Below are 57,671 nucleotides of genomic sequence, written 5' to 3' on the forward strand. Positions count from 1 at the left end.
CTTCAATCGCTTGATTCTTAAACTCATTGCCACGATCTGTGTGGAATAACTCTAGGTCTTCGAGGTTGCCTTGTATGGACGCAAAAGCTTCTTGGACAAGGGAGGCGTCCTTTCTAGGGACTGAACTATAGCCGATGATCTCACGGTTAACTTAAAGTAGTTGAGGGGTTAGTGCTCCCTTTTAACCATAATAGGGAGCGTCAGAATGTGAAAAATAATTATTAGTCAGGTTCATGTTACTATGACTGTCGATATATGGATGGTGTCGAGGAGCAGAGGGGAGAAGCATGTGGAGTGATTGAATAAATATTCAGTCTAATGTTCTGATGATTTACGCTGGAAAGTTTCCGTCTGAGATTGGAATGGCTTTGTTTGCACTGGGAATGGGGGGGGTAAAGCTTAAGAACTTGCCTGATTTCTCCACAGTGACCATTAAGTGCACGGTTCTCTTTCTACCTTTTGTACTATTTTGGCAAATCTACCATCGCCAAACCCCCTCCTTTACATATACCTCAGCACAAAACCTCTTTTAGGAGTAATTAGATTAACAAAATCAGTAATCATATAGTAGTCCGCGACCAATAATGGTATAATATTACTAATTATCTGGGAGGGGATTAGTGTGTATGCAACGAAACTACCTGAGAAAATACCCGTCTATATTCCTGTTTTACGTGCAACTTTGAAACTAAGTTCGGATCACTTGAATGAGTTGGGGAAGTTCTCTCAATATATCCTCTTCGCTTTAGGGAGAGGTCATACGTTTGAAGAGATACGTAAGGTGACTCTATTAGATGAAATGGTTATTAAGGAAGAGTTCTATTACTTAATGAAGGTTGGTTTATTGGAAGAGCGTGATATTAGCGATGCAGCGTTATCAGATCTTGGTGACAGCCTTTATTGGGTTATGACGTTTGTGGATCAGTTCAATCGAAAAAAAGAGAAGGTATTAATCAATTGTGTGACGGGTAATCTCCAGTTATTGGGCGAGTCTATCATTGTAGAGCCTCGGGACTGTAGTGACCATGCATATCGTTTGAAAGAGAAAATTGTTCGAAGGTTGTATAAAAACTTGAGCCCATTTAATTCCAAAGATTTTGTGCTTGAGCATTTTGGGTTTGATGAGCTTGAGGATCATTACCGGGAAGAATTACAAGTCGAAGTCGAGTACGAAACACCAATCCTTTATATACAGAAGGACATCGAGATGCTCCCTTCACCTAAGGCAGAGCCAGGACTTTCAGCACCTGAAGAAGAAGCGTCTTTGAGTAATAGAGAAGAAGGAACAGGAACTGTACATATTGAACGAACCATTCAAACAGTCCATTGGAAAGGATACTATGAATCTCTGGGACGATACCGCCCTCTTTTGGATAAACTCCAGTCTATAAAAGAGTTTGACTCAGCTCTAGTTACTGAAAAAAGCACAGAACTCCTTGCCTTGAGGCAGAAAGAGGTGGAGTTGAATCAAAAGGAGAATGTATATTACTTTGACCCTGTGACTGGTGGAGCTTTTCTTGCTATGCCTGATTTTCCTTATGAAGACGATAAGAAATGGACGGATGTCAAGCCAATAGGAACGCAAAAAAGACCTTCAAATGAAGCGGTTGCTCTTTTTTTAGGAGAAACGTCCATGAATGTACAGAGCAAAGTGGGAGAGACATATCACATAAGACAGCGCATTCCCTATGATTTGTTATTTATGACATCAACGGAGCAAACCGAACGAGCAAAAGATGAAATTCACGTAAATGGGGAGAGAGAGGAAGTGTTTGAATGGAGAGGGAATCCGCTTTTCGGTTCTTTGGCACCGCTCAGAAGAACATAAATGTCATTTTTGCAAGAAAAACTCTTACGAAGTCAAACATCATTTTCGTAGCAGTTGATACGGCTCTTGAAGTAGTCAAGGCCGGGATTAGTTATGCTGATTATTTATTTGAAAAAGAACATACTGAAAAATTAGAACAGGAACTCGAAAGGGCTAAAGAGAACCTAAACAAAGGGTATGAAGAAAGAATTATGCAACAACAGGTAATTATTGAAGAACAACGTAAACGCATGAAGAAGAAGTGGAAGACGTTTGAGCTAGAAATCGAAAAGGTAGGCAATGAGATGAAGGCTGAAGTGGAGAAGTTGTCAACACGATCAGATCGTGAGTATAAAGAACACTTGAAACGTTTGACTCTTATTGATGCTCTTCGTGCTCCTATTCTGGATATGCTTCATTACACGGCAAGTTTGATTGATGAAGAAGAGGAAAAGGGAACAAGCTCTAAACACTTATTTAGACTTCAAGAAGACTACCGTTTAGCTAAGGGCAAATACAATCAACTTATTCAAGAAACGATTTAGGAGGAGTATGGATGACGAAAAAAAGCGGTTTAGGAAATATGAGGGAACCGAAGAAGAAAAAAGGGAATAGTGAAACGTTTTTGGTAAATAAAGGAAACGTTGAAGTTTTGCCGAAAGAATCACACGAGAAGAGTTACAAAGTAAAGATGGATACAGTTAGTCATGTAGCCGATAATGTGGCGGATATAATTACACAGGTTACAAGTTCGATTGAGAAGGTTAAAGTGGCTTCTTATGAATTAGAGAAAATTCGTGAGAATGCCAATATGGAGATAACGAAGGCAAAGGAAAAGACTAAGGAAACCGAAGTGAAGGAAAAGGAGAGTACTAAAAGGGTAGAGGTAGAGACATCGGGAAGAATCGAAGAATTGCAGCTTGAATTCAAGAAATACAGTCTCGAACATGAACGTGAAATGAAACAGATCGAAAAGGAACACGAAAGAGGAATGCACAACCTGGACTCGATAGAGAAAAATGTGAGTATCCTAAGTGAGTGTGCCCATGTTCTACTTGAAGAAATGAAGGAGTGTAGACAGAAGGGGGTAGAGGTTCCCGATCGCCTAAGAGATCAAGTAAGTGAGCAGATGAGAGTTCTTGCAGAAAGTATGGTGAAACTAAAACCCTAAATATTAGAATAAGAAAGGAGGACTTCTGAATGCCTATTCCTGCTCTTGCTGTCGGTCTGGCTGTCATCGGTGTAGGTGCAGCAGCTGTGCATTTTGTATGTGACGAACTATCGAAAGAGGAATTGGAAAAACAGGAAAGGATGAAGGAAAAGTACAATCATTATGAAGCTGAAATGAACCGGTACAAAGAAGACCTTGAAAGACAATTCAATCAGGACTTAGAAAATTTGACAGAGGAAGACCGACTGATGAGGGAAAAGCTCAAGCAAGACTTTGAGCTCAAAAAATCTGAATTACGATCATTATATTACAATAAAATGAGAACGTTTGTCGAGGGCTCGAGGGAAAAGAGAATTGAACTTAAAAAAGAGCTCAATCAGGCTGTTAAGACGACGAGAAAACAACTGAAGCATCACCAAAGCACCCAACTTCGTCGACAGTCGCTCGTACACCTTCATCACTCCTTGGAAGAAGCGTTAGAGAAAGTGACAGCTTACTTGTTCTACCTTCGTAAATATGAAAGGTACTTGGATATTTGCTTTAAGAACAACGAGGAAATGTCAGAACCATTTCAATTGTTATTGCCTGAGTCATTTCCCTATGTGGGGAAGTTGGTTCGTTATAAAAAGAAGGACTTATTTTCAACAGGTCAGATTGCTATAGAAAAAGGCGTTACTATTCAATATCATTGTGTAGATTTGTTGGAGCTTGAGGAATATCATGAAGAAGCCGAAGTTCACGTTTTTGTAGAATCCTCCAGAAACAATATATGCACGTATTCTGTTTCAAAAGGACTATTCAAGTTTACAGCTCTATATCAACCTGGCATAGGGATTCAAACAGAAGTGCTCAAGCATGAAAGGAATCATATTCAGTTGAAATTCAAAGGGTTGGCCTTACGTTTACATAAGAATGATTTAGAAAATCCTTTCCGTACACCACCTAGAAAAGCAGAGCTCCGTGTTTTTCCAAAACAGTGGGACTATAATTTATATCATTACGAGCCTGTTGTAACAGAGAAATATCACGAAAGCTTTGCTGTTTGTCACTTTAATGAGGTACCTATAGTATTTGATGAAGATCACTACGCTGACTTTTTTGAATGGGTGAATCAACATAAAGGTCTTTGGGAAACGACTAATGAATGGAAGATTGCCCCGCTGAATGAAAAAGATATTCCTTATGTAAATGAAGTCAAGCTGCAGCTGGGAACAGATCTTATAATAAAAGCTGATGTCCAACAAGATATGAACGGCAACAGCTTCTTGTTCTACAAGGGGATGCTGGACGTTAAAGAATATGCATGTAATCCAGAGGATGTCTTTGTCGCTATGAAAGGAACCCTCGGTATTGTATTCAACGAGGAATTTAATCTCATTGATAAGAGCATGTTCACTGAAATGGAGCAGTTCTCTTTTCTCTTATTCAATGAATTCAATGATCAGAAGTTGATTAAAGATAGTGCGGAAGGTAGTGGCTTCTATAATAAATGGGCAGAAGTGACCGATCAACTGATAACCTATCTATATAAAGATGGTGAAGCTTATACTTCTACAGTTGGTCCAGTAAAATACAAGGGCTTTCGTCAAGACATAAAAATGCATCGATTTGAAATGGAAAGCCTCTATCCTGAGAATTGGAAAGAGTTTTTGTCTGAGAAAGAAGGCAACTACCGTCAATATTACTTCACTGAAAATGGTGAAGGAAGCTACTTACCAGTCGAGTTCTCCTCAACAGCCGAATCGATTTTTGTTTATGGTGATTTTGATGAAACGGATGAGGTGCAGGAATTAACCGTTTACATAAAGAAATATCCATATCCAGAAATTCAACAAAAGCGAGCTCTTGATGCTTTCAGGATTGGGATGTTAACGAACTCAAGGCTTAAAAATTGTTTGTTAAATCCCCGTTCGATTGATTCTAGGGTTTTAGAAACTACTACTCATCCATTTCAGAATCCACTTGTCGCTGAAAACACGACTCAGCGAGGAATTGTACACGCTAGTCTCCAACAGGAAGATATATATTTTATCCAAGGACCACCAGGGAGCGGAAAAACGACAGTGATTCAGGAGATTATCTATCAACATCATCAACAACACCCGGAAGACCGTATTCTCGTTGTTTCTCAAGCGAATGTGGCCGTTGATAATGTCCTCACAGATCTTGTTGGACAATATGATGTGGGGCGAATGATACGATGTGGGAAGACGACAGAAGGAGATATTTTACCGATCAGCTTTGAGAAGAGATATGAGGATTACGTGAGCTCCATTCAAGCACTTGATGCTGAAGCAGTCGGGGAAGATTTGCTTGACCATTGGAAAGGTATTGTCATGCCTGAAGATTACAGTGGTGTGAATTCCGAAGTTGGAGAATTGATTCTGAGAGGAAATAGTTTAATTGGGGCGACTTGTGTTGGTCTCGCTCAGAAGAGGATTGGTCTTGACCGTCTTTCTTTTGACCTTGTGATTATTGATGAAGCAGGAAAAGCCTTACCCGCTGAATTGCTCATCCCCATCAATCGTGCTAAAAAAGTGGTGTTAATAGGAGACCATAAGCAACTTCCTCCTGTAGTAAACACGGCTTTACATGACCCTGAAAAAATTGAACTGGAAAATAGAGAATACTGCAAAAATGAAATGTTTGAAACAAGCCTATTCCAGCGTCTATACGAAAGGTGTCCTGGTACTAATAAAGCCATGCTTGACACGCAATACCGTATGCCGGCTGTGATTGGATCTATGGTCAGCCGCTTTTTCTATAATGACAAACTTCACAATGGAATCAATACTTATGAGAAGCCAGTCATGGTTTTCAATAAGCATCTAAACTGGTTGGATATGTCAGTTGATGCAAAATATAAAGAAGATACAAGTCAAGGATCTCCTCGGAATGAGAGAGAAGCTGATGTAGTGTACAAATTAGTTCAGAAAATCAAAAACTATATTGATGATGGGAATAAAATTGCAATTATAACACCTTATAAGGGGCAAAAACGGTGCATCATAAACAAGTTTAAAAGAGAGAATTTTAAATTTGATGGTAGCGGTGTTGTGATTGACACAGTAGATGCTTTTCAAGGCGATGAAGCCGATGTAGTGATGTATTGTACAACCCGGTCTCAAAATAGAACAGCTTTCTTCTCAGACCATGCACGTTTGAATGTTGCCTTTTCCCGGACTAAATCGGATTTATTAATTATTGGTTCAATCAAATATTTTCGAGGCTATGGAGAGGATAGTCTATTGTATAAAGTCTCTCAACATGTTGAAAAGAACGGCGAGGTATGGAAATTCCCTGAACTACTAAAATCAATATAGAGCAAATGGCGGTGTCTGCCTATTGATTTTACAAATGCTACAGTTCAAATTGTTAAAACAGAGGGAGCATGGAAAATGACTAAGAAAACTAGGAGACAAAGACAAGGTGAAGTTCAAACGGCTGTGGCAGGTCTCGTGGTGATGGCTGGCATGTGGTTCATGTTTGAATTTGACGTGACGAGTATTTACTACATATTCGGGCTGCTTATTGTTGCAGCTTTAGCAGGAGGGATCGCTTCTACTTTTGTTCCGGATATGAGAAGGAAAGAGAACAAGGGTAAGAATGAGTACACGGGATTGCCTGATAGGAAGAGGAAAGCGAGTTCTCTGAAGGCGGCTGTTTCTAAGAAAGGGAAGTCGAACTTATTGCGGTCTGAGAAGGAGATCATGACATTGCCTCTGGAGGAGCTGTCTTGGAGGGAGTTCGAAGAGTTGTGTTACCTCTACTACAAGGCGAAAGGCTATCAACCGCGCAGGACTTCTGAGGGTGCGGACGGGGGAGTAGATTTGATCATCTTCGACCCTGAGCACAATACGGATGTTGCGGTGCAAATCAAGCATTACAAGAAGGGGAAACAGGTGGATGTGAAGTTGATCCGGGAGCTTGATTCGGCGAAGAAGAATCATGGGTGTGCGCTTGGGGATATGATTACGAGTTCTGGGTTTACGAATCCGGCGTTGGTTGAGGCGGATGATAGGAAGATTGGTTGTAAGGGAAGTGGATGGGTGAGGATGAGGGTGTTGGCTTGGAGAGAAATGGTGATAAAAGCACAGAACCAGCAATTCTATTCCTGAATAAAACTTATTGTATTTAAGAATCACCATCTAGAGGAGCTCTGAAGTTATTATTAACTGTATTTAGAAGCCGATATAGTTTGCCTTGCAATCGGTATTAGACTCCGTGTGGTAGTTTAGTGTTTTAGTCGTCAATTCAAAATTGGATATTTATTATCTTAGGGATGGTGAATAGACATGAACGAAGTAAATTTTAAAGAGCAGTGTGAGATGTTAGTTAATTCAGCAATTGAGTTTAGAGCAAAAGAGTTTATTAATAAAGGTACATTAGAGCTTGATTATACAATTTCCGACAAGATGGAAATGGGTGGATACTCAAGAATCGAGGATGGAAAATACACCTTTGTAATTAACTACGGGGTGTTTAAAAAGCTATTTGATATTTTTAATGTACTGCTCTATAAAGAAAATGAAATCTTCTATAGAATGGTTTCATTAGAAGAGGAATATGACCCCCAAAAAGCCCAACTTTACTTTGATTTATTGCTTGAAGTAGCATCGAAAGTGATTATTTTCCATGAATTGGGGCATGTCTTAAATGGTCATTTAGCATATATTAATAAGGAATTAGATTCTAAACACATGAATTTATTTATGAAGTCTGATAAGAATAGTATTCATCCAATGTTAAGCCGAACTTTGGAAATGAACGCGGATGCATTTGCAGCAACGTCTGTTTTGGCGCAGCTTACATATCAAAAAAACATAAACAGGTACAATGAATTATCAGATCAACTAATTAAAGATAAAAGCCATGCTTACGTATTATTCTTCATTGCAACAGATATTCTGTTTTCTCTAATGGGTACAGGGAAAAACAGAGCTGAAACAGACATACAACTCGCAAAGTATTTGCCTTTAAGAACGAGGTTAGATTGTTTAGTAGAGAATTCTTTAGCTGCTTACTACAATTTGAATCCGGAGCGTATCCAAGATTCCAATTATTTGAATATACAATTCTTTAGAGAAGTTGCTCCAAATATAGAAGCGTTTGTCAATCATTACTTTCGTGATGTTGAGGGTATTCCTGAAGAACAATATAGTACAAAAAACAATGGCGGAGAAATTTCTGAAGAGTATTTACGTCATTCTGAATTAGTCAGACGGTATTGGTCTTCTGATATAGTTGATAAAATGGAGAAATACTCATATTTTACTTTACCTCAATAATATACTTTTGAAATAAGCGCGGGCACGGTTCGGCACCAGTGAATTGGTAGGGGTTTTTTGAAAGTATGAAGGCGTCAAAAAGTTTAACATATTATAAATCTCTTTATTTTATGATCGAAAGCTGAAACCGAGGGGGATTAGGAGGATAGGAGGGCCACTATTCTCTTTAAATTAACCACGATGGCGGTTAATTTTGCCTGATTAGAAATGCTTAAGAGGCCATATCCCCTGGCTCGGGATAGACCGTGAAACCTCTTGAGTTCAGCATTCTTACCTTCTATCGAAGCTCTCTTTTTATACTTTTCTTTGAACACCTCTGTTTTCTGCTCTTGAGAGATTTTGTAAAACTCAGGCGCAAAAAACATGGGGACGGTTCAAGTCGAAGCGGAGGTGACGGAAGGGGTGCAAACGTACAAATGAAAGAACCGTCCCTTTGTTATGAAATAATATTGGAAAGTGGGAAAAATACATGACATATTTCAATGAACTAGCTCCATCGCATATTTCCTTTTACGTGGATTATCAGCAAATAAAGAAGGTTGCCTGGGACTTGATAGGTCAAGTAATAGGTAAGAAGATTCCTGTAGAATTGGAGTGTAAGAAGTTGGAGGGAGATATTCTTTTCAGATTGGAGTTAGATATATCTTCTCTAGATGAAGCAGAAAATTCCAAACTGCAGGCATACGGTTTTTCTGAAGAAACGCCTTATGTAAATTTTGATATTGTATATCAAACTCTTTTTGAGGGTCTTCCAAAGCCAGCAATTACACGTGTTTCTGAATCGGGTAGTGAGGATGACTATTTTGAGGTCGAAATTTACTATTTAGATTATGTGGAAGCTATTGAGCGGAATAAAATAGCACCTGCTTTTTGATATTCATCGCTTTGTTTCCGTAACAAACAAAAGCCGCTCTCTAATATTGAGCGGCTTTTGTCACTATATTAACCATGGTCCCGAACCGTCCTCACGCCTTTCTTCTTCGCAACAGGAAAGACTACAAGCCATCCCATCAGTTTCACTTATCAACTCTTTGCCTTCGATTTCTGTAGATGAATAAAGGAAGATTTCCTATCATCGTTCATTAATATTTCGTCTCTCTAATTATATTCGATCTTTCGATAATCTTTCCTGATTGTCGAGACATCACTTTTTACCAGCAGGAAGCTTAAGAAAATTTCCCCTGCCACTGACATGAATAATGTTGGAGGGTGCGATGAGTCGGTCAATAGCCAAGATAATTGGAAAAACATTCTCTTCTTTTGTCTTTTTCATGGTAAAATATGAATATATACAAGGTACATAGAACTATAAAAAACTGGAGTAATGGAAATATGAATGTTATGGTGACAGGTCCTATTAGAAAGGAAAATTAATACTATGGATAAAAAAGCTTGGCTTAGTCAAAAAGGCTTTACTTTAGTAGAGCTCTTGGCTGTCATTGTTATTTTGGGTATTGTAGCTGGGATTGCAATTCCTAGTATAGGTGGGATCATTCAGAAAACTAGAGAGGATGCGGTTAAAGCTGAGGCTTTACAAGTTCTAGACTCTGCAAGACTCTATGATACAACTACTGAAGCCACTTCAGATCGTGTGATATCTTCAGAAGAATTGTCCTCATATATCGAAGACGTTGATTTGGGCAATTATTCCGTCATAGTCAATTCTTCTAACTACTCATTAACGACTTCTACAGTCACAGCTGGGAATGCATCTATAACTTTTGAGTGTGCAACATTACTAGAAATCAATCAAGACAGTGAAAGAGGTACGCGAACTATAGGTAGTTGCGAAGGAACAGAAACTGATACGGAAACGGACACCGATACAGGAACAGATACTGATAACGGGACTGATGGAAAAAGTTTTTGGAATGGTTAGGGCTATAAGCGCGGTAATGCAATAAATGGGGACGGCTCTCACATTTGACCAATCGTTTACAATAAGAGAAACCGTCGCTTAGTTATATGTAATAATTACATAATTATCGAACATTAAACATCATGATTCCTTTGGTCTTATTTAATTAATTACTAGATGAGGGGGTGTTGATATCCAATCATCGGTATTTAGATCCCCCCATATTGTTTAAATAGATTCCTATTACTCTTATTGTTTGTCCAATAACGAAAGATGCTAGCCATTAGTGACCCAGTAATATCTTAATTAACGAGCGGTTGTACGCTGCAGTTTCCTAACCTACTGCACGTTAATGGTGGTGAAGAATTGAGTGAATATGAAGGAGGAGATAGATTTGAAGAAAATCATGCTAGTACTTTTGCTGACATTGGCATTCTTTTTAGGGGCGAATACTGTTTCAGCGGAAATCGAACAAGACAGAGTGGTTGACGGAGATAAGGTTTGGAACATTGAATTTAGAGTATCGATAGATTTGGAATCAGCTAAAAAGGCTATTTCAGTAATGGATACCACGGGAGAAGAAGTACCTATTAGCATTTCCTATGGCACATGGGAAGACCAGATTGAAGTCAAGCCGGAGTCACGTTACGAACCGGGACAGTACACGCTATGGATTGGTTCATCGGTTAAGGGGCAGAATGGTGCTCAAATGGGAGAGCCTGTATCGATGAGGTTTTCTGTGGGAGGGAAGGCATTCACTTCAGTTGAAGGGAGTTACCCTGAAGCTTATGCATTGTCCAACCTGAACACGGGAGGCTCTGTCATTAAACCGAATGATTATTATTACTACGTAGGTCTTGATGGTCTATTTAAAGCGAAGGAAGTAGGAGGGGCTGCTGAAAATATTGCTCCGATGGTTCAAACAGATGCTCCTTATTTCTATAATGGTTGGATCTACTTTAAAGGGACGGATGCTGCCAGTAATCGTTGGGATGACTATAAGGTGTATCGAGTGAAACCTGACGGATCTGACCTGGAACAGATTACGGAGAACCATGTATTATCTTATTACGTAAATGATGACTACCTCTTTTACGTGGTATTTAATGGTTGGGATCAGAAAGATTTCATTTACCGCAGGGATCTAGCTAGTGGAGAAGCGGAGAAGATCTTTTCGGTACCAGTAAATGAAACGATGGGGATCTTTTATGAGCGAGATGGTTGGTTATATTACCGGAACGATAGTCAGGGTGAGTTGGAAGTGGTTCGGTCGCGTATAGATGGAAGCGGGTATGAAGGTGTGGTCACAGACGAGTTCATCGATACAAAAATTGAAACTGATCTGACAGCCTTCCGTGATGTCATTTCGTTTGCTTTTGAAGGAGACTATATCTACTTTGGTCTAAACCCTGACTATGAATCTGAAAAGTATTCGTATGAACATCGTGAAACACCGATCTACCGAATGAACCTCAACACGAAAGAACTTGTGAAACTCGCAGATCTTCCATATATCGGGTTATTGAACGTGCAGGAAGATTGGATTTTTGTGAGTGGAGAAAGCTATGCGCCGATTAAGAATCTGGTGAGAATTAGTAAGGATGGTCTGAACCGAGAAGTAATATTAGATCAATTGGCTGGGGCGTTTGTTGAGAGCGTAATCGGAGATGAAGTCTACTATGGTCCTGGTACACCTCATTTAGCGAAAGTGGATGTCAACACATTAGAAATCACGCATTTCTTTGAAGAGTGAAACAGAAGGACAGGCACCTTTGCCTCTTAATAAGAGGCAAAAGAGACTTGTAAAATAGAAACGCGGGTAGGGTGGAGTAAGCGCTGGGACGGGTCGATCAGTGTTCAATAGGAAGTTTTGCTCGCAGAAAAGCTGTTTGATGAGTCTTATCTCATCAAACAGCTTTCTTTTACTTTAGGATTTCTTCAATCCGCAAAATATTTATTGCTCTGTAACATGGGGACGGTACTCAAAATTGCTCAATTGTTCACAAACAAACCTTCCTTGCGTTATTCGAACAGGGTTTGGTCGTGGGGCCTGAACAGCCCTCACGGTAAAAAAATCTTTATCTTTCTACAAAATAACCCAATAAATTTAAATTTTGGTACAATGTATACAAAAAGAATGTGCTTTAGGACCTAAAACTTTTGGAGGTGAATGGTTATGAATCATCAAGAGCTTCTTCTGCTGCCTTCATTCGAAGAAGAAGACATAAAAAGCTTATATCGAACCAGCCTCTATGCCAATGGCGTTCATCGGCTTCTTTTTCGCATGAATCAAACGGTTGATAACCCGCTGATTGTGAAACCACGCTACAGAGCGGTTGACTTGATGCATTTTTCAAAGGGGACTGTGTCGGCTTTGCCTTCTTCTTCCTTTGATACTTTGAGTTTATCGGAAGGAGAAAATGTCCGGTTCTACTATAGGGAGGACTTAGTAAGGAACGCTGATCTTACTGAAGACCCTTTTGAGAGAACGAGTAAAGGCGCAAATTCATTAGAATGCCTCTACGTCCCATACGAGGAGCGTTACTCGACAGGTGATGCCCACTTACATAAGATGGGGGATCGTCAGGATTGGCTCGACTACATTGTTCAATTTTTTCACGATATGACGAAGATGAATGTGTGGATGGAACCTGGCATCACCCATCATTCCTTTCTATTCAATCGGGACGGTGGGATAGAGGCCTTTATGACCTATGATTTACTTCGCTTAGCTCCTTCATATGACGAGGAAAAGGTTCGTAAAAACAACTTGATGATGCTTTGGCAGTTTGTCGATCATCTATCTGGCACCCTTCCGAATGAGGTGATGAATCAACTTATCGAACAGCATGGCTCTAAGCTGAATCGTCTCTATTCTTTTATTCAGCGAAGCGATTTTCTGCTATCTGATTTTGATGGGGTCAAGCGGATGATGAATTTGACCATGTTTTCCAAGCAAAAGAAAAAAGAGGTCGGTGTCTTCCTGGATACGGCGAACATCTTAATCGGAACCGGTAATTTGGTATTCGATTTCCATCACTTTTTGAAAATCTTATACGGGGATGCAGAGCAATATCATGTGAAAGATAAATATGCCACGGTATTCTACCCTGAATATGAGGAACAAGAACGGACGGATAAAGTCGCAAAGCGTATAACGGCGTTGAAAGGATTGCTGGAGGAGCAGGGCTTTCATGTGTTGAAAGCATCGAATGACAAAGAAAAAGCGAAAGAAATCATCGACGGGGAAGAAATGGATGCTGACGATCTGGCGTTGATGGATAAAATCAGAGAGCGGAAAAACAAATATGAAGAGGTTCTGCTACTCACTGGAGATGGGCACTTTCTTCCGATCGTGGAAGAACTGAACGAAGAGGGGATTAAGGTGAAAATCGCTTCCGTTTCAGAAGCGGATACAAATCAGGCATTCATTTCCCGTTATGAAAAGGACCATAAGTTTTTGGTCGACTATGGGGGATGCTTTACATTATATTGAGGGGTGGTTTTAAAGTGAAGTGGAATAGTAAGTTTATTGGTCTATACATACTGATCTCAGCTGTTGTATTATTCCTTTTCTTATTCATGAAAGGGGCATTTGATGATGGATCTAACATAACATCAGAGCTGGTTCCTGTCGGAGTTAACGTGGTGACATTTTTAGTATTAATCTTCGTTACATTATTTGCTGTTGGTCGAAACAAAGAAATGCATGGATACTTGCGTCAGTATTCAGATCCTCGGTCCTGGGAGTTTAAGGATGTCCAGGATAAGATTCAACAATCCCTAACAAATCATCAGAATGAAAAGGTTGAGCTCTCACGAGACCATGTGCAGACCGTCATTGAGAATTATTTCGCGCACTTTCGGATCGCTGATAAGTACAACGCGGCCAGGGAACTGAAACTGATTCAAGCATTAGGGTCCATTACTATCCTCATCGGGGTTTTAGGAACATTCGTTGGATTGGTCTTTTCATTGAGAGGCATTAACACGGAGGAAATTCAAAGTTCGATTGCGCCGATTCTGTCTGGGATCGACACGGCGTTTTATACGAGTATTGCTGGTATACTCTGTTCGATGGTCATTAATTTACATACAAAATTCAAAAATACGGACCAGCTTTTCTTAAATATCATGTTGACTGTCGAAAATGAAATATTAGCGGATAAAGATAACTTTGCCACTAGTAAGGTTGTCGAAGCCATTGGGGAAGTAGGGGATGAAATTAAAGGATTGAAAAAGTCATTTGAAGGGATTCAGACTTTTTCAAAAGACTTCGAAGCCGCTTCTGAAAATTTGGTTCGTTTTAATGATGACTTCGGACAATCGACAGGCAAATTGAATGATACCTTCAAGAACATGCAAGACATTATGGAAGCCTTCAACCAAAGTTCAGACAAAATTCATCATGACTTTGAACATTTACTTGAGTATTTACAGCATCAGGATACCTTCCAGCAGCAATTGGTTTCGAGTATCGAAACCTCTAATGACAGGCTCCATTCATCTATGGATCGAAACGAAGAATTCATGACATGCCAAATAGAAGGCGTTCAGCATCTTCATGAACAACACCATAATTTCATGTCTCAATTTATGGACCATTTCGATTCGATGTGTGTCAAGATTGACGAATCTATGAATCAGTCTCTGGAGGACACGAAAGATGCATACGAATCGATGAGTGCTTTTCAGAATAGTATCCTGAGTGAGCAGAAGTCCATTGTCGAGACACAAATCGAATTTGAAAAGAAAAATACCCTTTTATTAGAACAGGTCAGTCAAGCTACTTCCTCTATTCAAGATGTGTTGGATCATACGTCATTCGATGGTTTATCAGAAGTTGCGTCTCAATTGAAAGAACAGACGGACAGGCTCTCCACCACATTTGCTAGTACGATGCAAGGACTGGAACATGTACAAAGAGGAAGTGATGAGAGCGTTACGTTATTGAACAAAATCAGTGAGGAGTTTACGGCACAAGCTCAGCGACAAGCCGAAAACCAGAGTGATTTGGAAGACAACATGAAGACTTACTTAGATAAAAATGAGCAGATTTATCATTCTTTCGAAGAGGCGATCGGTATTTTCAAGCAGCAAGGGAAAAACCAGGATGACTTATCTGATTTAGCTGTGAAAATGGAGCAGCAGTTCGAAGATAATTACCGTAAGATAACGGACCAAACGGTATCTCTGAATGCCTCTATGGGAGAATTTATGGATAAGTCCACCAAGCAGATGGAAACCTTTATCCGTCAAACTGAAGAGAGTATGAATAACAACTTAAGCAAGTCGATTCAAGAATTAGAGAGATATGTGAAAAATACGAACAAAATTCTTGATAATCGATTCTTTACCATGGAAAGTAAAATGATCTTGAATGATGAGGTCGTCAGGACCGTCCTAGAAGATCTTCACCAGTCCATCGACTCTTTGAATGAGAATGTAAGGAATATGAAACAACAAAAAGAATCATTCGTTGTAGAAGGGTAGGGTAGGTCATGCGGAATAAATACAAACGTCTGGTCGAAAGCCCGAATAGTGATAATGATTTCTGGCCCTCTTTTACCGATTTATTGACGACTATTCTACTCGTTATTTTACTTGTGCTGCTTGCGATGATCGTCAATATTCATAAAGAAAACATGGCGAACGCAAAGGAAATTCAAGAGCAAGGCGAAATGATCCGCGAACAAAGGGAAAAAATAGAGATGATTACAGGAATTCGTCAAGACATCATTAAAGATATGAAGGAGACGTTTAGTAAAACGGACCTCGATATCGAAATCGACCCAGAAACCGGGGCCATCAAATTCATGAACAATGACCTTCTTTTCGAAACGAATAAAGACGTGATCAGACCGGCATTTAAAGAAGATTTGAACTCGTTCATCCCTTTATATATTGGAGTATTGTACAAGAAATACGGCGACGAAATCACACAAATCGTCGTAGAAGGTCACACTGACGACCGCGGCTCTTACATGTCGAATCTGGACTTGTCCCAGAAGCGTGCATACAGTGTCGTCAAATACATTCTCGGTGAGGAAATTAGAGATTACGAGTTCAAGACGAAACTGAGAGAAGACATAACAGCCAATGGTCGTTCTGAAGCGATGCTGAAGAAAATAAATGGTGTCGTAGACAGGGAAAATTCAAGACGTGTCGAGTTTAAGTTCAGACTGAAGAATTATAGCGATAGGATGGATTAGTTTGGATTGTGCCGACTTCCAGCGTTCCTAGGCGTTGGGACAGAAGTCGGACGTAGTTTATCAGGCATGTGTGATCTACAGAGTCCAAATTTTAGTGAAAGCCAGGCTCTTTTAAATGAAGAGCCTGGCTTATTACGTTTTATATATTCAATTAAGGTTTCAGCCACTGATCTAAATTATACTCTGGGACCTCTTCGAACGGGCCATTGGTTGGTGGGCTTTGTTCCGTCATCTGAAGTAAAATGTCTCGATCAAATTGGCGGAAGCTGTCTAATACGGAAAACCATTCCCCTTCAAGCTCAATGAGCAAGTTCGTGTTCCGTATCATGGTATTGTACCCAAGATGATCGAAGAAAGCTTGAGCTACGTAACGTTTTCCCCTGGAGCTGTTTACCCTTCTTTCTAGTAAGTCATAAGGCGTGAGCGCGATGATATCTTCTTCATTTTCTTTCGTAATCTCGAGGGATTCATCACCATTCATACTCCAGTATTCAAATGAATAACTTCCAGCCCGGTTGAATAGGGTTTCTTCACCGAACTGATCAACCACTTCACGTGCTTTATATAGATGGATGATATCATCTTTCGGTATATTGTATTCCGTAAGCTGATAGAATTCGTTCTCAGCAAATTTCAGTCCCATGTTTCGCTCACTTCTGTCTGTCCGGTCCCCGCTCCACCGTTCGCCATTCAAATAATCCATGAAGTATTCTTCGTATTTACCACCAACGGATTGATCGGAGATTTCAGAACTTTTTTGTGTGACAAAATCCATAACGAGTTCATATTCTTCTTGGTTCATCACACTATAATCGTGTTCACCATACTCTACATAAATCCGGTCTTCAACAGGATTCGCAGGCTTTACATAATTAAGTGTGTCTTCGTATTGAGACACTTTCGTCTTCATTTCTTCTACTCGGCTGGTCACTACGTTTAGAGTGTAAAGAGAACCGTCGCTTACATCCGCTGCCTTTTCATAGCGGGCTTTGATTTTGTCATTCAGGTTGCCCAACGTATTTAAGCGTTCACCCAGCAGATCGAATTGACTCCATCCAATGTAATCGATTTTTCTATCGATTGCGAGAAGCAACTCTAATGCTTCTGCATGTTTTGATGCTATGCCATCAAGATTTCCGTTTTCGAACATCGTTTCGATTGCTTGTGCGTGTTTGTTCAATTGAGTGATATATTCGGACTCGTTCCATTTGTTTGTCTCTTTTTTGATGAACGCACCGTATGCGCTGTTTACGCGCGCTTCTTGCTTCCCTTCTGGAATGAGTGTATCAACAATCTCGAATTTCATGATGACGGGTTGGGCCATCTCTCTTCCTTTCTGTGAAGTCACTTCTTTATCAATGGTGAGCGTATATTCTATGCCTTGTTCGTACCCGATTACAGGGGGAAAGACATACCCTTCATTTTTATGTGTGTCAAAATCAAGCGTCACTTGCTCAACAGTCTTTCCTTCATCTGTTTTGACATGCACGACATCTTTATTGAACGAAGACGGATTTATGGCTTCACTGAAGTTCACCGTCCAATATTTATCTCTGTCGGTCGTCAACTGCTTCTCAAATTCGGTTGCACTGGATGCTGAAGATGGGGCAGAGCCTAAGGTAAGTATTGAAATGAATAAAGTTAAGATCAAAAGCTTTCTTATGTAAGGTTCCATTTTACCTCCTAGAGTAGTGTGAATTTGAAGAAAAGTTCCTAGTTCTTTATTCCTTTCTCCACTTCCCATTATCTTCTTATCCTTTCACTCCGTCAATGTATCATGGTGTAATCATCTAATATTTTCCTTGATTCCTATAAAATGATTAAGTCTATGTACCTGATTCCGATATACTAATAGGGCGGAGAATCGCTATTGCATAATGAATAGCCGTTTCGTTCAATTTTAAAAAGGAGGAGTTGTGTTTATGAAAAGGATACTTATTTTAATTATTGCTATGTTTTTCTCTTTTCAAAGTGCTGCCTTTGCGGACGCAGAAGAAAACGAGAACAAACAGGATATTGGTTTGAGCGTCATTCAGTATGAGGAAGGGAAGGGAGAGTTTATCGATCGGATCCGACTATCAAAGGGGGAGCTTGAGACGATTGGAACGGATGAGATTGTCGGCTACGTGCTTGGTCCTGACCACGATAAGCTTTTAAAGGTTCCTTTAGTATTCGAGAAAGAGGATATACGTGGACGCAAGTGGTATCAGTTGGATTCAACACTTGATGTTCCGGGAGAGGCGTATTATTTTGCCGTCTACCCGAAGTCTGACCTAACAGGAGCGTCTCCTCACTTCGAGTCGAAAGTTTTTACACCCATGATGCTCATTAAACAACGGGTGTCATTTCATGATGCAGATGAAGACAAGGCGGAGTGGGGTGGCCTCATCGAATTCACGTCCTATCTCAATTCGGATTTGGTTGATGAATACCGATTGATCGTTCGATCTTCTGAAGGTAAAGAAGAATTCATCGACACCCTGCCTGTTGAACAAGGTTCCCAGGTGTATCGCCTTCAAGACGATACGACATTTTCAGTAGAACCACATTCTCTCATTATAAAAGCTGTGAGTGATCAATATGGTGTCGTCATGGAATTTCCAGCCTACATAAAAAATCGTGACTCGATTGCAAGGGAACAACTTACGTCGAGCGATGAATTGAAATGGGAAGGGCAATGGGCCACTAGCTTGAACATAAATTCAGGTACATTGGACGTTTCCACCCGTTTTGAAGAAGGTCGGCCTACTCATTTGTTGTTTTACACAGAGAAAGGTGGAGAACAGTCCTTCTTGGCATCGTTTCCTCCATACGGAAAGGAATACCCCCTTACGAAAGAACAGCAATCTCAATTAGAGAAAGCGGATCGTATGGTTATGTATGCTCGCGAAGATGGAGAAGTTTCCGAGGAAGCTTGGGAAGTTCCCGTGTTCAGGCAAGGTCAGTCTTCCTTTAAGGCAAAAGCTTATGATGCAAATAGTGAAAAAGGCAAAACGGATTATAAACTTGAAGTGGAACAGTGGGGGAACTTAGAGGAAGTGGAGCTGGTCGATTTCTCTTATCTAAATGATGAGGGAGAACTGGAGTCTGTCCTGAAAGTGAAAGTGGAAGAAAACATGCCTCGTTCATTCGACTTGCCTGTATATAAAAAAACATGGCTTAGAGTCAGTAAAGTGAACGGGGAACAGCGTTACCAGATTGACGACCTTCATGTTGAGGATGCTTATGAAGAAGAAGAGCCGGAAGAAATCAAAGAGGCAACCAACCACATTGAACTAGAACCACTTGTCACGACGGAGAAATTAAAAGAATGGACGGTTCAATTCAGCGAACCGATGGATCCGAACACCATTAACGAACAAACCGTTTATATGGAGCATATCGAAGGACAGCCTTTGACGCCCATCATCGAATTAGCTGAGGATAAGAAAACGTTGAAGGTAACATCAAGGTACGGTTATCTGCGTTTTGATCGTCACCATTTGGTGATTACAGACCAAGTGAAATCGATGAAAGGCGATCCTCTGAAATCCACCTATATTCAGCCGATTTTGTATTATCCTGATGATTACGGAACAGAAACGGCTGTGAATAAAGACCAACGTCTCGAACGGGTGAACTTGTACAATACCTACCCCTTCACTTCAGAGAATACAGGGAGTAAGGGCGTTAAGATCATGGTTCCTCTAGGGAATCAAAACCGCAATATGCCATTATTCACGGAAGCAGCAAAGCAGTATGACATCACCCATTTCAATTATTCCGTGACCCCTGAACCGACCTCTGTAAAGGCAGTGATGGAAGAATTCAACGAGGATACGAAGCTTCGTTTTAAAGAAGAAGGCGTCTATGTAGAAGGCGATTCTGTTATAGAAGAAGAAGGGGTCGTCGATTACTATAACTACTTAACGGAAACGGGCCATGAGAAGCCCGTCTATGTGACGATTGTCTACTACAATGGTGATGGAGAAGCGGTCGCGTTTGAAGAAGAGTACTTGGACCTCACTCGTGCAGAAGAATTATATGATGGGCGTAATTAAGAGTAAGCGCGGGGGGATCCCCGCGCTCACTTGCGCATGCTCAAGTCCTGAATTTTCACCACATCGTAGTCATAGTCCAAGTGCCATCTAATATAAAAAGATAAGTAAAAAGTGTAAGGGGAGTTATGATGAGAAAAACAATATGGATTGCAGCAATTCTCATGTTATTTGGAATGTTGCCGTCTGTTCATGCAGAAAACGAAGAAGAGGAAGAATTCACTAAAATACCAGCACAAGAAATTGTGAACCCGACGAAATCTTGGGCCATCAAGATGAGCGGGAACATAGAGCCCTCTACTTTTACAAACGACCATGTATATGTCATGGATGAAAGTGGGGAGCGTCTGACGTCTTCGGTGCAGTACGATGAAGGAACAAAAGAAGGGATGGTCCATGCACCTGATGTTGGATATGAAGAAGGGATTCAGTACAGCTTGGTGATTACAGACCAAGTAGAAACAACTACGGGTGTACCTTTGCCACAAGGGGTCAAAATGAACTTCAAGTTAGTGGAAGATAAAGTACTTCCTTCTGACAAGAGTATTCATGAATATAGCAAAAAGGAAATGGAAGAATGGATCAATAAGGACGCCGACTTAATACGTTTAAGTAAATATCCTGTTTCGAGTGATTTCTACGATAATCTGGCTGAAGCAAATGCTTCTGAACTGAAACTGGACATGCCGGCGTTCGATAATTACTACATCGATGGCGTCACTCCTGTTAGTGAACACCGGTTTGAACCTTTGGTTAAATATATGGATACCTATTACAATCGTGATTATCGAACGATTGACGATCAATGGATTGATGGGATCAAATTCATGTATAGAACGAGTCAAGAATATAACGGGAAGGCGTACGATGCAGGAAATGGAGAACTTCTTGAGATGTTTGACCAGATGGTGCAAGACACAAAAGACGACAAGTTGATCATGGACAGCATTTTCGTTACAGATCTATCCATGGCCTTTCAGGAACAAGTCAATGGGGTCGGAAACAAGAAGATAAGAGGTACCCAATATATTCGTTACACATCAGGTCAGAATGTACCAAGCGGATTAGAGATGGGGAAATGGTATAAAAGAGACATAGATGTCGTACTATGGAGTCCTTCCTTTCGAAGAGCTGATTGGATGGAATTTATACCAGCATGGATTCTAGAAGAAATTGATCCGATTACCTTTTATGAGGAAGTGAATGAACAAGATCGAAACGACACGTCGACGATTGATGTCGGTTCTGTAGAAGCCACGGATGCTCATTCGTTAACTAAAGGTCAATTGCTTAAAACAATAGACAAACAAGCCGACCTTGAAATTCTGAAAAATATTCCTGTCCAGTACGAAGAATTGGATAATGATTTGAACAAATCGAATGATTGGCTTATAGACGAACACGGATATGAGTTCATTCACAGCCGTTACTTTGAAAATGTAATTGATTACATGGACCTTTACTATAATCGGGACTATAGAACAATCGGAAACCAGTATAAGAAGGACATCAGCTTCTTCTATAAACATCGTACCAATTATCGGGGGCCCGAATACGGTTACTTCAGAAGTGATGGTTACAAAGACAGCTTAAAAGACTTATTCGATCAGATCGTCCAAGATACGAAGGAAGAGAAGCGCATATCAGAGAGCCTATTCATTACAGATATGTCACTGGTTTACCGATCAGATATACCCTACAAACAAAAAATAGTAAGAGGTATGCAATATATCCGCTATACTTCTGGCACGAACCTACCAGAAGGTGTGGAACTGAACAAATGGTATAAACGTGCAGTTGACGTCAAACTGGGGCGAATGACGACCATGCAGAGAATCGTTGAGAAAGCCATTACCTGGGATACGGCAGATGCATGGTACGGAGGCATTTATCCTGTCAGCACCTATAAAGATGTTTCAGGGGTTGATGATGAATCTGAGGGAAAAGTTGAATACGATCGATACATTAGTAAATGATCTCTTCAAAAAGCTTCAGAAAGGAAGCGAAGCGGAATCAGATTGTGAGTATCATTTGAAAGAAGAAGCGCGGACGGATTCCGCGCTTCTTCTTTACTTTACGGGTTAGAAGAGTTCGTCCTGTCACTTCTATGATTGCTGTTTCAAATATTCCAATACTTTTAGGTCAAGCAATCCTTGCTTCTGCTCTCGACCCTCAAAGTTTTCAGTGTAAAGATACGTCGTAAACGTATCCATCAACTCTTGTTCCGTGGAAGGTTTATGGTCAAGGTATCCAAGGCGAATCAAATGTTCAACGACCTCATCCTGGACCTCTTCCATTTGAATAATATCCTCTGCTTTTGTTTCACCAAAGTAGAGGGAATGAAGATCCAACAGCCGTTCAAGCTCTTTTATAGGTTCAGCATGCTCATCTACTCGCAAATCGACCAGCGTATCACTTAATCCGCCATAACCACCTTTTTCTTTTACCACATAAAGGGCAGCAGATTGCTTTCCGCGTCGGTCTCCACCGGCTTCCTGTGCGGCTTTCAGTCCAGCCAGGAGTCTCTCTGCCAAAGTTCCTTTCGTTTCTTCGAATGCCATTCCCATATGTTTAACGGTCTCTTCACTGACTAAAATATTGCCTTGTGCTACATAGTGCTTACCTGTCTGCCCGCCAGCCCAGTCGAAACAGTCTTGACCGGTAAAAGAAACGGCTTGTCCCTTTGCATCGACGATTCCGAACTGCCGCTCCTCGGCCTGCTCGTCCTTTGAAGTCAATAAGTCTGCCACTTCCTCGACCGATTTTCCTTCTTCCAGTAAGCGAAGCCCTTCAGGTCCGTATGTAGGATTGGCAAATGCCTGCGTGGCAACAGCTCCAACGCCTGCTTTTGCCCAAGGTACAACAGATCCTACGGCTAAAAACTTCGACTGGACGCCAACGCCGATTTCTCCGGTTTGTGGATCGCAGGCTACAATGGAATAGGTTGCGATAATTGGTGTATGGTTCATGAGTATCTCCTCCTCTTTGTAGTATTCGACTATTCGACAATCTTTCCTGCTTGCAAAAATAGATGTTTGGATGAAGGGGGGGAAGGAGGGGGGTTAATAGAATTGGGACAGAAGGTGAAGGGGAGGGCAGGAGGCTGTCTCGATAAAAGAGGATCGGGACAAGGAACAGATGAATTATTGACTTGTGTGTCTCATTAAACGATTTATGGAACTGACGGAAGTGGCTCGCAGGGTATGCTTGTCCCAATAAAAGATTTATGGGACAAAAAGTGTTGGCAGGCAGGTAATATGAGTCCCGATAAGAGATTTATGGGACTACAAACTCTATTTATCTTCCTTGTCTGTCTTGATTGATATTCTCATTATACTTATGCAAAAATGTACCGATAATAATAATGGCTTATTTGTTTTTTTATAGAATTTAAAGAAAGATAAACAGGAAGGTGTTTTCGGTGGGAAAAACAATGACGATCTATGAGCAGCTGATTGATGTATTGGAAGATAGAAAAGGGGAAACCCTGTCATCCCAAGAAATAAAAGACAGGGTCATCAACAAGTTCGATACCAACCCAAGTAGTATTGTGCTGTCCGATTATTGTTATAACCGTTACAACGACGGGATTGCTTTTACTAAACATCTATTCGTTTACATAAGTCGAAGTCAATATAAATACATAGGAGAGCGATATCCTTATACAGGATTTGTTTTTCACAAGCCAAAAGGTTCAGATTATGAATCTCTTGTAGGGGAGTGGAATAAGGGAGAACTCCTTTTGCATCAAGGGGAAGATACAAATGAACCAGGCCTTGTCGGGATCTCACAGATCAGCAGGTTGTTCGAAGAGTATTTGGAAATATTGCGTTTCGAGATGAATGTGCTTGGGTGCAAGGCTACGGAACTCAGGCATCTTATCGGTCGTCTAGGTGAGTTTTATTGTGTGCTGTATACGGGTGGGGATCTAGCGAAAGTGACCAATCAACACGGATTTGATGTGACCAAAGACGGTAGAAGAATAAGTGTCAAAACAACAGCCCAAGATTATAGTTTTATCACAATTAACAAAAGCACGTTTCATGAGTTCGATGATATTTTTGTGGCTCAATTCAAAGGTGATGATCTTAACGTTTTATTTTATGGACCGAAAGAAGAGCTCCCTGCATTAAGAACTTACGGCAACAAGTATGAAGTGGACATAAGTTCTTTGAAGAAGGCAAATAGAATTGATTTTTAAGTAAGTCGATTGTTTCGTGCAAAACTATTCGATTAACAGGTAGTGAAGCGGTGGAAGCCTCCAAGAGTATAAGTGGGTTTAAGGATGAAGGGCTCCACTACAACTTTACAGAGATTTCGATTGAATCGGTGACGATGATTGTCGGGGGACAGTACCGGGTGAAGACGAACGAGATGTTCATTTTCACCAATCATGAAGGCAAAGAGGTTTTCTATGATTGTGAAAAGTTCTATATCATCAGTCAGGAAGATGACAGAAATAGGATTTATCAGATTGAAATCGATGACACGAATCGCAGTGATTTGTAAAGAAGAGGTCGTTTCATAAGTGTGTGTGGGAGGCTTTTGTATGACAGCCTCTCTTTTGTTGATTTAAAAAGAAGTAAGGATGATGGAAAATGAATTTACGAAGGCAGATACAACAAGATCATGTGAACGAGGTAGCACAAATCGTGGAGACTCATTTGGGTCAGATCCTCAAGGGAGAGTTGAAAGAGGACCCCTTTCTTCTTTCGCTTCATTATGAATCACCGAACGTGGCACAGTGGTTATTAGAAAAAGAGTATCATTGTTTATGCAGCAAAGAGAAGCAGATTACTTTCCTAGAAAGTGCGGCTTTGATGAATCAGCATGCTCTGTTAATGAACATGGTCCATGATATTCCTTTTACCAAGAAGGACTTGACGAACGCTTTATATCGGGCAACTTCTTCATGCGATATTTTAGTAGTAAAAATTCTGCTTGATGAGGGTGCAGTCATCGGTGAGGGAGTCTTTTCTCCTTTGATTCAAGCGATTGAAATGAATAACCGTGATGTCGCTATATTTCTTATTCACGAGACGAAGGCAACCCAGTCGATTGACGAGGACGGATGGTCGCTCTTGCATCATGTCGCATCCGCTGGCCGTGATCAAGAACTGCTTCAGTATCTGATTTACAAAGGATTAGATTTAAATCTTCAGGATAAACGGGGAAGGACACCTCTCATGCATGCTGTATTGAGTGTTGAGCTGGACGGAGATAACTTTTTCTCGAAGATTAGCAACACGTTGGTAGAACGAGGTGCTGACAGCAACATTCAGGACGAAGCGGGTGATACGACATTGATGCATGCCTGTAAGTTTTGGAATTACATAGAAGGCGGTGCTGATGCCATGCTGGAGTTTGTTAAGAAACTCGTAGACCAGGGTGCGCGTGTGGACATTAGAAACCATCGTGGACAGACGACATTGGACATTGCAATGGAGCATGATTTTGTAGAAGTTGTTGTCTATTTCGAAGAGCTTATGCCAACCCTTACAGTTCCATCAACAGACGTGAAAGAAAATAATAATGCAGCCTCCTCTGTCTATGAGTATAAGCCATCCTCTTTTCTAAGCGAAAATGGATACAGTGCCCGTTTGAGTAGAAAAAAGAGGTGGGAGGTCCTCCAGAATGATGTACTTAGAAGCCATTCACCTCAAGAAGTCATAGATAAATTGAGTTCGTTCATCAAAAGGTTTAAAGCTCAAACGAATGGGCCGAAGAAATACGCGGACGCTATTGAAGAGTGGGAGTATGATATTGAGCGTATAGAGGAACGTTACAGCTCCAGGTCTAGATGACACCTTTCAAGCCGGGCGTGAGGGGTGTTTCTAGTATCGGGACAGTCATCGAGGGAAAAGCGAGCTGCCTGTCCCAATAACTTTCGATTGGGACTATGAACGGTCCAATTGTTGACGTGCCTGTCCTGATAAACGATTTATGGGACTGTCAATGGTGGCTCCAGAAGAATGGGTGTCCCGATAACTGGTTTATGGGACAAGCAGTACCATACCCGGGCGTATATGAGTCCTACAAACAAATTATTGGGACAAGGTCTCAGTATTTGCCCTTTTGTCTGTCCCAATAAAAAGAGGCCCCCAAAAAAGCAGCTTTTAAATAGGGAAAGAGTTCCTGATCACTCAAACGCCCCCAGATAACACGCTCAACCATCTTCACCCCTCAGGTGAGTAATGGAACAGTGATGAGCTCATTTTTCTACAATTCCGAAAACAAGTGATACACTAGTCAAAAAGAAAGAAGGCGATCTCATGCAGCAACCCCCATTATTCGTATCGACTGACTGGCTCGAAGAAAGACTGGATGATCCGAAGCTTCGGATTGTAGATGCCACCACCTATCTCAAGCCCACGCCAGACGGGCCCGAGATCTGGTCCGGTGAAGAGACGTATAAGGAAAACCACATTCCCTCTGCCGTTTTTGCTGATTTGATGAACGACTTTTCCGATCCGGATTCCGGCTTAGGGTTCACGAAACCATCACGAGAACGTTTTGTTGAAAAAATTGAAGCGCTCGGGATTGGGGACGAGGACACCTATACGGTGATTTACGATCAAGGTTACGCGGTCGTGGGTGCCGACTTTATCGCCTCGGACTGGGCTTCACGCTTCGCTTGGCAGCTGTTGTATGAAGGCTACGACAACATCGCCATTTTGGACGGCGGGCTCGCCAAGTGGAAGGAAGAAGGAAAAGCACTGGCGTCAGGCGTGGAGACGTATCCGGCCTCCACCTTCAGCGGCGAGCGTCAAGATGATCTTTTTGTCAGCAAAGAGGAAGTAGAGCAAGCCATCGGAGATGAGAACACCTTGCTTGTGAACAGCCTGACCGAGCAGGACTTCAACAACGGCCGGATCCCGACGAGCTGCAACATCCCGTTTGTCGCCCACTCTGACCATCAAACGAAGGAGCTGCTGGATGATGAGCAGTTGAAAGATGCGTTTGAAAAGGCTGGTGCGCTCGACAAGGATAAGAAAATCATCACCTACTGCGGTGGTGGGATTGCGGCGACTTGGAATGCGGTGCTGCTTAGGAAGTTGGGACATGATAATGTGGCGGTGTATGATGGATCGATGGCGGAATGGGCGTCGGATCCTGATACGGAAATCGAGAAGTGATGAACATAAAGAACCCCCTTTGGATGAAAAGGGGGGTTCTTTGAGTTCTATCAAATTCCTTTAATACAAAAAAATGTTTGTTGTGAACGGTCTTTTATAGTATAAAAGGATTATGTGCCTTCGTGGCATTTATACTACAAAAGAAGGGGAAGGTTCAATGAATATTGCAATTATTGTCATGCTGGTCGTCATTTCGGTCTTCTTTTACCGGATGAATAGGCAGTTGAAAGAACAGCTGACGCAATCAATGGGAAACATGGAAACAAAATTAGAAAGTACATACTTAACGTTATCTGAACAAACCAATCAGTCCATTCAAGAGGTGCAGCAACAAGTGGAAAAGGAAGCTGGAGCGGCTTCGAAGGAACGAACCGCCCACTATAATCAGCTTGCGGCAATGGAGAAGAGAGTGGCAGCGGCTACAGCGGAAAGGTTTGAGGACCTTCGTGGAAGCATGACCTCACACTCTGACGCCATGCAGAGCCATATCATAAGTGAAATCAAAAAGAGTGATAAGAATGCGGAAGTACAGTTCGATCGTGTGAATAAAATGGAGGAAGAGCTTCAGAAATCCATGGAAGAAGCGTCCAGCTCTACAGAGGATAAGCTGACTGCTTTAATGGATGGTCACACATTAAAGCTTCGTGAAATCATCATCCAATCTCAGCAGAACAACTCGACTCACATAGGTGAACAAACCACTGAACTTTTAACGGCGCATAAGGATTCGCTTGCAGGAGTTACGAATCAGCTTGTGAGTGTACAAAAAGAGTTGACGAAGGAATTTCGATCTGGATCTGAAGAAATCTTATATTTGGTGGGCAGCAGAGGTTCGGCAACGACGCCATTATCTGATCCATCACCAGAAAAAGAGAATGCAAACGTGACCGAAGAGACATGGATAGCGGAAGTGGAGAAAAAGGAAAACACAGTTCATGCACTTAAACTGCTTGAATCAGCACTCATCCAATTGCCGGGAAGCCGTCCTCTCTTTAAGATCTACCGTGAAACAATGGTGAATAGGCTGAGGGAGCAAAAGCCAGCCGACCAAAAAATGATGATGGAGAGACTGATGAAGTTCACTCATGATCATCTAACATGGTGTCAGCCTCAATTGTGGAAGTATGCATTTGAAGATTATAAGGCCCTGAGCGCATTACGTGTTCAGTATGCGGAGCGGGCAAGAGAACTCTTCTTGCAAGATTTCGAGAATAAGATCGAGACCATGGAGTCGATGCTTGATGCAGAGGAAGATATTGATGTGATTAAGGCGGAGCTTGAGCGAATCGATCAGCAAGTTCAGCACAATGTTTTGCAGCATTATCCTGAAGAACAAAAACGATATGACAGTCTTGCATCCAAGCTGATGACAAAGCTTTCTTCAACGGAAGACCCTCGACGGATATCCTACAACAAGTGGGCGATCAGTGTCCTGAGAGATGTACATACTTCCTTTAATAGCTTGAGTGAATATGAACAATCCGCTGATCGAAATGTCAGAGCTTTTGCGAATAGTCTGGCAGAAATTGATACGTCTCTACTGACATCAGAATCTCAAATCTATTATCAGAGCATCTATCATGATATCTTCAAAGTCGCTACAGCATCCTTTAAGCCGCGTATGACGAAAATCGTCCTTCAGGCCGACAAGACAGCATTGGGTGCCGTATGAGCAACTACCGATACCGAAGAAACCGGGGTATGTACACGGCTGGGAGTTCAGCAGTTGCCGCAACATACGTCATTGACGAGCATTTTGTTCAGCCGGGTGACGAATTATTCGCAGCCTACGAGCAAGATATGGATGAAGCATACCGTACGATGAGTCAAAGCCAGGAGATAAACCCTGATGTCAGTATAGACTATGCCCGTTCAGAAGGGGTGGAACATGCCTGGGAGATGAACAGCTTTTGGGCTTCGGAGGATGTGAATGCTCCGGACCAAGTTTTTCAGTACACTAATGATGAGGGCAACATCGTATATTTCAGTGAAAACGAACAGGACCTGATGAGAGACTGGCAGCCAGGCGATAAAGCCCCAATCGAAGGAATGGAGGGGCACCATTTACAGACGGTCAGGGAAAACCCAAACAACACAGAACTTGCAGCGGACTCAAGCAACATTATGTTTGCAACGGAGGAGGGGCATCGTGAGCACTTGCATGGTGGCGATACCCATAACCCAACAGACCCACTCTATATGGAGGCCGCTCTATCCAATGATCAGAAGTACGATATGACCATTGCGCATAACGAAGATGTGCTGACGATGGATTCGTTTGAATTCGCAGCCGCTACTGTCACAACCTCCGTTATAGCGAGCATGACAATTTCGCAATTGATTCGATTACATGAATTGAAAAAAGACGCGAGACCTTGGAGTATGAAGAAAAGGGACTTAGCGGAAGGGTTGCTTCCTGACTTGGCAAAAGGCAGTATGATTGCAGCAGGAGTATGGATGACGAGTGAAGCTGTTTCGTCATTATCTGCTGGATTCCTTGCCGAAACATCTGCATCCTTTTTGACAGATATTCTGGCCGTTAATGCTTCTTTCTTTGCCGTAAGCTTTATCTTCGCCGCAAAGGATTATTGGGCAAAACGAAATCAGCCTGGTTTGTCTGAAGAGGCGAAAAACCAATTCAAAGCGAAGATGCTCGAGGCTACTGCAGAACTTATCGGCTTCACAGCCCTAGGGGTGGCTTTCGAATTCGGTCTTGGTATGCTCGGCGACCTTGCAGCGGACGCGCTTATCCCTGATCCAACCGGACTTCTTGTCGTAGGCAGGATGTTATGGTCAGGCTTCAAGCTTTTCAGTAAGCACAAAGAAAAACAAGCCAATATTCAAGCGTACAACAGTTGCCATACAGAACGAATGAATCATCTTGAGCAGCAGGCGAGGTTATCCCTGAATTAAGTATGCTCAGTTTATTTTAAGCGGGGTACTTTTTAAAACCAAAGTACCCCGCTTAAATCCATCTGATAAAGAAACTATATGGTACCTAAGAGGTGATTATTGTTACATTCCTTATTCAATAGTCTTGAACAGGATATGGGGTAGCAAAAATACCTTTGTTTTCTTTATCGCATTCATCACAATACCAACCATCCACATCAGCGAAATGGAAAGTTTGTTCTTCACAGTAATTACAGTAGGCATCTATATTATTTGCCATCTTATTGCACGCTCCTATTCTTCAATATTTTTATTGTAAATCTAACAGGGTCCTGATCCTTATTTTGGTATTTAGTTATATAAATACATTCATTTCTAGTCAGCTTATTCTTTGGAAGCAAAAAAATCTAATAAATTATCGGTCTCCGCTTCGACTTCAATTTTTCGATGAGTTTCGGGGTTATTACGAAGATACTCATATATTTTTGCATGCATCTGAGAATAATCTGAATTGAAATCAGCCAAATCATCAATATTAGAGTTGCCTTCAGGCTCAACAATGGACTCATAATTACGTTTCATTATTGCGAGATCTAAAATGGTCTTATAAGAGTTATAATGAGCATGATTTTTGAATTTTGATAGTAAGGACTCAAGAACAGCATAATACTCACTCTCTGTGTAAACACGCTCAGCAATTTCATTTAGAGTGAAATCATGAAGACTACTTGAACTTATTTTTTGATTTTTGATCCCATATCCACGACTTCCCTCTTGATTGCTCCAGTAAATGTCACCTAAACCAATTTCGTGGTTGAGTGGTTTTGCAGCAGCTCGTAAAGCATCCAAGTCATTTTTTAGATCCACTACACTTTTTGCATTATTGTAATCAATTGAGGTTTTAATAGTAGACATCCACTCATCAAATGTGACTTCGTCAGTCAGACCTTCTCGTAAAAGGTTTGTTAGGTTGTTTGAGATAATGTCATATAGCTCTACTGTTCGATCTGAATTTGATAGATCCAACCTTAGATTAAACCACCTACCGATCTCTGAGGTTTCCGAAAGAGAAGATTTTAACAAGTACTTTACTAAGTGCTTTTCCGCGCTTTTGACATAATTCTTGTTCCTTTTTTTATAATCGTCCTCTGATCTTAATAGAATATTCTTCATCAAATAATTGAACTTCTTTCTTAGAAGTCTTTCTATTGAGGCTTTGTCAGGTGAAATGGATTCAAGGTCCATTTCGTCTGTAATTTCGTTATAAATTTCTGAAGCTAGTACTTGATTATTATTTGTCATTTCGGTTTCCTCCAAACATCTGTCTTGCTGTTATTCTAATTTCTTGTCTATAAAAATTCGAGGAACCATAGATTCTTTTTTAATTCCTTGCGAATCATTCAAAAATATAGTATTTGTTCGAAATTCTCAGTGCACGTGTACTCGAGCATGACTAAGTAAAGAATAGTAGTTGATAAAAACTCTTCTATGCAAAGCAGGAATTTGTCGTCTAAATGGCGTAATCATCATACATAAGGAAATTGAGGAGGAATGAGTATGGCAGAAGTATCTTCGATGAAACAGGCAGTTGATGCATTATGGGCAAAAGGGCTTTCCAACAGGGACATCATCAGCAACGTGGATAACAGCCATTTCGCTTTTGAGGATCAGGAGATTGTGATGACGATGATCGATCTGCAGATTGAATGCTCCTCTGATGAAGAATTTGATCAATTGGTCGCTTATTTATACGGGTTTGATTTGAAAGCATAGGGAAAGCGCAACTCATCGTGAGTTGCGCTCTTTTATTATTTTTGTGTAGAAATATACTGTTTCACGACTTTAGGTTAGAATTTAATCCTCCTCTTGTCAATGGATTGAGCACCTCATTATTGTACCCGTTCAAAACAATATCTACTGAAAAGTAACTTTTATTAATATTTAAAGTTTAAGCAAACATGGTTGATTTGCAGTTTTATAATCTCGGGTTTCGTGCAGCTCATAACCCAAGTTTACTATACTATCTTTGTGACATTCCTTTGGATAAGAAGTGTTTTTCCCTACACACACCACTGCATTTTTCTTGGTGCTAGGACTAATGAATCCAAGTGAATTCAAACTGGATTGTTTTATGCTGGCTCCATGATGCGAAACGATTAGTGCTTCATATTCTTGGTGGGTGAAACATGCTGGGAGTTCTATGTATTCACAGTCTCCAGGGAATAGCATTTGTTTATTGGCTTTTTTAATAGCTAGAATTAGACCTGAGTTATTTTCTTTTGTATAAGAGACTTTAGTTGATGGACCATGTCCTTGACCCTTTCCGAGCTTGATATATGAGTTATCAAATATAAGTTGACCGTTCAAGCGATGATCAATGAAATAATCTTCAATATTTGAATCAACTTTTAGAAAGGCTGCTAATCGCAGTGCACCATTCTTAGGTTTGTCAGGTAAAGCTGGTACTATCCATGTAGTGAAAAATTGCTTTGTTTGTAATTCAACCACTCCTTGAATATGGTCGGAATCCCAGTGTGATAATACAAAGGTACTTTTCTCATCAATATCATTGGCCGCATTCATTGTAATCAATGATCTTAATTTTTTGTCTGAGTGACCACCCTTTCCGTTTCCAATCCCTATATCAAATACTAGCCTTGAAATAAATTTTTTCTTGTCAAAGATATTAATATGAATCCAATTTCCCTGCCCCACATTAAAAATTTCGACTTCATATGTAAGGTTATGCTGATTTGATAAAGAGATTTTTTGCATGAAACCATCTTCAATTTTCTTTTTATCTTGAATAGTATAGTGAGTTTGCTTAAAGAAATCTCTTATCAAATCCGACTTTTTACTCACACTCTCTTCTTTATTTTCTCCTTTAATTTCTACATAAGCTGGTATTTGTTTAATTGGCGATGCACTGAATAGTAGGACCCCTTCTAATAATTCTTCTGGGTTTTTTGCTTGTATATTTCTTAAGCTAATTAAATTTATTTCGTATAACTTATCCTCATCGTAATCTCCATATGCTATTCTTTGCTGAGAACTTTCGCTCAAACTAAATTCATAGAAATATGGACGATACACTTCTTTATGCTTTTCTTCAAATAGGTATTCATAATCAAAATTCAACATCTTTTTATTCGTTAATGTTAAAGAGAATACCTCATCTTCTTTGACGATTCTGGCATAAATTTTCTTATCTTCTGATACATCTGGAATGATGGAATTGTCATAGAGTAGTGATTCACGAATGTTATGCTCCTGGGTAGCTTCTGTTTCTTCGAGATTAAATTCGCTTGCATCAATCACTGGAAGTGAAAACGAAAAATTACTTGAATGCATTGTATGATAGATTGAAAAGAACCTATCACCCATCATTTCTGAATTGCTTTTAGCGTACACATTTTCAAGGATGTTGATAGGTTCCTGATGAATAGAATTCTTGAAATGGAATATGAAAATCCCGTTGTTGAATTCAATTATGCATAATTGTTCACTTAACATTTCTTCCAGATTTTCTTCAAAGGGAATTTCTATTATCGAGGCAATCTCTGCATAGTACAGTTTTTTACTATTCCTACTTCGTTGTATGAAGAAAAAGTGACTCAATGCCTCTATTGAAGAGGGTGTAAACCTTATATTAATTTTAACTATTTCTCTTTGGATGTTTTGCTTTGAAGCGATAAATATACTTTCACTCACAATAGGATTCCTCTCTTTTTCTTCAATTAAATAAATACTATGTGAATTATATCGACATTTTTCAACTTTTTTGAAAGGTTGTAAACACTAAGAGAAATAAATCAAAATCAACCTAGTTGGGAATATATAGTTTTGGAGTGGCTTGATTTAGAGCTGTATAAAGTATCTGTCATGCGGGAGGTAGTGAGGAGTTTAATGAGGTGATCGCTCCTTTGAAGCGTAAGGTCAATAAATAGGAAAGCGCAACTCATCGTGAGTTGCGCTCTTTATTACTTCTGTGTAGAAATATACTGTTTCACGACTTCATAGACGTATTCCTGGTTGGCTTCAGCGGTTTCTGGAGTGTATTCTCCGCCGTTCACTTTGTTGTTTGAAAGAGTACGGATGCCGAGGTAAGGGACATCATAAGCTTTGGCGATTTGGGCGCCGGCCGCTCCTTCCATTTCCTCAACAGACGTACCGAAGTTTTCGTGGAACCATTGGATGCGGTCGACTTCATTGTTCCATACATCCGCAGAACCGATGGTACCTTCCACGACTTTTCCTTCTTCGTGCGTGTCTTTGACCGCGTTGGCTGCTTCCAGTAAACCTTCATCACCTTCGAAGTAGCGAATGTTCTCCGCATCTTTATCTTCACCGGCGCTACCTTCAGAGGCCATCAGATCCATTGGAATCCATTCTGTTGGCGCGATTCCTTCTTCGTCTTCACGGTGACCGGTTTTCAGAGATCCGATGTTGACCGTTCGTTTTCCTAGCACGATGTCATAGACGTGCAGGTCGGGATCGTGGCCGCCGGACGTTCCTTGGTTGATGATGGCAGCGGGGTTGAATTTCTCGATTGCAATGGCTGTCGCTGCAGCTGTGTTCTCCATGCCTTTTCCTGTTTTCATGACAATAACAGGGTAATCCTCGACGTATCCTTTATAGAATAAAAAGTTTCCTGACGTTTCTTCTTCAACATTTTCAAGTTTAGCAGCGAAGTTCTCCGCTTCGATCGGCATAGGTCCCTGGATGATAATCGGTTGTTGTTCGTTTTCCTCGGCGGATGCTTCGCTGTCGGTGGAATTTTGACACCCGACAAGCAAAGAGATTAGTAGTGTGATGAGTACGAATGTGAGAGTGCGAATGTTTTTCATGTGTACGTCTCCTTTGATGTGGTTTTCCCTTCACGCATCGGAACGCTGTTTCTTAGGTAATAAAAAAAGTCTAAAAAGCAGATGTTCTACCTTTTAGACTACGACTAGTTAAAGCATTTATTCAGCGGCAAGGCTGAACGAGGATACACGTGGGTGCATCCTTATGGCTTCAACTCGTAGTCTGGTTCTTATAGTGGGAACCAGGTAGAGACGCTCAGACCGTATTACTGAGAATATACGAGTGCGATATGTAATTGGGTACGGTGATACTATAGCAGAGACGAGGAGAGTGTACAAGGATAAAGATGAACATTTATTTATTTTAAGTTCGAAATGTTCGTGTTTTTTATACAATCTTGAGAGTTTTCCAGGATTTTAATGTCATATGAGAGTGTTTTCCAAATGTTTAATAGTGCCTGCTTTTTTACGGAAGGTGCAGATACTATTTCCGGGTCCAGTCTGATTTGAAGGTTAACTGGATTTCTCTATGACCAGGTGCTTAGAAGTCAGTACGCTCACAACTCCCATAATGATAAAGGCGGCGGCTTCACTAAAGAACATGGCGATGAATAGATTTCCGATCAAGTTGAACGGTGTGGAGGTTACATTTTTGGCTGGAGTATCTTATCATTCGGCTGGTAGATATCTTTTTTGAGGATCGGGAGATGGTCAAGGCGATGAGGAATCTGCAAATTGAATGTTCCTCTGATGAAGGGTTTGATGGATGGGTCGCTAATTAACGTGAAATCGACTTCGATGCGAAAAGGCTTAAGAATAGGAAAGCGCAACTCACCATGAGTTGCGCTCCTTATATTTCAGCGTATGAATATACTGTTTATAGTACTATACAAGTTATTTTTTACCGACTAAAAGTCTACAAAGCCGCTATGGGCTAAATGTCCATTCAAATTATGAAAGCAGGCAATCGTTTTATACAAAGATAAACCACAAAATAGAAGTCACGACTATGGCGGTAATGCCTTGAAGGAGAGTTCCCATTGTCTGTGCTTTATAAGCTTGTGTTATCGACATTCCGCTGAATTCTTTTACCACCCAGAAGTAGCTGTCGTTTACATGTGAAACGACCATGGCTCCAGCACCTACAGACATCACAACAAGTGCTAGCGGCACAGCTCCCTCTATCCCTATTTGTGGAAGAAGGGGTGCGATTAGGGTGGATGTGATCACGATAGCAGCTGTTGATGATCCTTGCGCACTCTTAAGTGCAGCGGCAATGACGAATGGAATAAATATGAACAGTGCACCTATAGCTAATTCGTTATCTGCAATTCCTTTTATTAATTCTGCGACACTTGTCGATTTAATTACGGAACCGAATGCGCCCCCAGCACCAGTAATTAATAAGATAGGAGCAGCTTCTTTAATGCCTATTCCGATCCACTTTGTCAGTGTTTCTTCATCATATTTGGGAAGTAGAGCAAAGGAGAAAAGCACACCGACTAATAGCGCTACGACAGGTGATCCCAGGAATAAGAAGAACGAGAAGATGGGACCGCTCCAACCTGCAAACGTGATTACAGAACTGAAACCAATCAATAGAATGGGTACAAGGATTGGTGCGAATGACTTAGTGGCAGACGGCATATTTCCGAAGCTTGCCACAACTTCATCATAATCCATCTCAGGCTGGTCTTCTTCATTTTCAATATGAATCTTCGTACCTGCCTTTATAGCCCAAAGGTAACCTACTAGAATAGCGGGAATAGCAACTATAAAGCCGAATAAAATCACGGTCCCTAAGTAGTTGGAAGCACCAATGTTTCCTGCAGCAGCAATTGGACCAGGTGTAGGGGGCACTAGTGTATGGGTTGCGAAAAGTCCTGTGGAAAGAGCAATGGCCATAGAAGCTACAGTAACTTTCGCTTTATTAGCGAGCGCTTTCTTTAAGGAGGATAAAATCACGTATCCGGAGTCACAGAAGACCGGGATACTGACGATACTTCCAATCGCACTCATGGCTAATTGCGGGCGTTTTTCGCCAACAATGCGGAGCACGACCTCTGCCATACGAAGGGCGGCTCCAGATTTCTCTAATATGACACCGATAATCGTTCCGAACACGATGACGAGTCCGATGCCGCCCATTAAACCTCCGAATCCTCCGTTGACGGCCTCTACCGTGTCAGCAAGTGGCATGCCTGATAAAATACCGATTGCAAATGCAGCGATCAATAAAGATAAAAACGGGTGGAGCTTGAATTTTGCGGTCGCGAAGATTACGAATAACACACCTAGTACAATAACCATAATAAGTCCTAACCCATCCATTATTCCACTCCTCTATATTTTTTGAATAGGAGGCGGGCAATTTGCTGAGCCGCCTGATACAGATATTCTTCTGCATGTTCCATACAGTCTTCCAAAGATTTAGGTCCAGGTACGATTGAGAAGCAGCTGTTGAAGCGTTTGTTGAGCTCTTGTAAGGGACCATCCAATGACCCAGACAAAAGAATGGCAGGAACTTGATTTTTAAATGCAAGTTCGGCCACATAGCCAGGTGCTTTTCCGTATAGCGTTTGCTCGTCACTTTGGCCTTCTCCTGTGAGAACTAAATCTGCATATTGTATCGCTTCGTCCAATGAGATTGCCTCGGCTACAAGTTTGGCTCCTGACTCTAAAGATGCACCTAAGGTTAGAAAAGCAAATCCGATACCACCAGCAGCACCAGCGCCTTTTTGGGTCATCAGTGACTTTCCGAGCGCTTCTTCTACCAGGCTGCCATACCGGGAAAGTGAGTCGTCGTATCGACTGATTTGCTGATCTGTGGCTCCTTTTTGAGGTCCATAGACTTGGCTCGCGCCTCGTGGACCTGTTAAGGGGTTATCCACATCGCACGCCACCTGAATCTTCGCTTCGTCGAGACGCTTATCCAACCCGGAAAAATCAATGTGTTCAATGCTATGGAGATCTCTTCCGTAAGGTCCAACTTCGTTTCCGTTCACATCATACGCCTTCATACCTAGTGCCTGGAGCATCCCGATGCCACCATCATTGGAGGAGCTTCCTCCAATTGCAATGATGAATTTTCGATGGCCTTGATCAAGAGCATGACGGATAGCCTCGCCTATCCCGTACGATGTTGTATTGTCCGGGTTGCGCTTTTCTTCCGGTACAAGAGGTAGTCCGGCGATCAAAGCTCCTTCAATAACCGCGTGATTGGGCAATTCCACATACCAACTTCGTAGACTTTCGCCGAGCGGTCCGGTGCAGTTGATCGGAACTTTCTTGTGTGAAGTCGCAGTGATGAGGGACTCCAGTGTTCCCTCCCCGCCATCAGCCATTGGCTTTATGATTGATGTTAGTTTTGGATCTACTGATTTAAATGCTTCACTCATGATTGCTGCGACGTCGATCGACGATAGACTCCCTTTGAAAGAATCGGGTGCGAATACGACTCTCATAACCTTTACCTCCTTCACTAACTTACTTCTATTAAAAAGGAAGAGGAGGGGGTTGAACAATTGATGATGCGCACAAACTTTCAGATAAATGTAAGCGCATTCTTATGCATTTGCACAAACTACATATGGAGAAGAATACTCTGTAGAATGATGGCGTCCTTGAAAGACCGGGGGTCAAGGCCGGTTTTCTTTTCTAACTGATCGAGTCTGTACATAAGGGTGTTTCGATGAATGTGAAGTGAGTGTGCTGTCTGGTTCATTCTTAAATTGTTAGCAAAAAAGGTGGTTAGCGTTTCGTAATAAAAGGGTTCAAGTGCGCGTAAGCTATGTTCATATGTATGGCTGATCTCATCCATCGTTTTCGAGTCAATGTGATGTAGCAGCCGTTCCATTTCAAGGGACTGACTATAAGCTGGTTTTCCTTTTTGTCCGGCAATTTCAAGTGATTCTTTCGCTTGGTGGAAGGATCGGCGTATCCCATCCAAGGAGTATCCTTGTTGCCCGACGCCGATAACGTACTCAGTGAGTTTATCGAACGCTTGGACCGATTCAATATAAGGGAGACAGGCGACCACTAAATCTTCTTGGAAAGGAAGTACAAATAGGGGATCATGATTTTTGAATGCTATACGAATTGCTTCTACCGCTTCGTAAGGATGATCGGTTTGAATCACCCCGACTTGCCACATCTTATGGACATTCACGCCTAAACTATATGCAGCCTCCTGCTTCAGCCCAGCCTCATCCCAAGATGTGGATTGTACAAGTCGCTGAAGCCAATAGTTCCACTGTCTTTCTTGAAAGAAAGTCTGCCTTTGAATATAGATTTGTTCAAGTGTAATTTCAACAGATCCTTGTGTCATCCCGGCGGCTTGCATAACACGATCCGGTTCCCCTGTAAGACCGACTACACCTGCTAGCGCCTCTCTGTGAAAAATCGGGAGGTTCACACCGGGTTTGGTGTTTGAATACATATTCACATCTTCGAGAGTAATAATCTGCGGTTGTCCAGACTTTATGACAGCTTCTGCACCTCCGTGCTGTTGACCAACCCTGCGTTCATCGGTGCTTGCCACGATTTTTCCTAAGTGATTCATCAGGTTGATTGGAACATCTATATATTTGGATAAGCGTTGGATAATTTCTGTACCTAGTTCTTCGGTTAACTCCATTAGGATTTCCTCCCTTTGCAATAAGTGTAGAACCTTTAGATGGATTGACTTTTACATGGCTATGCCTCGATACAGGCATCTATTATATCAAAGGAAATTGTTTATCAATGAAATTTTGTTGCAGGAAACGTGAGAATTATAATCCTTTGCTGTTTATGAAGTGAATGGGGGCTATATAATTTTATTACAATTCATGAATAGACTCTCTCTTTTCATAAAACGCGTTATGCTTACAATCAATAACAAAAGATAGGCTTTAACCATGAATTGACAGAAATTTAAAAATACTATACGATGTCCTTATAAAGCAACCCTGTAGAAAAGTATCCCTTTTCGCATCCAGGTTGCCACAAACGGAATAAAACTCATTCACATAACTGTTTAAACTGCCAAAACTCTACACACCAGAGCCTTAAACGCAGTTGAAAGCCAGTTTTTCTCCTTGGAGAAAGACTGGCTTTTTTTAATGTGAGTGAACACCATTAAGGAGGAATTGAAATGTGTGCTTTGCAAACTAGAAAGGGAAAACTGCCGACGATTTCAGGAAAAGGATATGTGATGGATGCCCATGAAAATCATGATCGACTGTACCACATTGAGTTGGAAGAGCAAGTAATTGATCAGTTTCTAGAAGAGGTGAAGGATGTTAGCGATGAGCAGTTGGAGTATATTCCTTACGAGCGATTGATGATGGCGAATACCTTGCTTGGTCTGGTAGATGATCAGTTCGGGCAAAATCTTCGAGCGGTTTTGCATGACCGCCAATCAGGTGGTTTTACAATCGGGCTGCGGGGGCGGACCTATGATGATCAGGATTATGTGAAGTTTTCCACTGCTTTGACGCATATAGCTGGGATTCCCAATTTTGATGCCATGTCAAAGAAGTATTATGCACGCTTTTCTGTTAAACATACTGACGAAAGTGATTCGTATCTCAGACAGGCCTACCGACGTTTTACGCTTCATACAGATGGCACGTATGTGGATGAACCGACAGACTGGCTGCTGATGATGAAGATGGAAGAGTCGAATGCTTCGGGTGGACGTTCCCGCTTGCTTCATCTGGATGAGTGGGAGGAGTTTGACGAGTTCTATCGTCATCCCTTGGCATCCTATCCCTTTACCTATAAGGCTCCTGCAAGTAAGAATGTGACGGAGGATGTGCAGCGAACGACCTTTTATAAGTGGCATAACCTACCGTGTATTTGTTTTATCGATCAGTTCGCTTTTCCTGAGACGATTCAGCATGCCAAGTACCTCAAAGAGCTGTCAGAATCGTTAGAGGCATCTTCCGGTGTGATTGAACTAGAACTGCCTGTTGGCGAACTCGTCATGTTGAATAACCGCTTTTGGCTGCACGGTCGTGGTCGTTTTGATAGAAATACAGACTTGCATCGTGAGCTGCTGCGTCAGAGAGGGAGGTTCGTCGAGTGACGGGAGGTGCTGGCATGTACGATTTCATCATTATAGGCGGTGGGATTGTCGGATTGTCCACTGCCTATGCACTCGTTCAGAAAGACCCGCTCGCAAAGGTAATGATCATCGAGAAAGAGCAGCAGTTGTCTTTGCATCAGACGGGTAGAAACAGCGGAGTGATTCATTCGGGTGTTTATTATAAGCCAGGAAGCTTGAAAGCCCGTATGGCTGTAAAGGGCAGGACCTCGATGGTGAATTTCTGCAGGACCCATCATGTAGCGCATGACGTCTGTGGGAAGGTTCTTGTGGCAACGGATAGAGAGGAGGTTGCCAGAATGGATGCCTTGTATCACCGCGTTCAGCAGAATGGTGTGACGGTGTCTAAGCTTTCACGGGATGAGTTGAGTGGTTTCGAGCCGCATGTGAATGGAATAGCGGCTTTGCACGTCCCGCAGACGGGCATAGTAGATTACAAAAAGGTGAGTGAAAAGCTTGCTGATTTATTAAGGGATTCAGGTGTTGAGTTTTCGTTTGGCTCCCCTGTTGTGAACATAGAAGAAGGTTCAGATCTAGTTACGATAGAAACAGAGGAAAAGACGTTTCGAGCCCGTTTTTTTATAAATTGTGCGGGGCTTCAAAGCGACCGTATTGTTAAAATGACGGGTATTCACACCGAACTGCAAATTGTACCGTTTCGAGGTGAGTACTATAAGCTGACCGAAGAGAAAAGTCACTTCGTCAACAGCCTCATCTACCCGGTACCTAACCCTGACTTTCCTTTCCTCGGTGTTCATTTGACAAAAATGATGGATGGGAGCGTACATGCAGGGCCTAACGCCGTTTTGAGTTTGAAGCGGGAGGGATACAAAAAGACGGATATCCAGTGGAGGGATATGCTCGAAGTCCTTACTTTCTCAGGGTTTTGGAAGATGGCTGGTCAGAACATGAAGGAAGGTACGAAGGAGATGGTCCGTTCCTTTAATAAACGGCATTTCTTAAAAAGTCTTCAGCGGCTCGTACCAGATATTATGGAGCAGGATATTGTGACAGCGGATGCGGGTGTACGTGCGCAGGCGATGTTGAGGAATGGCCGGTTAGTGGATGACTTTTATATGATTCCAGGAAAGCGTTCGATTCATGTGTGCAATGCTCCGTCCCCTGCAGCTACGGCTTCGTTAGAAATTGGAAAAGAAATTGCCGAGAGGATACCTGAACGAACTTCGGTCATTGTCAGCTAGGAAAAGGACCAGCTTGGCGGCTGGTCCTTCTCTCTTATTCGTGAAGCTGATACTGTTTATAGGAATCTTTCAATGCCGCTTCTAAAGCATTTCCTGCTTTTCCGAGATAGCCCTCTCTCAAGCGTGCAATGGGTTCATCGGTACCCTCTTTCAAACTGTACCCTTTTAAAAGAGATTTGATGAATCCCCGACCATGCTCGGTCGCCAGTGTACAAGATGCGTCGATGATGACCCCGTATGTTTTGTCGACCTCAAGCGTCAACGTCAGGGACTCAGAAATATGGTTCGCAGCTATGCCTGTCGGAAGCTTGGCATGACCCGCAATGAAGAGTGTTTTCATTTGTGTTGCCTCCCGTTCTATAATCAGTACGTTTCTTGAATTCTTGTTACTTCTTCCATAAGTGTCTTCCCAATGATCGGCTCGGTTTCACGGTAAACGCGTTGGAAACGGTCCTTCCAGTGTTCTTTCTGCTGATTGGATAAATAATGAACTTCGAGTGATTCGGATCTTTTCATTTCACGAAGGTGGGCATCATTCATTTCAATGGAATGACGACGGATCCAGTCGGTCGTTTCAGTCAGTGCTTGTTCTATGACTTCCTGATGATCGGGAGTGAGATTCTTCCAAAAGTCTTCATTCATGAGGACTACATAACCGAGGTAACCATGGTTGCTGATGGTCAAGTAATCTTGTTCTTGATAGAGTTTTTTTGAATAAATGTTGGAAAACGTATTTTCCTGTCCATTAATGAAGTCCACTTCAAGGTTCGTGTATGTTTTGTTAAAAGGAAGTTCACTGGTACTCGCTCCGAGCGCTTCAAATTGCTTGGCGATGACCGGGCTCGGCATGATTCGGAAGTGTGTTCTTTCAAAGTCAGAAGGGTGGATCAGTGGTTTTTCACTACTCGTAATCTGTTTATAGCCGTTGTACCAAAAGGTCAGGCCACGAACTTGATCTTGCGGTAAATCCTCCAGTAGTGTTTCACCGATTAATCCTTGGTAAGCTTCTTCGACCGCTTGATAGGTAGGAAAGGCGTAGGGTAAATCAAGAACCTGCCACCTTGGAAAGCGATCGGTCAGCTTTGACGTTGCCGGTGCAATCATTTGGATATGCCCGTCCTTTAAGGCTTGGTACTCATTTTGGTCATTGTATAACGTGCCGTTCGGGTAGATTTCAACTTGGACTTCTCCATTTGTACGGTTTCTCACTAAAGAGGCAAATCGTCTGGCCGCTCTCCCTTTCGGGGTATTTTCTGCTACGACGTGGCTGAACTTGATGACCACTTCATCCTGTAATCCTTCTTGTTCATCATCATATTGAACCTGCATAGAAGAGCTGGTGTGGTCAAAGCCGAAATAGAGTGCGGCGGATATTCCAGTGAGTATAAATAGACAAATGGCTAGAAATGTTTTCAACTGGAAACTCCTTTGTAATCGTTTCCAACAGTGTACCATAGACCTCCTTTAAAGTGATACACTAGTGATAGCTGAAACAGGAAGGAAGGGTGAACATGTCCTTGAAGCGAATGCCTATTCGGTGGAAGATTACAATCTTGTCTTTCGGGATGGTTTTGTTTACCGTCTTGATCGGAGGCATCATCATCATCGGGAACACGATTGCGTCGAAAGAGGAATCTTTAGGTGACCGCGCTCTTGTCATAGGGCGTACCGTGGCAAACCTTCCTGCCCTGAAACAAAACCTTGCAGAATCAGAGGGCTGGGAAACCATTAACCCGATGGTTGAGCGAATCCGCACGATTAACAGTTCAGATTATATTGTTGTACTGGATATGAATCGGATCCGGTATTCACATCCCGTCGAGGATAAGCTTGGAACCTTATCCTCTGGTAAAGATGAAGGTCCGGCTTTTGCTGAACATAGTTACACTTCGAAGGCTGAAGGTGAACTAGGTGTGGCTGTGAGGGCATTCGTACCTGTAATGGATGATGAGCACGAACAAATCGGAGTTGTCATTGTAGGGAATCTGCTCCCCTCTGTGCCCAGCATCTTGTTAGCGTTAAAAAATGAGATTCTACTCGTGCTCGTATTGACTTCGCTATTCGGTGTATCGGGGTCCTGGCTGCTTGCCAGACATTTGAAAAAGCAGACCTTTCAACTTGAGCCTCACGAAATTGTCCAGTTACTAGTTGAACGAACGGCGATGTTCCAAGCCATGAACGAAGGCATCATTGCTGTTGATAACGAAGGAACAATTACGATTATGAACGAGAAGGCGAAATCCATACTGGGGCTTAAAGGTCACCACCTTAATCAGCCCGTCCGGGAAGTGGTTCCTGACATTGGGCTCGACGATGTACTCTATTCGGAGAAAGCAGTCCACAACGAAGAGCTGCGCTTAGGGAGTGCGCTTGTATTGAGTACCAAGGTACCGGTGCGTGTGGACGATGAGACGATCGGCGCCGTTATTATTTTCCAAGACCGGACGGATGTGACGCAACTTGCGGAAGAGCTGACAGGGGTGAAAGCATTCGTCGAAGCGTTGAGAGTTCAGAACCATGAGCACTTGAACAAATTACATACCATTGCAGGACTCATTCAATTGGACCAAAACGATCAGGCGCTTACCTTTGTCTTTGAAACGTCGGAAAAACAGGAGCGGCTGTCCCGTTTTCTCATCAAGAATTTCAAGGATTACAGCTTATCCGGATTATTGCTGAGTAAAGTGAGCCGTGGTAAAGAGCTTGGCATCGAAGTGGAGATTGACGACCAGAGCAGGTTGAATCAATATCCTCCGTTATTGGACCAACATGATTTTGTCCTCATATTAGGTAACCTGGTTGAAAATGCCTTCCATGCATTGGAAGGCGTTGATCGTGAGGAGAAATGGATCGATGTATCTGTTTATCAAGACGATCATGTGTGCACCATTAGTGTGGAGGACAATGGCCAAGGCATTCCGTCTTACTGGACCGATAAAGTCTTAGAAAAAGGGTTCACAACTAAAGGGGAAAACGGATCGGGTATAGGGCTCCATTTGGTGAAGCGCATCGTCGATAAAGGTTTGGGAGAGGTGGAAATCATCTCGGATGAAGGAGAGGGGACGAGCGTCATGATTACGTTTCCGATGAGATGGGAGGAGGAGAGAGAACATGCCACAGGACATTAAGGTGTTGATCATAGAAGATGACCCAATGGTACAGGAAGTCAACCGCCAATTTGTTGAACGGGTCCCGCATTTCAGGGTGGTAGACGTCGCGTCAGATGGAAAAGAAGGCATACGATTAATTAAAGAGCATGCCCCGGATTTGATCATTCTGGATGTGTTCATGCCGAATAAGGATGGGCTGAAGACACTTAAAGAGATTCGTAGTCAAACCCTCGATACAGACGTCATCGTCATTACGGCCGCGAACGAAAAGGAAACGATCCGCGCCATGTTCCAATACGGTATCATCGACTATATGATTAAACCATTCAAGTTTGAGCGACTTCAGCAATCGCTACTGCACTACCGTTCCTTCCGTTCTCAAATTCAAGGAACAGGAGAATTGCAGCAGCAGCAGATTGACGGGCTGGTAGCCAGTCCATCAGAGGATGTTGTGACAGAGCTGCCCAAGGGTTTGAATCAACAGACATTGGACCAAGTCGTGTTATATTTGCAAAAACAGGAGACCTCTCTTTCAGCTGAGCAAGTCGCGGATAGTCTCGGAATGGCCAGAGTTACGGCAAGAAGGTATTTGGATTATCTCAGGAAAAGCGGTCAAGTCGAGATTGATATCCAGTATGGTGGAATCGGGCGCCCGGTCAATAAATATATGATGAAACATTAGAAATCCCTGCAGATTTTGTCAGGGATTTTTTTCATGACCAAAAAGACCAAAACGTCCATTATGTTCATAATATTCAAAAAATATATTGTAAGCGTTATCATAAATGTGGATTACGAAACTAAAGAAGCGGGGGATTTTCATATGATGAAACGATTTATTGGAGTGATGGCTCTGGCTTTGGTTATGATTCTTGCAGCTTGTGGTGGAGAAGGCGGAAGTGAAGAAGCTTCGGGATCAAGCGGTTCAGACTCTAAGTCAGTCGTATTTGGAACAGGTGGAACATCCGGTACGTACTATCCAATTGGTGGAGCATTGAAGCCGGTATTTGAAGAAAGTGATTTGATAGACAATGTAACCGTCGAATCAACGGGTGCATCAGTCGCGAATATTCAAAACATCAAAGACAACCTGAACCAACTGGCGATTATCATGAGTGATGTTGGATACGATGCGATTAATGGTACGGGGCAATTTGAGGGAAGCGAAGTTGAAGTGAAAGCCATGGCCGGTATGTATCAGAACGTTGTGCAAGTAGTGGCGTTGAAAGACAGCGGGATTACGTCCATTGCAGACCTGGAAGGAAAGAAAGTCGGCGTAGGTAAAGTTGGATCAGGTGTAGAACAAAGTGCGAAAAAAGTATTGGAAGCAGAAGATCTGACGTACGACGACCTATCAAAAGTGACGCATACGGGTTATGCCGATAGTGTACAGGAAATGAAAAACGGAAACCTGGATGCAGCATTCTTCACTTCTGGTGTCCCGAACAGCAACATCACAGACCTTATGCAGCAGACGGACATCAACTTTGTCGAAATTAAAGGGGAAACAGCAGATAAGCTGATGGAAAAGTATCCATTCTATAAATCAAATACGATTGAAGCTGGCGATGAAGCCAAGTACGGCTTGGAAAATGCTGTCGAGACTGTGGGAATTCAAAATATGATCATTGTCTCCTCTGATCTAAGTGAAGATACTGTCTATGAAATGACGAAGCGCTATTATGAATACTTGGGCACAGAAGAGGTTTCTGTTGGTGCACTTAAACAACTCGGACGTGACGAAATTGCAAAAGGCCTGATTGCACCCCTTCACCCTGGAGCGAAGAAATTCTATGAAGAACAAGGAATCTTAGAGTAAAGGACACTGGGCATCGAAATCGATGCCCTTTTTTTACAAATGAGAAGATCTCTCCTTATCTTCGTGGTCGTGTTGGTGATTGGTGTCATTGCAGGGGTGACAATGAGAACGACGGTGTTCGTCATTTCTTCAGGAGGTCAAGTAGACCATCGTTACTTATATAAAGAAGATGAAAGATTCAGCGTCAGGTGGCGTCATTCGGTGGAAAAGCAGGAATGGGAAGAGATGTTCAGACTAAAGGACGAGACCATTCAATTAACCGGCACACGGTTTCAAACATTCGGTGCGGGTGTTCCGAATGATACAGGAGATCGAACCTTTATTAAAGATGGATGGGTGTACATGACGGGGATCGACCAGAATATTGGTCCTTCTCTTTCTCTGAGAACAGGAGAAAAGACGAACCACCGCATTCAATTTGGAGGCCGACAACTCACGTTGGAAGCGAATCGCGCGTATAAGCTGAGTGTGGTCAGACAATCTTGGTTGAGTGTTATTTTTGAAAAGTTGAGGTGAGAAGACGTGAAGAAAAAGGAAACGGCAGAGAATTATGATCGTGAGAGCACGACACGCTCCAACATGGCTAAACCCATAGCTGTGACGATTTCAGTATTAGCCATCGCACTTTCTTTATTTCACTTATATACATCGTATGCAGGGTCGCTTGTGGACATCAAACAACGAAGCATTCACCTGTACACCCTGATGACGTTAGGGTTCTTATTGTATCCTTTTATGAAGAAGCGAAGCGGAAAAGGAATTCCTTTCTATGACTATATAACAGCAGGTTTATCGTTGTTTGTTGCCATCTATATGCTTATGACGGCTGAGAGAATCATTCAGTCTGGTGGACAGATTAACGATACCGATTTTTACGTTGGAATCCTTGTCATCCTTCTGTTATTTGATATTACGCGCAGGGTGACAGGGTGGGGACTAACTCTATTAGGTCTCGGTTTCTTAATTTATGGGTTCTATGTAAAGCTGTCCATCTATCCGGAGATGAATGCCGCGACGATCACAAGTGTCGCCAAGCAGGTCATTTCCCAGCTCGTCTTCATTACAGAAGGGGTGCTAGGTACTGCTATCGGAGTATCTGCAAGCTATATCATATTGTTTATTCTATTCGGAGCCTTTCTCGGAAGGTCCGGGATGGGGCAGTTGTTCAACGACTTAGCCCTTGCTGTTGCTGGACATACGAAAGGTGGACCTGCCAAGGTAGCTGTCATTGCAAGTGGCTTCCTAGGGTCGATCAATGGATCCGCCATTGCCAACGTCGTAACGACGGGTACCTTTACCATTCCGCTGATGAAAAAGATCGGCTATAACAAAAACTTCGCCGGAGCAGTCGAGTCAGCGGCCAGTGTTGGAGGACAGATTCTGCCACCTATCATGGGGGCCGCCGCCTTCATTATGGCTGAGAACTTGAATGTCGCTTATACGAAGATCATTCTCGCAGGGATCATCCCGGCACTATTATTTTATATTGGAATTCTGCTTCAAGTTCACTTCCGTGCGGCGAAAAGAGGGCTGGAGGGGCTCCCGAAGAGTGAGCTGCCATCCTTACGAGGTGTAATTGCAGAGAGAGGGCATTTAATTGTTCCGATGCTTACCCTTTTGTACCTGTTATTCTCAGGTAAGACGCCCTTCTATGCAGCATTCTGGTCGATTATCGCAACAGTCGTGATTGCTGGATCCAAACGAATGATTCCGGTAATCATCGCCATCACCTTATTCTTGATTTTCCAGCCGCAGTTGTCTGCGCTGGTTACGAGCGGGGAAATGCCTCGTCTAAGAAGTGATTGGTGGGAACTATTGCTGATCATCGCCATTCCACTTGCTATTAATCTAGTGAGGAAAGGGATGAATATGAAAGGGGACGAAGTGGGCATCAAGGATTGTCTTCAAGCACTTGAAGATGGAGCGAAAACGACTGTCCCCGTCGCTATTGCCTGTGGTGCCGTCGGAATAGTAGTCGGAATCGCTTCTCTGACAGGAGTAGCATTGGAAATCGCGAACAGCATTGTAAGTATTGGAGGAGCTGTAAGCAGTCCACTTCTTCAATTGCTGATTACTCTGCTTCTGACTATGATTACATCGATCATTCTCGGAATGGGATTGCCGAGTATCCCGACTTATATCATTACCAGTACAATGGCAGCACCAATCCTGTTGCAGCTTCCTCTTTACCGGGAAATCGCAGGTTCGACGGAAACGGCTACGTTTGTTGCCCACATGTTCGTGTTTTACTTCGGGATTTTCGCTAACATTACACCGCCTGTCGCATTGGCAGCATTTGCTGGAGCGGGGGTAGCGGGTGGTGACCCGAACAAAACGGGTTTCCAAGCCATGAAACTTGCCATCGCAGGATTCATCGTTCCGTTCATGTTTGTTTTCTCCCATGAGATGCTTATGGTGGATGCAACAGTGATGAACATCATTTTGATCACGGTAACTTCGTTGATCGGGGTATTCTTATTGTCCGTTATGGCAGAGGGTTACCTGAAGCAAAGTGTGCCAGCCTGGTTAAGGGTTCTTGCAGGAATCGGAGCCCTGTTGCTCATTTATCCAGGATTAGTGACTGACTTAATTGGACTGGTCGTATTTGCACTGGTACTCGTGACGAATTTGAAAAACACGAACGCCATCCAGCAGCATCGTTCTGCGTAATAAAGGGGGAAAAGGAATGCAATTAGCCACAGTCGTACGTGGGAATGAGGAAACTGCAGCTGTCCGGTCCGGATCGGATGTTCGACTCCTTTCCTCTATCAATGAAATCTATCAAACAACATGGCCGACAGATGTATTCGCGTTGATTCAACCCGAACACCTAAGTTCATTTCAGCATTGGTGGGGTGAAAAGACACAAGAAGAAAAGAATAAAGTGCCTGCTGAAGATAGGACGACATATGGCCCGCTTTACCGTCATCCTAGGAAAATATGGGGGATCGGGTTGAACTATGTGGACCATGCGTCGGATCTGAATGAAAAAGCACCACAATCTGAGCCAGCCAGTTTCATGAAGCCCGATACCACTATCATAGGGCACAAAGATACCATTTGTATTCCGCATCAGTCGGAACGCACAACGGCCGAAGCGGAGCTTGGAATCGTCATTGGCCAGAAATGCAAAGACGTTGATGAAGCGGACGCAGCATCCGTGATTGCTGGGTACACGACGATTATCGATATGACAGCAGAAGATATCTTACAGCGTAATCCGAGGTACCTGACACGCTCCAAAAGCTTTGATACCTTCTTCAGCTTTGGTCCAGTCCTTTACACACCAGATGAAGTAGAGGACGTGATGGGATTGAACGTGTCCACTGTGATCAATGGTGACGTGCATCAAGCCAACCAAGTCAGCAATATGACATTCGATCCGTTCCACTTGATATCGTTCCACTCCAAGGTCATGACACTGCTGCCAGGTGACATCATCTCAACAGGAACACCGGGAGCTGCCGTCATTCGTGATGGTGACGTTATGGAGTGCCGGATTGATGGTTTTGAACCATTAAGAAATGAGGTAAAGGATCTAAAAGGGAAGGAATGAGTCTATGGATCTGCAATTAGAAGGAAAATCTGTTGTCGTATTGGCGTCCAGCAAAGGACTTGGAAAAGCAATAGCCGAAGAGTTCGCACGTGAAGGGGCGAACGTACTGTTATCGAGCCGCAGCGAAGAAGAACTAAAAAACGCTCAATCAGAAATCAGAGAGAACACCGGGAATCAGAATGTGACGTATCAAGTTTGTGATGTCACGAATCAGGACCACATCAAAGCGCTCATGCAGAAAGCGGTCGATTTAAACGGTGGAGTCGACGTGCTTATTAACAACGCAGGAGGACCACCAGCAGGAACGTTCGATCAATTTTCTGATGAAGACTGGCATAATGCCTTCGAGCTTAATTTGCTGAGCTTCATCCGGTCTATTCGAGAGGCCGTTCCTTCTATGAAGAAACAAGGGAGCGGTAGAATCCTGAATATCGCCTCTTCTTCTATTAAACAAACATTGGATAACCTCATCCTATCCAATACATTCCGGGCAGGTATCGTCGGGTTATCTAAAAGTCTCTCACAAGAGTTAGCGGGCGATAACATCCTGATTAACACGGTTGGCCCAGGGCGGATTGCAACCGATCGAGTCGCCTCCCTGGATGAAAAGCGAGCTGGAAAACTCGGAATCTCGCCAGAAGAACTAAAGGAAAATACCGAAAAGTCGATTCCGATGGGCCGCTACGGAGAGCCGGAAGAATTCGCAAAAGCCGTCGTCTTCCTGGCTTCTGGAGCGAATACTTACCTAACGGGTCAATCTCTTGTCATTGATGGTGGGCTTGTGAAAGCTTTATAATTTCGAAGCAAGGGACTCTTATACAGATGTTCAATCATTCACCTAATTTCCGTAATAAGTATCTTTCTATAATATAAAGCAAAAAGCCCCCTTACCATCTCATTGATGATAAGGGGACTTTTTTGCTTATTCTGCTTCCTTCATCCACTGAGGTTTACCGAACCCTTGGAAGTCTTCATCAATAATCTTTTCAAACTCGTCTGATTCGATTACTTCTTTGATGTCTTTCACGAACTGTTTATCCAAGTCTTCCGTTTTTACTGCGACACGGTTCCGGTAATCATCAGGCATATCCTCTAGAATTAGTGCATTCATTAAATCCATATCTGCTGCAAGAGCATAGTTTCCTGGTACTAGCGATAAGTCTTCGCTATCAACAAGGCGAGGCAGCTGTCCTGCTTCTACTTCAACAAACTCCAAATCTTTCACATTATCTGCAATGTCATTTATGGAAGCACGTAGAGGATCGACATCTTCCTTAATTTTAACCAATCCTGCATCTTCAAGAACGATCAAACCTCTTGCCAAGTTTGTTGGATCATTTGGCAATGCAATGGAGCTTCCATTCTCAATGCTTTCCAGATCTTCATATGTGTTGGAGTAGATCCCCATAGGAGCTGTAGGGACAATGATTACTTCTGATAAGTCCAGGTTATTCTCTTTGGCGAAAGAGTCTAAATAGATTTTGTGTTGGAACAAGTTCACATCAAGATCTCCATTTGCCAGTGCTTTGTTTGGTTGAACGTAATCCGTGAATTCTTTGTTCGAAACCTCGTATCCCTTCTCCTCCAGTAAAGGGGCGATGGCATTGGTCACCATATCACTGTATGGTCCTGAAGTTGCTCCGAATTTGATGGTCTTCTTATCAGAAGCACCAGCATCTGAATTCCCTCCGCTACACGCAGCAAGGAAAATAAGGGTGAAGACGATAGAAAATAGTGCAAGTTGCTTTTTCATATATAGTTCCTCCTTGTTATGTTATCCATGTTTTTTAACTGTTTTTGCAAAGAAATCTCCGATATATTGAACCGCCTGTACGAGAACAATCAGAATGATAACCGTTGTGAACATCACGAAGTTATCGTAGCGATAGTATCCATAACGTATAGCGAGGTCTCCGATTCCTCCACCGCCAATTGCTCCTGCCATTGCAGAGTAGCCGATCAAGCTGATTGCAGTAATCGTCAATCCACTTATTAAGCCGGATTTGATTTCGGGGAAGAGGATGTCTTTAATGATCAGCCATGGAGAAGCCCCGCAGGCTATGGCCGCCTCTATTACTCCGTGGTCGATGTCCCGCGCCGAAGATTCTACGATTCTTGCATAAAAAGGAATCGCGGCGACCGATAATGCAACAGAGGCTGCGACGGGTCCTGTCGTTGTGCCCAACAGAAAATTTGTAAAAGGAAATAAAAAGACTAATAAAATGATGAAAGGTACGGAACGGATCAGGTTGACAATGACTCCGACGACACCTTTGATCCACTTGTTTTCTAAGAACAGTCCTCTGTCTGTGACAAACAATAACAATCCAAGTGGAAGTCCAAGAACTAACGCTACAACAAGACCGATTCCAACCATAATCAACGTTTCCAAAAATGATTTATTTAGCTCTGGCAAGAGAGTGATCAGTGAATCCATCCCTCCACACCTCCACATCGTTTAGGGTTTTCCGTAAGCTGTTGATCGCTTCTTCAACGGCTTCTTTAGTACCTGACAAATCCATGACGAACGTACCTAGAGCTTTGTCTTGTATGTAGTCCACTTTGCCATGCAGAATGTTTGCTTTGACCGGATGACTTTGTAACAAGTCAGAGACAATCGATTGACCTGCCACTTCACCGGCGAATGTCAGATGAACAACAGATCCGCTGCTCTGTTCTAGAAGGGCTTCAGGAATGTGGAAGTCCAGGACGGTTTGGATGAACCGCTTAGTCAGTTCTTCTTTAGGAAAAGCGAACATATCATACGTCCTTCCCTGTTCGACCACCCTACCTTCTTCCATGACTGCGCAGCGATGACAAATATCTTTGACGACCTCCATTTCATGTGTGATTAAAACAATCGTCAACCCGAGCTTCTCATTGATTCGTTTAAGTAGCTGTAAAATGGATTTGGTCGTGTTCGGGTCGAGGGCAGAAGTTGCTTCATCGCAAAGTAGAACTTTAGGGTCGTTTGCGAGAGCTCTTGCGATACTGACGCGTTGTTTTTGACCTCCACTCAGCTGAGCAGGATACTGGTGTGCTTTATCAGACAGACCTACTAGCTCGAGCAGTTCTAATGAACGCTCTCTTCTTTCGTCTTTCTTAACTCCTGATGCTTTGAGAGCGAAAGCGACATTATCAACAACGGTCTTTGACATGGCTAGGTGGAACCCCTGAAAAATCATGCCGATCGACTGTCTCGCTTCCCTGAGTTTTTTACCAGATAATGATAAGAGATCGATTCCATCGATAACGACTTTGCCACTTGTCGGACGTTCCAGGATATTCATACACCGCAGGAGTGTACTTTTTCCTGCACCGCTGTAGCCTACTATTCCAAAGATTTCACCTTTTTCAATGGACAACGTTACGTCATCAACCCCGACAACGTCTCCTTGTTTTGATGGATATACTTTACTTAATTGTTGAATGGAAATCATCTTTACCCCTCCTTTTCTACAAAATAAAAAAACTCTTTTCAATGAGAAAAGAGTTTCGCGTACGGCATGCCCAAACTCTTATCTCCCAGAACCTCGGTTCTGTAGGACTTAGCACCACTCCTCATGGAAGGTTGCTGTGACATCAAAGGGCCTATCCCTCCGTCACTCTAGATAAGAAATATTCAGTTAATTGATTTCATTCTCACACTTTAACGCAAAACAGCACACATGTAAATAATATTTTGAATTTTTTATTATTGGTTTGACAACTATGCTCTGTCTAAGGATAATATTTCCTAAACTCAAATATCGGAGGGATAAAAATGGAGGCGTTACACATTCAAGGTGCACCTGCTGTTTATCGGTGCGAACCTTCAATCTTAAATCAATTACCCGACTTGTTGTCAGAAGCATCATTCGATAAAGCGGGAATCATCCATGGTGAAAAGTCGATGGAGGCTGCTGCTCCATACATGCCTGAGTTGAATCTAGAAACCACCTATGCCATTTACGGTGGAGATTGTACGGAAGGGGAAGTGAACCGTCTTAGCGAATCATTGGTTCAAAACGATGTGATCATCGGAATCGGTGGAGGGAAAGTTCTTGATTTAGGAAAAGCGTGTGCTAATCAACTGGACGTCCCGGTTATTTTAATCCCTACACTTCCCTCCAATTGTGCAGCATGGACGCCTCTTAGCGTGTTTTATGATGAAGAGGGGAAGTTTACCGGGTACACGGTTTATCCCAAATCCACTCTTTTCGTTTTAGTAGAACCAGAGCTGCTGCTGCAGTCTCCTGAAAAATATTTACGTGCGGGCATAGGAGATACGTTAGCTAAATGGTACGAAGCGGACGTCTTGATCCGTGACCTTCCGTATAAGCCTGTCGGAGTTCAAATCGCCCAAAACGCAGCCCAACTATGTAAAGATACATTATTGAAAAAAGGGACTGAAGCCATCGAAGATAAGCGGCTTGGGGAAGTGACAGAGTCGTTTCTTGAGGTAATTGAAACCATCATTCTTGCAGGAGGGATGGTAGGTGGATTCGGAGATCACTACGGGCGTATCGCCGCAGCTCATTCCATACATAACGGCTTAACTAAAATTCCTGAAACACACACAATCGAACATGGTGATAAAGTGGCATACGGCATACTTGTCCAGTTAATGCTTGAGAATCGACAAGATGAAATCGCAGCATTACTTCCATTTTATCATCAACTAGGGCTCCCTGTTTCTATGAAAAGCATGGGAATTGAATGTACGTCTGAGTATGTCTCTATCGTCGCAGACCGGACTGTCATGCAGGGTGAATCAATTCATTTCATGGGCGTTTCTGATTCATTGGTCGTTGCGGAAGCGATATTAAATGTTGAGGAATATACGAAGTCGAAAGTTCTGGATTAAGTGAATTGTGAATAGCTAATTTAAATACTGAAAAAGAGTAACGTTTTATTCTCAGAAACGACTAATACGGCAAAAGGAGTTGTCATCATGAAAAAATACATATTCATTATCAGTCTCACGATCCTTCTTGCCGCCTGCGGATCTTCAAATCAGGATTCTGGAGCATCAGACCCCGAAGAAAAAGAGCGACCTTATGCTGATTATCCAATGCTCGTGGACAGCTGTACCGAATCATCAATCGACGCCAAGGAGTATGATGACCTGTCAGATGAAGAGAAAGAAATGTATGAACTGATGGAACCCATCGACGCGATCTCAGACGACGATCGCAAGCAGGCAAGTATGTCGCATGCGCATCAAGAATTCTTTGAAAATCAGCTGAACCGGCTTGGATACGAAGAAGTAGTTAAAGAAATTGAGAAGATTGGGACGCTCTACATCCATAAAGGTTCGTTAGTCGTCCAGTTGAAAAAGTCTGTACCTGAAGAACAAAAGGAATTGAAAGAAGCGGTGCAGCAAGCCATCACGAACACAAATGAACATTTCAATAATAAGGTGGTCTATGTTCAGGAAGTTCAATATTCAACGAATGAACTGTGGGATGCTCAGACACAGTTGCTGAATAACCTAGAGGAACGCCGGGCTTCTCTTGAAGGCTATATCGGCGGCATCAGCACATGTACTGAAGGAAATATACTCTCCATGGAACTCAGAAAAGACTTTTCAGACGAGATGTACCAGTTCATCAACGACTCCACAGAAATCCCGATCGTCATCGAAGAGACATCGCTCAACGAGTTGACGGGCTATGTGACGAGTGTGAGTGAAGATTCGTTTTTCTTCGATATGACCAATTTTCAAAGAGACGAACATAACGTTGAAGTGGGCGATTCCGTTACCGTTTCCTTTGGCAATATGAAACTCTCATTGCCAGGATCGACCGATGCGGTAGAAATTGACATTCATGAGCCGAAACAGCCGGAGGGAGCTGATTTGTCCAGTAAGCTGGTTGTTCAGAAAACGTTGGACAAGCTTGATGATGAAGGGTATGTAATGGTTGAAGATATGAGCTATGACGAAGAAGCGGATCAGTGGTCGGTAGATGTGCGGACAGTGAAGGATTTAGATGAGGGGGGAGAGTCGGTTGTAGAAGTTGCCGATCAGTAATATTTTCTAAGCCCTAATGAAAGTGCCTGATTGGCGATCTAGTCGGTCGTCATCAGGCACTTTTTTTGAGAGAGTTTGCTCGGCAGAATAGATATAATCGACGTTCTGGCTTCGTTCAGAGCAAGAAAGGTAGATAAAGATGATATAATCGACGTTCTAACTTCACTTAGAGTAAGAAAAGTAGATAAAGAGAGTGAATCCTCTACTAGCTCTCTATTCAGACTGCTTCATACTCAGGCTTGTAATCGTAAACAGGATCAGAAGCATCCCTGCCATTTGTGGAAGCGAGAGTTCTTTTTTCAAAAACACAATCCCGAACAAAGAAGCGGTCACGGGTTCCACCATCGCAATCATCGAAGCGGTTGACGGAGCCGTCCATTGGATACCGATGACATAGAGGACGAAGGAAACCCCTGCACCGAGAAGCCGCCTGCTCACCAGAGGGCGATGCTGCCTTGCTGAAAGGAGCCAAAGCCCTCGCGCAGACAGGACTTGAGTTGCTTTTGAATGATGCGCTTTTAAAGAAAGTTAAAGAGGATCACCAACGGGTGTGATACGCGTTTGATGTATGAGAGAACCGTTCTGCGGTTCTCTTTTTTTGTGTTTGGTGGAATTGGGACATGGAGGTGAGGGGAGCTGTGTTCATAGTCCCGATAATCTAGAAATGAGACAGGCAG

Annotated in this window: 47 protein-coding genes, 2 pseudogenes and 2 riboswitches; of the genes and pseudogenes, 32 read left to right on the plus strand and 17 right to left on the minus strand. The window is 42.4% G+C overall.

The window, feature by feature from the left end; genetic code table 11:
• Positions 1–148: pseudogene (locus tag LCM20_RS12140) on the minus strand (IS3 family transposase); the annotation flags it as partial.
• Between the two features lie 651 nt (positions 149–799).
• Here LCM20_RS12140 and LCM20_RS12145 point away from each other — a divergent pair.
• From LCM20_RS12145 to LCM20_RS12170, 6 genes are all read left to right on the plus strand, one after another.
• Positions 800–1,828: a hypothetical protein gene (locus tag LCM20_RS12145; RefSeq protein ID WP_225195743.1), complete on the plus strand. Its 1,029-nt coding sequence runs from the start codon at positions 800–802 to the stop codon at positions 1,826–1,828.
• Positions 1,777–2,352, plus strand: coding sequence for a hypothetical protein (locus LCM20_RS12150; RefSeq protein ID WP_225195744.1), 576 nt, complete (start codon positions 1,777–1,779; stop codon positions 2,350–2,352). The genes LCM20_RS12145 and LCM20_RS12150 overlap by 52 nt, the downstream gene beginning before the upstream one ends.
• 11 nt (positions 2,353–2,363) lie before the next feature.
• Positions 2,364–2,978, plus strand: coding sequence for a hypothetical protein (locus tag LCM20_RS12155; RefSeq protein ID WP_225195745.1), 615 nt, complete (start codon positions 2,364–2,366; stop codon positions 2,976–2,978).
• A gap of 29 nt (positions 2,979–3,007) precedes the next feature.
• Entirely contained in the window at positions 3,008–6,301 is a 3,294-nt protein-coding gene (locus tag LCM20_RS12160; protein WP_225195746.1) for an AAA domain-containing protein, read from the plus strand.
• 75 nt (positions 6,302–6,376) lie between these two features.
• Complete coding sequence (locus tag LCM20_RS12165; RefSeq protein ID WP_225195747.1) at positions 6,377–7,096, plus strand: restriction endonuclease; 720 nt, start codon at positions 6,377–6,379, stop codon at positions 7,094–7,096.
• A gap of 177 nt (positions 7,097–7,273) precedes the next feature.
• Positions 7,274–8,266 (plus strand): hypothetical protein, encoded by a 993-nt coding sequence (locus LCM20_RS12170; protein ID WP_225195748.1) that lies wholly within the window; start codon positions 7,274–7,276, stop codon positions 8,264–8,266.
• Between the two features lie 140 nt (positions 8,267–8,406).
• Here the strand turns inward: LCM20_RS12170 and LCM20_RS12175 are convergent.
• Positions 8,407–8,619 (minus strand): annotated as a pseudogene (locus tag LCM20_RS12175) (transposase); the annotation flags it as partial.
• Between the two features lie 116 nt (positions 8,620–8,735).
• Here LCM20_RS12175 and LCM20_RS12180 point away from each other — a divergent pair.
• The 6 genes from LCM20_RS12180 to LCM20_RS12205 all read left to right on the plus strand — a co-directional run bounded on the left by LCM20_RS12180 (position 8,736) and on the right by LCM20_RS12205 (position 16,336).
• On the plus strand, positions 8,736–9,140 hold the full coding sequence (locus LCM20_RS12180) for a hypothetical protein (RefSeq protein WP_225195749.1): 405 nt from the start codon (positions 8,736–8,738) through the stop codon (positions 9,138–9,140).
• A 504-nt stretch (positions 9,141–9,644) separates the two neighbouring features.
• Positions 9,645–10,145 (plus strand): type IV pilin protein, encoded by a 501-nt coding sequence (locus tag LCM20_RS12185; RefSeq protein ID WP_225195750.1) that lies wholly within the window; start codon positions 9,645–9,647, stop codon positions 10,143–10,145.
• Between the two features lie 373 nt (positions 10,146–10,518).
• Positions 10,519–11,877 carry a DUF5050 domain-containing protein gene (locus LCM20_RS12190; RefSeq protein ID WP_225195751.1) on the plus strand — a complete coding sequence of 453 codons (1,359 nt, stop codon included), beginning with the start codon at positions 10,519–10,521 and terminating at the stop codon, positions 11,875–11,877.
• Positions 11,878–12,300: 423 nt separating this feature from the next.
• Positions 12,301–13,620 carry an NYN domain-containing protein gene (locus LCM20_RS12195; RefSeq protein WP_225195752.1) on the plus strand — a complete coding sequence of 440 codons (1,320 nt, stop codon included), beginning with the start codon at positions 12,301–12,303 and terminating at the stop codon, positions 13,618–13,620.
• A gap of 14 nt (positions 13,621–13,634) precedes the next feature.
• Positions 13,635–15,617: a MotA/TolQ/ExbB proton channel family protein gene (locus tag LCM20_RS12200; RefSeq protein ID WP_225195753.1), complete on the plus strand. Its 1,983-nt coding sequence runs from the start codon at positions 13,635–13,637 to the stop codon at positions 15,615–15,617.
• An 8-nt stretch (positions 15,618–15,625) separates the two neighbouring features.
• On the plus strand, positions 15,626–16,336 hold the full coding sequence (locus tag LCM20_RS12205) for an OmpA family protein (RefSeq protein WP_225195754.1): 711 nt from the start codon (positions 15,626–15,628) through the stop codon (positions 16,334–16,336).
• 151 nt (positions 16,337–16,487) lie between these two features.
• Here LCM20_RS12205 and LCM20_RS12210 read toward each other — a convergent pair whose 3' ends face one another.
• A complete protein-coding gene (locus LCM20_RS12210) occupies positions 16,488–18,011 on the minus strand; it encodes an Ig-like domain-containing protein (RefSeq protein WP_225195755.1) in 1,524 nt (507 codons plus the stop codon).
• 247 nt (positions 18,012–18,258) lie between these two features.
• Between LCM20_RS12210 and LCM20_RS12215 the strand changes: the two genes are divergently transcribed.
• On the plus strand, positions 18,259–20,376 hold the full coding sequence (locus tag LCM20_RS12215) for a hypothetical protein (RefSeq protein WP_225195756.1): 2,118 nt from the start codon (positions 18,259–18,261) through the stop codon (positions 20,374–20,376).
• Positions 20,377–20,504: 128 nt separating this feature from the next.
• Positions 20,505–22,349 (plus strand): hypothetical protein, encoded by a 1,845-nt coding sequence (locus tag LCM20_RS12220; protein WP_225195757.1) that lies wholly within the window; start codon positions 20,505–20,507, stop codon positions 22,347–22,349.
• 129 nt (positions 22,350–22,478) lie between these two features.
• On the opposite strand, the gene LCM20_RS12225 is transcribed toward LCM20_RS12220, so the two are convergent.
• Positions 22,479–23,342 carry a DUF1028 domain-containing protein gene (locus LCM20_RS12225; protein ID WP_225195758.1) on the minus strand — a complete coding sequence of 288 codons (864 nt, stop codon included), beginning with the start codon at positions 23,340–23,342 and terminating at the stop codon, positions 22,479–22,481.
• 464 nt (positions 23,343–23,806) lie between these two features.
• On the opposite strand from LCM20_RS12225, the gene LCM20_RS12230 reads away from it, so the two are divergent.
• The 6 genes from LCM20_RS12230 to LCM20_RS12255 all read left to right on the plus strand — a co-directional run bounded on the left by LCM20_RS12230 (position 23,807) and on the right by LCM20_RS12255 (position 30,422).
• The gene (locus tag LCM20_RS12230) at positions 23,807–24,574 is read left to right on the plus strand and encodes a DUF6998 domain-containing protein (protein ID WP_225196178.1); all 768 of its coding nucleotides are present in this window, start codon (positions 23,807–23,809) and stop codon (positions 24,572–24,574) included.
• Positions 24,575–24,600: 26 nt separating this feature from the next.
• A complete protein-coding gene (locus tag LCM20_RS12235; RefSeq protein ID WP_412098002.1) occupies positions 24,601–24,882 on the plus strand; it encodes a TcaA NTF2-like domain-containing protein in 282 nt (93 codons plus the stop codon).
• An 89-nt stretch (positions 24,883–24,971) separates the two neighbouring features.
• Positions 24,972–26,177, plus strand: a complete 1,206-nt coding sequence (locus LCM20_RS12240) for an ankyrin repeat domain-containing protein (protein WP_225195760.1) — start codon at positions 24,972–24,974, stop codon at positions 26,175–26,177.
• 468 nt (positions 26,178–26,645) lie between these two features.
• Positions 26,646–27,509, plus strand: coding sequence for a sulfurtransferase (locus LCM20_RS12245; protein ID WP_225195761.1), 864 nt, complete (start codon positions 26,646–26,648; stop codon positions 27,507–27,509).
• 157 nt (positions 27,510–27,666) lie between these two features.
• Entirely contained in the window at positions 27,667–29,181 is a 1,515-nt protein-coding gene (locus LCM20_RS12250) for a hypothetical protein (RefSeq protein ID WP_225195762.1), read from the plus strand.
• The gene (locus tag LCM20_RS12255; protein ID WP_225195763.1) at positions 29,178–30,422 is read left to right on the plus strand and encodes a hypothetical protein; all 1,245 of its coding nucleotides are present in this window, start codon (positions 29,178–29,180) and stop codon (positions 30,420–30,422) included. The genes LCM20_RS12250 and LCM20_RS12255 overlap by 4 nt, the downstream gene beginning before the upstream one ends.
• A 115-nt stretch (positions 30,423–30,537) precedes the next feature.
• Here the strand turns inward: LCM20_RS12255 and LCM20_RS12260 are convergent, their stop codons facing one another.
• Positions 30,538–30,681 (minus strand): hypothetical protein, encoded by a 144-nt coding sequence (locus LCM20_RS12260; protein ID WP_225195764.1) that lies wholly within the window; start codon positions 30,679–30,681, stop codon positions 30,538–30,540.
• A 104-nt stretch (positions 30,682–30,785) separates the two neighbouring features.
• The gene (locus tag LCM20_RS12265) at positions 30,786–31,703 is read right to left on the minus strand and encodes a hypothetical protein (RefSeq protein ID WP_225195765.1); all 918 of its coding nucleotides are present in this window, start codon (positions 31,701–31,703) and stop codon (positions 30,786–30,788) included.
• A gap of 255 nt (positions 31,704–31,958) precedes the next feature.
• On the opposite strand from LCM20_RS12265, the gene LCM20_RS12270 reads away from it, so the two are divergent.
• Positions 31,959–32,174 carry a hypothetical protein gene (locus LCM20_RS12270; protein ID WP_225195766.1) on the plus strand — a complete coding sequence of 72 codons (216 nt, stop codon included), beginning with the start codon at positions 31,959–31,961 and terminating at the stop codon, positions 32,172–32,174.
• A gap of 168 nt (positions 32,175–32,342) precedes the next feature.
• Here the strand turns inward: LCM20_RS12270 and LCM20_RS12275 are convergent, their stop codons facing one another.
• The 5 genes from LCM20_RS12275 to LCM20_RS12295 all read right to left on the minus strand — a co-directional run bounded on the left by LCM20_RS12275 (position 32,343) and on the right by LCM20_RS12295 (position 39,842).
• Positions 32,343–34,112 (minus strand): hypothetical protein, encoded by a 1,770-nt coding sequence (locus LCM20_RS12275; protein ID WP_225195767.1) that lies wholly within the window; start codon positions 34,110–34,112, stop codon positions 32,343–32,345.
• Positions 34,113–34,381: 269 nt separating this feature from the next.
• Entirely contained in the window at positions 34,382–35,248 is an 867-nt protein-coding gene (locus tag LCM20_RS12280) for a 5'-methylthioadenosine/S-adenosylhomocysteine nucleosidase (protein ID WP_225195768.1), read from the minus strand.
• A 157-nt stretch (positions 35,249–35,405) separates the two neighbouring features.
• Positions 35,406–35,509, minus strand: a riboswitch (purine riboswitch).
• Between the two features lie 669 nt (positions 35,510–36,178).
• Complete coding sequence (locus tag LCM20_RS12285; protein WP_225195769.1) at positions 36,179–37,537, minus strand: GntP family permease; 1,359 nt, start codon at positions 37,535–37,537, stop codon at positions 36,179–36,181.
• Positions 37,537–38,670 (minus strand): glycerate kinase, encoded by a 1,134-nt coding sequence (locus LCM20_RS12290; RefSeq protein ID WP_225195770.1) that lies wholly within the window; start codon positions 38,668–38,670, stop codon positions 37,537–37,539. Before LCM20_RS12290 ends, LCM20_RS12285 begins: the two co-directional genes overlap by 1 nt.
• A 119-nt stretch (positions 38,671–38,789) precedes the next feature.
• The gene (locus LCM20_RS12295; protein ID WP_225195771.1) at positions 38,790–39,842 is read right to left on the minus strand and encodes a CdaR family transcriptional regulator; all 1,053 of its coding nucleotides are present in this window, start codon (positions 39,840–39,842) and stop codon (positions 38,790–38,792) included.
• A 498-nt stretch (positions 39,843–40,340) separates the two neighbouring features.
• Between LCM20_RS12295 and glaH the strand changes: the two genes are divergently transcribed.
• On the plus strand, positions 40,341–41,276 hold the full coding sequence (gene glaH / locus LCM20_RS12300) for a glutarate dioxygenase GlaH (RefSeq protein ID WP_225195772.1): 936 nt from the start codon (positions 40,341–40,343) through the stop codon (positions 41,274–41,276).
• A 14-nt stretch (positions 41,277–41,290) separates the two neighbouring features.
• Positions 41,291–42,496, plus strand: coding sequence for an L-2-hydroxyglutarate oxidase (gene lhgO, locus LCM20_RS12305; protein WP_225195773.1), 1,206 nt, complete (start codon positions 41,291–41,293; stop codon positions 42,494–42,496).
• 34 nt (positions 42,497–42,530) lie between these two features.
• Here lhgO and LCM20_RS12310 read toward each other — a convergent pair whose 3' ends face one another.
• Together LCM20_RS12310 and LCM20_RS12315 are read right to left on the minus strand one after the other, a co-directional pair.
• Positions 42,531–42,836 carry a DUF3870 domain-containing protein gene (locus LCM20_RS12310; RefSeq protein WP_225195774.1) on the minus strand — a complete coding sequence of 102 codons (306 nt, stop codon included), beginning with the start codon at positions 42,834–42,836 and terminating at the stop codon, positions 42,531–42,533.
• Between the two features lie 23 nt (positions 42,837–42,859).
• Positions 42,860–43,912 (minus strand): DctP family TRAP transporter solute-binding subunit, encoded by a 1,053-nt coding sequence (locus tag LCM20_RS12315; RefSeq protein WP_225195775.1) that lies wholly within the window; start codon positions 43,910–43,912, stop codon positions 42,860–42,862.
• Between the two features lie 95 nt (positions 43,913–44,007).
• Between LCM20_RS12315 and LCM20_RS12320 the strand changes: the two genes are divergently transcribed.
• From LCM20_RS12320 to LCM20_RS12350, 7 genes are all read left to right on the plus strand, one after another.
• Positions 44,008–45,624: a sensor histidine kinase gene (locus tag LCM20_RS12320; RefSeq protein WP_225195776.1), complete on the plus strand. Its 1,617-nt coding sequence runs from the start codon at positions 44,008–44,010 to the stop codon at positions 45,622–45,624.
• The gene (locus LCM20_RS12325; RefSeq protein ID WP_225195777.1) at positions 45,608–46,288 is read left to right on the plus strand and encodes a response regulator; all 681 of its coding nucleotides are present in this window, start codon (positions 45,608–45,610) and stop codon (positions 46,286–46,288) included. Before LCM20_RS12320 ends, LCM20_RS12325 begins: the two co-directional genes overlap by 17 nt.
• A gap of 141 nt (positions 46,289–46,429) precedes the next feature.
• A complete protein-coding gene (locus tag LCM20_RS12330; RefSeq protein WP_225195778.1) occupies positions 46,430–47,425 on the plus strand; it encodes a TAXI family TRAP transporter solute-binding subunit in 996 nt (331 codons plus the stop codon).
• 39 nt (positions 47,426–47,464) lie between these two features.
• A complete protein-coding gene (locus tag LCM20_RS12335) occupies positions 47,465–47,941 on the plus strand; it encodes a DUF1850 domain-containing protein (RefSeq protein WP_225195779.1) in 477 nt (158 codons plus the stop codon).
• A gap of 6 nt (positions 47,942–47,947) precedes the next feature.
• Positions 47,948–50,095 (plus strand): TRAP transporter permease, encoded by a 2,148-nt coding sequence (locus LCM20_RS12340; RefSeq protein ID WP_225195780.1) that lies wholly within the window; start codon positions 47,948–47,950, stop codon positions 50,093–50,095.
• Positions 50,096–50,111: 16 nt separating this feature from the next.
• Positions 50,112–50,981, plus strand: a complete 870-nt coding sequence (locus LCM20_RS12345; protein WP_225195781.1) for a fumarylacetoacetate hydrolase family protein — start codon at positions 50,112–50,114, stop codon at positions 50,979–50,981.
• 4 nt (positions 50,982–50,985) lie between these two features.
• Complete coding sequence (locus tag LCM20_RS12350; RefSeq protein WP_225195782.1) at positions 50,986–51,777, plus strand: SDR family oxidoreductase; 792 nt, start codon at positions 50,986–50,988, stop codon at positions 51,775–51,777.
• 126 nt (positions 51,778–51,903) lie between these two features.
• On the opposite strand, the gene LCM20_RS12355 is transcribed toward LCM20_RS12350, so the two are convergent.
• Genes LCM20_RS12355 through LCM20_RS12365 form a run of 3 tightly spaced genes read right to left on the minus strand, consistent with a single transcriptional unit; the run spans position 51,904 to position 54,421 of the window.
• Positions 51,904–52,734 (minus strand): MetQ/NlpA family ABC transporter substrate-binding protein, encoded by an 831-nt coding sequence (locus tag LCM20_RS12355; RefSeq protein WP_225195783.1) that lies wholly within the window; start codon positions 52,732–52,734, stop codon positions 51,904–51,906.
• 21 nt (positions 52,735–52,755) lie between these two features.
• Entirely contained in the window at positions 52,756–53,418 is a 663-nt protein-coding gene (locus LCM20_RS12360; RefSeq protein ID WP_225195784.1) for a methionine ABC transporter permease, read from the minus strand.
• Positions 53,381–54,421: a methionine ABC transporter ATP-binding protein gene (locus tag LCM20_RS12365; RefSeq protein ID WP_225195785.1), complete on the minus strand. Its 1,041-nt coding sequence runs from the start codon at positions 54,419–54,421 to the stop codon at positions 53,381–53,383. Before LCM20_RS12365 ends, LCM20_RS12360 begins: the two co-directional genes overlap by 38 nt.
• Before the next feature lie 75 nt (positions 54,422–54,496).
• Positions 54,497–54,599, minus strand: a riboswitch (SAM riboswitch).
• Positions 54,600–54,744: 145 nt separating this feature from the next.
• Between LCM20_RS12365 and LCM20_RS12370 the strand changes: the two genes are divergently transcribed.
• Both LCM20_RS12370 and LCM20_RS12375 read left to right on the plus strand, forming a co-directional pair.
• Positions 54,745–55,827: an iron-containing alcohol dehydrogenase family protein gene (locus LCM20_RS12370; RefSeq protein ID WP_225195786.1), complete on the plus strand. Its 1,083-nt coding sequence runs from the start codon at positions 54,745–54,747 to the stop codon at positions 55,825–55,827.
• Positions 55,828–55,914: 87 nt separating this feature from the next.
• Positions 55,915–56,994 carry a membrane lipoprotein lipid attachment site-containing protein gene (locus tag LCM20_RS12375; RefSeq protein ID WP_225195787.1) on the plus strand — a complete coding sequence of 360 codons (1,080 nt, stop codon included), beginning with the start codon at positions 55,915–55,917 and terminating at the stop codon, positions 56,992–56,994.
• A 213-nt stretch (positions 56,995–57,207) separates the two neighbouring features.
• On the opposite strand, the gene LCM20_RS12380 is transcribed toward LCM20_RS12375, so the two are convergent.
• On the minus strand, positions 57,208–57,432 hold the full coding sequence (locus LCM20_RS12380) for an EamA family transporter (RefSeq protein WP_225195788.1): 225 nt from the start codon (positions 57,430–57,432) through the stop codon (positions 57,208–57,210).
• Positions 57,433–57,671 lie beyond the last annotated feature (239 nt).

This window comes from Halobacillus litoralis, assembly GCF_020171725.1.
In the GTDB taxonomy this organism is placed as follows: Bacteria; Bacillota; Bacilli; order Bacillales; family Halobacillaceae; genus Halobacillus; species Halobacillus litoralis_F.

What these genes read in the sequence shown, in the direction of transcription:
- LCM20_RS12210 (WP_225195755.1), bottom strand. Translation starts at nt 18,011, where the DNA reads ATGGAACCTTACATAAGAAAGCTTTTGATCTTAACTTTATTCATTTCA.
- LCM20_RS12265 (WP_225195765.1), bottom strand. Translation starts at nt 31,703, where the DNA reads ATGACAAATAATAATCAAGTACTAGCTTCAGAAATTTATAACGAAATT.
- glaH (WP_225195772.1), top strand. Translation starts at nt 40,341, where the DNA reads ATGTGTGCTTTGCAAACTAGAAAGGGAAAACTGCCGACGATTTCAGGA.
- LCM20_RS12295 (WP_225195771.1), bottom strand. Translation starts at nt 39,842, where the DNA reads ATGGAGTTAACCGAAGAACTAGGTACAGAAATTATCCAACGCTTATCC.
- LCM20_RS12155 (WP_225195745.1), top strand. Translation starts at nt 2,364, where the DNA reads ATGACGAAAAAAAGCGGTTTAGGAAATATGAGGGAACCGAAGAAGAAA.
- LCM20_RS12245 (WP_225195761.1), top strand. Translation starts at nt 26,646, where the DNA reads ATGCAGCAACCCCCATTATTCGTATCGACTGACTGGCTCGAAGAAAGA.
- LCM20_RS12215 (WP_225195756.1), top strand. Translation starts at nt 18,259, where the DNA reads ATGAAAAGGATACTTATTTTAATTATTGCTATGTTTTTCTCTTTTCAA.
- LCM20_RS12225 (WP_225195758.1), bottom strand. Translation starts at nt 23,342, where the DNA reads ATGAACCATACACCAATTATCGCAACCTATTCCATTGTAGCCTGCGAT.
- LCM20_RS12355 (WP_225195783.1), bottom strand. Translation starts at nt 52,734, where the DNA reads ATGAAAAAGCAACTTGCACTATTTTCTATCGTCTTCACCCTTATTTTC.
- LCM20_RS12375 (WP_225195787.1), top strand. Translation starts at nt 55,915, where the DNA reads ATGAAAAAATACATATTCATTATCAGTCTCACGATCCTTCTTGCCGCC.
- LCM20_RS12320 (WP_225195776.1), top strand. Translation starts at nt 44,008, where the DNA reads ATGTCCTTGAAGCGAATGCCTATTCGGTGGAAGATTACAATCTTGTCT.
- LCM20_RS12220 (WP_225195757.1), top strand. Translation starts at nt 20,505, where the DNA reads ATGAGAAAAACAATATGGATTGCAGCAATTCTCATGTTATTTGGAATG.
- LCM20_RS12325 (WP_225195777.1), top strand. Translation starts at nt 45,608, where the DNA reads ATGCCACAGGACATTAAGGTGTTGATCATAGAAGATGACCCAATGGTA.
- LCM20_RS12365 (WP_225195785.1), bottom strand. Translation starts at nt 54,421, where the DNA reads ATGATTTCCATTCAACAATTAAGTAAAGTATATCCATCAAAACAAGGA.
- LCM20_RS12195 (WP_225195752.1), top strand. Translation starts at nt 12,301, where the DNA reads ATGAATCATCAAGAGCTTCTTCTGCTGCCTTCATTCGAAGAAGAAGAC.
- LCM20_RS12180 (WP_225195749.1), top strand. Translation starts at nt 8,736, where the DNA reads ATGACATATTTCAATGAACTAGCTCCATCGCATATTTCCTTTTACGTG.
- LCM20_RS12290 (WP_225195770.1), bottom strand. Translation starts at nt 38,670, where the DNA reads ATGAGAGTCGTATTCGCACCCGATTCTTTCAAAGGGAGTCTATCGTCG.
- LCM20_RS12280 (WP_225195768.1), bottom strand. Translation starts at nt 35,248, where the DNA reads ATGAAAAACATTCGCACTCTCACATTCGTACTCATCACACTACTAATC.
- LCM20_RS12345 (WP_225195781.1), top strand. Translation starts at nt 50,112, where the DNA reads ATGCAATTAGCCACAGTCGTACGTGGGAATGAGGAAACTGCAGCTGTC.
- LCM20_RS12335 (WP_225195779.1), top strand. Translation starts at nt 47,465, where the DNA reads ATGAGAAGATCTCTCCTTATCTTCGTGGTCGTGTTGGTGATTGGTGTC.
- LCM20_RS12285 (WP_225195769.1), bottom strand. Translation starts at nt 37,537, where the DNA reads ATGGATGGGTTAGGACTTATTATGGTTATTGTACTAGGTGTGTTATTC.
- LCM20_RS12150 (WP_225195744.1), top strand. Translation starts at nt 1,777, where the DNA reads ATGGAGAGGGAATCCGCTTTTCGGTTCTTTGGCACCGCTCAGAAGAAC.
- LCM20_RS12185 (WP_225195750.1), top strand. Translation starts at nt 9,645, where the DNA reads ATGGATAAAAAAGCTTGGCTTAGTCAAAAAGGCTTTACTTTAGTAGAG.
- LCM20_RS12240 (WP_225195760.1), top strand. Translation starts at nt 24,972, where the DNA reads ATGAATTTACGAAGGCAGATACAACAAGATCATGTGAACGAGGTAGCA.
- LCM20_RS12165 (WP_225195747.1), top strand. Translation starts at nt 6,377, where the DNA reads ATGACTAAGAAAACTAGGAGACAAAGACAAGGTGAAGTTCAAACGGCT.
- LCM20_RS12330 (WP_225195778.1), top strand. Translation starts at nt 46,430, where the DNA reads ATGATGAAACGATTTATTGGAGTGATGGCTCTGGCTTTGGTTATGATT.
- LCM20_RS12310 (WP_225195774.1), bottom strand. Translation starts at nt 42,836, where the DNA reads ATGAAAACACTCTTCATTGCGGGTCATGCCAAGCTTCCGACAGGCATA.
- LCM20_RS12360 (WP_225195784.1), bottom strand. Translation starts at nt 53,418, where the DNA reads ATGGATTCACTGATCACTCTCTTGCCAGAGCTAAATAAATCATTTTTG.
- LCM20_RS12230 (WP_225196178.1), top strand. Translation starts at nt 23,807, where the DNA reads ATGACGATCTATGAGCAGCTGATTGATGTATTGGAAGATAGAAAAGGG.
- LCM20_RS12255 (WP_225195763.1), top strand. Translation starts at nt 29,178, where the DNA reads ATGAGCAACTACCGATACCGAAGAAACCGGGGTATGTACACGGCTGGG.
- LCM20_RS12205 (WP_225195754.1), top strand. Translation starts at nt 15,626, where the DNA reads ATGCGGAATAAATACAAACGTCTGGTCGAAAGCCCGAATAGTGATAAT.
- LCM20_RS12160 (WP_225195746.1), top strand. Translation starts at nt 3,008, where the DNA reads ATGCCTATTCCTGCTCTTGCTGTCGGTCTGGCTGTCATCGGTGTAGGT.
- LCM20_RS12250 (WP_225195762.1), top strand. Translation starts at nt 27,667, where the DNA reads ATGAATATTGCAATTATTGTCATGCTGGTCGTCATTTCGGTCTTCTTT.
- LCM20_RS12170 (WP_225195748.1), top strand. Translation starts at nt 7,274, where the DNA reads ATGAACGAAGTAAATTTTAAAGAGCAGTGTGAGATGTTAGTTAATTCA.
- LCM20_RS12270 (WP_225195766.1), top strand. Translation starts at nt 31,959, where the DNA reads ATGGCAGAAGTATCTTCGATGAAACAGGCAGTTGATGCATTATGGGCA.
- LCM20_RS12260 (WP_225195764.1), bottom strand. Translation starts at nt 30,681, where the DNA reads ATGGCAAATAATATAGATGCCTACTGTAATTACTGTGAAGAACAAACT.
- lhgO (WP_225195773.1), top strand. Translation starts at nt 41,291, where the DNA reads ATGTACGATTTCATCATTATAGGCGGTGGGATTGTCGGATTGTCCACT.
- LCM20_RS12370 (WP_225195786.1), top strand. Translation starts at nt 54,745, where the DNA reads ATGGAGGCGTTACACATTCAAGGTGCACCTGCTGTTTATCGGTGCGAA.
- LCM20_RS12145 (WP_225195743.1), top strand. Translation starts at nt 800, where the DNA reads ATGGTTATTAAGGAAGAGTTCTATTACTTAATGAAGGTTGGTTTATTG.
- LCM20_RS12350 (WP_225195782.1), top strand. Translation starts at nt 50,986, where the DNA reads ATGGATCTGCAATTAGAAGGAAAATCTGTTGTCGTATTGGCGTCCAGC.